Genomic DNA, 57,134 nt, shown 5'->3' with positions numbered 1-57,134 from the left:
CTCCTCAACGGGCTGCGCGACCGGATCGTCGTGCAGGCCGACGGCCAGCTGAAGACGGGCCGCGACGTCGTCATCGCCGCGCTCCTCGGTGCCGAGGAGTTCGGGTTCGCCACGGCGCCCCTCGTCGTCTCGGGCTGCATCATGATGCGGGTCTGCCACCTCGACACGTGCCCGGTCGGCGTCGCCACGCAGAACCCGGTGCTCCGGGAGCGCTACAGCGGCAAGGCCGAGTACGTCGTCAACTTCTTCACCTACATCGCCGAGGAGGTGCGGGAGCTGCTCGCCGAGCTGGGCTTCCGCAGCATCGACGAGGCCGTCGGCCAGGTCGGTGCGCTCGACGTCGAGCGGGCCGTCGACCACTGGAAGGCCGCCGGGCTCGACCTGGCGCCGATCCTCCACGTGCCCGACAACACGATGTTCCCCGACCAGGACCTGCGGTGCACCAAGACGCAGGACCACGGCCTGGAGAAGGCGCTCGACAACGAGCTCATCGCGATCGCCGCGCCCGCGCTGGAGAACGGCGAGCCGGTGCGCGCCCAGCTCGAGGTGCGCAACGTCAACCGCACGGTCGGCACCATGCTCGGCCACGAGGTGACGAAGCGCTACCGCGGCGAGGGCCTGCCCGAGGGCACGATCGACATCACCCTCACCGGCTCCGCCGGGCAGTCGTTCGGCGCGTTCGTGCCGCGGGGCGTCACGCTGCGTCTCGAGGGCGACGGCAACGACTACGTCGGCAAGGGCCTCTCGGGCGGTCGCATCGTGATCCGTCCCGACCGCTCGGCGACGTTCCGCTCCGAGGAGCAGATCATCGCGGGCAACACGATCGCGTACGGCGCGACGTCCGGCGAGATCTTCATCCGCGGCGGCGTGGGCGAGCGGTGCTGCGTGCGCAACTCGGGCGCCCTGGTCGTCACCGAGGGCGTGGGCGACCACGCGCTCGAGTACATGACCGGCGGCCGCGTCGTCGTGCTCGGCAAGACCGGCCGCAACCTGGCGGCCGGCATGTCGGGCGGCATCGCCTGGGTGCTCGACCTCAAGCAGCAGCGGGTCAACGGCGAGCTCGTCGACCTGCGCGCCGTCGAGGGCGACGCCGTCGAGGAGCTGCACGGCTACGTCCGTGCGTTCTTCGAGGAGACCGGGTCGGAGGTCGCCGAGCAGCTGCTCGCCGACTGGCCGGCCGCCGTGGCTCGCTTCACCGAGGTGATGCCGCGTGACTACAAGCGGGTGCTGGACGCCCGCGCAGAGGCTGAGGCCGAGGGACTCGACGAGGACCAGACGGCCGCCCGGATCATGGAGGTGCTGCATGGCTGACCCGAAGGGCTTCCTCAAGGAGGGCCGCAAGGTCGCGACGCGTCGTCCGGTCGAGGAGCGGGTGAACGACTGGAACGAGGTCTACCCCGACGGCATCGGCCGCGCGCTCCTGCCGATCATCACGCCGCAGGCGGGTCGTTGCATGGACTGCGGCATCCCGTTCTGCCACCAGGGCTGCCCGCTGGGCAACATCATCCCGGAGTGGAACGACCTGGTGTGGCGCGACGACTGGAGCGACGCGATCGAGCGTCTCCACGCGACGAACAACTTCCCGGAGTTCACCGGCCGGCTCTGCCCGGCGCCCTGCGAGACCGCCTGCGTGCTGGGCATCAACCAGGACCCGGTGACCATCAAGAACGTCGAGGTCTCGATCATCGACCGCGCGTGGGAGTCCGGCACGGTGGCGCCCCAGCCGCCGGAGTGGCTCTCGGGCAAGACGGTCGCCGTCATCGGCTCGGGCCCGGCGGGCCTCGCCGCCGCCCAGCAGCTCACGCGGGCCGGCCACACGGTGGCCGTCTACGAGCGGGCCGACAAGATCGGCGGCCTGCTCCGCTACGGCATCCCCGAGTTCAAGATGGAGAAGCGGCACATCGACCGCCGCCTCGACCAGATGCGCCGCGAGGGCACCATCTTCCGGGCGGGCGTCGAGGTGGGCGTGGACGTCACGGGGGAGCAGCTGAAGGCGCGGTACGACGCGGTCGTCGTCGCCACCGGCTCGACCGTCGCCCGCGACCTGCAGGTGCCCGGCCGCGAGCTCGCCGGCATCCACCAGGCCATGGAGTTCCTGCCGCAGGCCAACCGCGTGGCGCTGGGGGAGACCGTCGAGGGCCAGATCCGGGCCGACGACAAGCACGTCGTCATCATCGGCGGCGGCGACACCGGCGCCGACTGCCTCGGCACGTCGATCCGTCAGGGCGCCGCGTCGATCACGCAGCTCGAGATCATGCCGCAGCCCGGCGAGAGCCGTCCGTCCGGCCAGCCGTGGCCGACGTACCCGATGCTGTTCCGCGTCTCGTCGGCGCACGAGGAGGGTGGCGACCGCGTCTACGGCGTCTCCACCAAGGAGTTCGTCGGCGACGAGGACGGCAACGTCCGCGCGCTGCGTCTCGTGGACGTCACCTTCGAGGGCGGCAAGCTCACCGAGGTGGAGGGCACCGAGCGGGAGATCCCGGCCGACCTCGTCCTCTTCGCCATGGGCTTCACGGGCCCCGAGACGAACACCGTCGTCCAGCAGCTCGAGCTCGAGCTCGACGAGCGGGGCAACGTGAGCCGCACCCCGACGTACCAGACCTCGGTGCCCGGCGTGTTCGCCGCCGGGGACGCGGGTCGCGGGCAGTCGCTCATCGTCTGGGCGATCGCCGAGGGGCGTGCGGCGGCCGCCGCGGTGGACGAGTACCTGACGGGCTCGACGTCGCTCCCGGCCCCGATCAAGTCGACCGAGCGTCCCCTGGTCGTCTGATCCCGGCTCCGTCACGACGGGCCGGCACCCCTCGGGGTGCCGGCCCGTCGGCGTCCTGGGGAAAGATTGTTGGAACGTTCAAGGTCCAGTGCCACGGGGGCGAGCCGGGAGCAGTAGGGTCGTCCTGTGCGCCGAGCGAAGATCGTCTGTACGTTGGGGCCGGCAACGGCCGGAGCCCGCCGCATCCAGGAGCTGGTCTACGCCGGCATGGATGTCGCGCGACTGAACATGAGCCACGGCACCCACGCCGACCACGAGGAGAACTACCGGCTGGTCCGGCAGGCCTCCGACTCCAGTGGTCGTGGCGTGGGGATCCTGGCCGACCTCCAGGGGCCCAAGATCCGGCTGGAGACCTTCTCGGAGGGCCCGGTCGTGCTGCGGCGCGGCCAGAGCTGGTGCATCACCACACGCGACGTCGACGGCGACGCGTCGATCTGCGGCACGACCTACAAGGGCCTGCCCGGCGACGTGAAGCCCGGCGACCCCCTCCTCATCGACGACGGCAAGATCAAGCTGCGCGTGGTGTCGAAGACGGACACCGACGTCGAGGTCGAGGTGCTCATCGGCGGCAAGGTCTCCGACCACAAGGGGATCAACCTGCCCGGCGTCGCGGTGTCCGTGCCCGCGCTGTCCGAGAAGGACGTCGAGGACCTCCGCTGGGCGCTGCGGATCGGCGTCGACTTCGTCGCGCTCAGCTTCGTGCGCAACGCGTCCGACGCCGACGACGTGCGGGCGATCATGGCGGAGGAGGGCCGCACGGTCCCCATCATCGCGAAGATCGAGAAGCCGCAGGCGCTCGAGAACCTCGAGGACATCGTCCAGGCGTTCGACGCGTTCATGGTGGCGCGCGGCGACCTCGGCGTGGAGTGCCCCCTCGAGGACGTGCCGTTCCACCAGAAGCGCATCGTCGACCTGGCCCGCACCAACGCGAAGCCCGTCATCGTCGCCACCCAGATGCTCGAGTCGATGATCACGGCCCCCGCGCCCACGCGCGCGGAGACCTCCGACGTCGCCAACGCCGTGCTCGACGGCGCCGACGCCGTGATGCTCTCGGGCGAGACCAGCGTGGGCGACTACCCCGTGACGGCCGTCGAGACGATGGCGCGCATCATCGAGAGCGCCGACCGCCACGCGGCCCGCGACATCCGCGCCCTCGACTGGGACCCGCACACCAAGGGCGGCATCATCGCCCTCGCCGCGGCGCAGGTCGCGGAGCGCGTCGGTGCGAAGTACCTCGTCGCCTTCACCCAGAGCGGCGACTCCGCCCGGCGGGTCGCGCGCTACCGCGGCCCCATCCCCATCCTCGCCTTCACGCCGCTCGCGTCCACCCGTTCGCAGCTGGCGGCGGTGTGGGGCGTCGAGACCTTCAAGACCGCGCCGGTGGAGCACACCGACGAGATGGTGCGCCAGGTCGACGAGGCGCTGCTCCGCATCCAGCGCGTCAAGGAGGGCGACCTCGTCGTCATCATCGCGGGCGCCCCTCCGGGCATCCCGGGCTCCACCAACGCCCTGCGCGTGCACAAGATGGGCGACGCGATCAACGAGGTCGCGCCGGCCTACCGCCGGGTCTGACCCCCGCCTCACCGCTTCACACCGATCAGCGTGTCGAGACGAGCCACCGCGGCCCGTCTCGACACGCTGACGTGCGTCCGGGACGACCTCCGCCACGGGACCCCCGCCAGGTCGAGCGCCCAGCCGCAGAGCTCCAGGAGGTCCTCCGAGCGGTTGCTGAACTGCCACCGCGCGTAGTCGTGGCGACGTACCTCCCCGGTGCCCGGCACACGGCGGCTGGCCCAGTTCCGCACGCGCGAGCCGTCCGAGTGGAACAGCCCGCGGAGGAACGCGGCGGGCTCCTCCTCCACGACCGCCCGCTGCCAGGGCTCCAGCACGATCCCGCGGTCGTGCTTGCGCCCCGGGCCGTGCTGGGGGAAGAGGCAGGTCCAGTGCTTCCAGCCCATTGCGGTCACGATGGCGCCAGGTCGCTCTCGGACGTGAGGTCGGCCCCCGGGCTTCACCGCGCGCATCAGGACGACGAGGCGGGCGTTGGCCTCGACGTACTTCTGGTCGTTGACGATGGTGAGCACCAGAACCTCGCGTCGGGCCTCCACGAGGTGCCCGTCGCCGAGGTACCAGCCGAGCAGCTCGGCGTAGGCAGCCACGTCGAGGACACCGTTCTCGCAACGCGGGCACCGTGCGCTCGTGTGGGACTGGCCGCGAGGGAGCGAGCGGCGTTGATAGTCACGACGCCATCGACGGATGGTCTTCAGCGCTACCCCGTGCAGCTTCGCGTTCTCGGCGTCGGGGATCCCGTCGTCGGAGGCGCGCAGCGCTGACTCGACGGTGCTCCATGGACGGACGTGCATGGGCAGATGGTCGCGGGCGCCGCTGACAGTTCCGACGGCGTGCGGGTGCCGGGTGTGGGATTCGAACCCACAAGTCCTCTCGGACAGTGGTGTTTGAGACCACCGCGTATGCCGTTCCGCCAACCCGGCGAGGGTGCGGCCGCCACCGTAGCCGATCCCGTGACCAACGCGACGCACGGCCCGGCCGGCGTCGTCGCACGCCGGGGCCGCACGGACGGCGCGCGCGGGCTAGCCTTCGGTCTGTGAACGAGCGCGCGCAGGCCCCCCGTCGTGTCGTCATCGCCGAGGACGAGGCGCTGATCCGCATGGACCTGGCCGAGATGCTGGCCGACGAGGGCTACGAGGTGGTGGGCGAGGCCGGCGACGGCCAGCGCGCCATCGAGCTCGCCGAGGAGCTGCGGCCCGACCTCGTCGTGCTCGACGTCAAGATGCCCGTGCTCGACGGGATCGCCGCGGCGGAGCGGATCGCCGCCCAGCGCATCGCCCCCGTCGTCATCCTCACGGCGTTCTCGCAGCGCGAGCTGGTCGAGCGGGCCCGCGACGCCGGGGCGATGGCCTACCTGGTGAAGCCGTTCTCGGCGAGCGACCTGGTGCCGGCCATCGAGATGGCGGTCAGCCGGTTCGCCGAGCTGAGCCAGCTCGAGGCCGAGGTCGGCGACCTCACGGAGCGGCTCGAGACGCGCAAGCTGGTCGACCGCGCCAAGGGGGTGCTGCAGAAGGACCTCGGGCTCACGGAGCCGGATGCCTTCCGCTGGATCCAGAAGACCGCGATGGACCTGCGCCTGTCGATGAAGCAGGTCGCCGAGGGCGTCATCACGCACGGCCCGGGCGCCAGCGGCGCCTGACGGCCCGGTCCGGCCCGCTCCCGCGTGTCGGCACCGTCACACCGATCACGGGAGCAGCGGGCCAGGTCACAAGTTGGCAACGGCCTCCCGAGCCGCTCTCGCCGGGCTCCGTCGAGGACTACGTTGACGCACACGTCGGCGAGGTGCCGACGTGGGAATCCGATTGACGGAGGCTTGATGAAGCGTTCCAGCACCCTGGTCCGACTGGGGGTCGCGATGCTCGCGACGTCCCTCGTCGCCGCTGGTTGTGGCGGCGGAGACGGTGACGGCGACAACGACAGCGACGGCGGCAACAACAACGACAACGCGTCGTCGGCCCCGTCGTGGTACTTCGTCGACGGCAACACCGCCGACTACAGCAGCGACTTCCCCGAGGGCACCCTCGAGGGCGTCCGCGCGACCTACCCCGGTTCCGAGCTCGGCGACGAGTTCCGTGAGCGCCTCCTCGGCGTCAACCCCGACCTCGCCGACTTCACCTACGGCGCGGAGTCCTACGACGCCGTCGTCGTCGCGGCCCTCGCCGCGATCGCGGCCGGCAACGACTCCGGCACGGCGATCGCCAGCAAGCTGCAGGAGGTGTCCGCCGAGGGCGAGAAGTGCACCGACTTCGCCGCGTGCGCCGAGCTCCTCGCCGCCGGCACCGACATCGACTACGACGGCGTGTCCGGCCCGATCGACTTCAGCTCGACCGGCAGCCCGACGTCCGCGTCGATCGGCATCTTCGAGTACGGCGCGGACAACACGTACACGCCGCAGGAGTTCATCACCGGCGAGATCCCCGACTCCGACCCGGTCGAGGGCCAGGAGCTCCCGGCGATCGAGGACGGCGACGGCGTCTTCACCGTGGGTGGCCTGCTGCCGACCTCCGGTGACCTCGCGTTCCTCGGCCCCCCGGAGATCGCGGGCGTCGCGCTCGCCGTGCAGGAGATCAACGAGGCCGGTGGCGTGAACGGTGCCGACGCCGTCGCCCTGCCGACCGCCGACTCCGGCGACGGCACGCCCGACATCGCCGGCGCGTCCGTCGACCAGCTCCTCTCCGGCAACGTCGACGTCATCGTCGGTGCGGCCTCCTCGTCGGTCTCGCTCAGCGTGATCGACAAGATCACGAGCGCCGGCGTCGCGCAGATCTCCCCGGCCAACACGTCGACCGCGTTCGACACCTACGCCGACCAGGGCCTGTACTTCCGCACCGCTCCCTCGGACGTGCTCCAGGGCCAGGTCATGGCGTCGACGCTCAGCGGCGACGGCAAGCAGAACATCGCCATCCTGGCTCGCCAGGACTCCTACGGCGAGGCGCTCGCGGAGAACGTCCGTGACTTCTTCGAGCAGTCGGGCGGCAGCGTCGTGTCCTACCAGCTCTACTCGCCGGAGGCCGCGACCTACACGGCCGAGGTCGAGGCCATCAAGGCCGAGGACCCCGACGCGATCGTCCTGATCGCCTTCGACGAGACGAAGAAGATCGTCCCCGAGCTCGTCGAGGCGGGTCTCAACGGCAACAACTGATGCCGTGACACCACCGGGCACCCGCCCGGTCGCACGTCCCCCAGGCCCCCGGAGAGCTGCGCTCCGGGGGCCTGGGGCTTTTTCTGTGCCCGGCATGGCCCGGCGGCCCCCCTCGCGCCTGGCCGCCCCCGCCCTCTCGGCCCCTCGCCCCCTCGCCCCCTCGCCCTCCTCGGGTCGTGGTGTGAGCCCTGCGGAAACCAGCGGTCTGGCACCACGACCGGCCGGGGCCCCTCGGGGTCGTGGTGCGAGCCCTGCGGAAAGTGGTGGCCTGGCACCACGACCGGGGGCGGACCTGCGGGTACGGCGCGGCGTGAGCGGGCGGCGTACCCCCGTCCCCGTCGGTGGGAGGGGCACGCGGTCAGGTCGCTCGGTCGTCGCTCGGCCCTCTCTTGGGCCCCAGGGCCTCCCAGGGCCTCCCAGGCCCTCTCGGGTCGTGGTGCCAGGCCCGCGGAAAGCGGTGGCCTCGCACCACGACCCGGGAGGCGCCGGGCGCCGGGCGCCGGGCGCCGGCACGGCACGACGACGAAGGGCCCGCCGGCAGTCAGCCGGCGGGCCCTTCGTCTCGGTGGAGCAGGTGGAGCAGGCGGCTCAGGTGTTCTGCTTGGCCAGGGTGCCCAGGTAGAGCTCGATGACCTTCGGGTCGTTGGCGAGCTCGCGGCCGGTGGCCGTGTAGGCGTTGCGGCCGTGGTCGAGCACGTAGCCGCGGTCGCAGATCTGCAGGCACCGGGCGGCGTTCTGCTCGACCATGACGACGGAGACGCCCGCCTTGTTGATGTTGCGGGTCTGGACGAAGACCTCGTCCTGCATGGCGGGGGAGAGGCCTGCCGAGGGCTCGTCGAGGAGCAGCACCGAGGGCTCCATCATGAGCGCGCGGCCCATGGCGACCATCTGCCGCTCACCGCCTGAGAGGGAGCCGGCACGCTGGTTGCGGCGGGCACCGAGCGCCGGGAAGATCCCCGTGACGAAGTCGAAGCGCTCGGCGAACTTCTTGGGCGCCTGGTAGCAGCCCATCTGGAGGTTCTCCGCGATGGACAGGCTGGGGAAGACGTTGTTGGTCTGGGGCACGAACCCGATGCCCTTGGTGACCAGGCTGTCCGCCCGCTGGTTGGTGACCTCCTCGCCGCGCAGCGTGACCGAACCGGTGTGGATCTTGACCAGTCCGAAGAGCGCCTTGAGGAGCGTCGACTTGCCCGCGCCGTTGGGGCCGATGATGCCGACGAGCTCGCCCGGCTGGCAGTAGAGGTCGGCCCCGTTGAGGATGTTGACGCCGGGCAGGTAGCCCGCGATCAGGTTGTCCGCCCGCAGGACGGCACCGTCGGCAGCGGCGAGGTGCGCCCGGCGGGCGGCCTCGGCTCGCTCGTCGGCGCCCCCGGCGGCCTTGCTCAGGTCGGCGTTCACGCGTTGCCCTCCTTCTCGGCCTCGATCTCGGCCTCCGCCTCGGCGAGGATCTCCTCGGGGTCGAGGTCGCTGATGTCGGTGTCGTGGTGGGCGCCCAGGTAGGCGTCGATGACGCGCTGGTCGCTCATGATGCTGTGCGGGGGGCCCTCGGCGATGACGGCGCCCGCGGCCATGACGACCACCCAGTCCGAGATGTCGCGGACCATGTCCATGTCGTGCTCGACGAAGAGGACGGTCATGCCCTCGTCGCGCAGCGACTTCACGTGCCCCAGCAGCGACTGCTTGAGCGCCGGGTTCACGCCGGCCATCGGCTCGTCGAGCATGACGAGCTCCGGCTCCACCATGAGCGCGCGAGCCATCTCGAGCAGCTTCCGCTGACCGCCCGAGAGCGAGCCGGCGAAGTCGTTCTCCTTGGCGTCGAGCTTGAACCGGCGGAGCAGCTCGCGGGCGCGCTCCGTGTTGGCCTTCTCCTGGCCGCTCCACAGGAACGCCAGCGGACCCGCCCAGAACCGCTCACCGAGCTGGCTGGTCGCGCCGAGGCGCATGTTCTCCAGCACGGTGAGCTTGGACAGCACCTTGGTCAGCTGGAAGGTGCGGACCATGCCGAGCTTCGCGACCTTGTACGCCGCGACGCGCTTCAGCGACTTGCCGTTGAGGTAGCGCTCGCCCGTGTCAGGGGTGTCGAACCCGGTGAGCAGGTTGAAGAAGGTCGTCTTGCCGGCACCGTTGGGGCCGATCAGCGCGGTGATGACACCGCGCTGGATCTCCAGGTGGCCCACGTCGACGGCCTTGAGGCCACCGAACTGCCGCGTGATGTTGTCGACGACGACGATGGGGTCGGGCTTGGCCGCACCCGGCTCGTGGGCGACGTCGGCCAGGGCGGCCGCGGCTGCGCCGCGGGACTTCTCGAGGTCAGCGGGCATCGATCGCGAGCTCCTTCTTGTCGCCGAAGATCCCTTGCGGGCGGAAGATCATGAGCAGCATCAGCACGAGGCCCACGATCATGAACCGCACGTTGCCGGTCTGGTCCGGGTTGAGCAGCCACCCGGGCACGAAGCCGCCGTCGCCGGTGATGCGCTTGAGCAGGACGTCCATGAAGGTCAGCAGGAACCAGAAGAGCACGGCACCCACGACCGGGGACATCACGCGCGCCGCACCACCGAGGATGAGCATGGTGAAGGCGATGAAGGTGAAGTCGGTGTTGAAGCTGTCCGGCTGCACCGAGCCCTTGCCGAGCGCGCCGACGAAGCCACCGAGGGCACCGATGACGCCACCGAGGATGAGTGCCTGCAGCTTGTAGCTGTAGACGTTCTTGCCGAGCGAGCGGACGGCGTCCTCGTCCTCGCGGATGCTCTTCAGCACGCGGCCCCAGGGGCTGCGCATGAGCAGGAAGACGAAGGCGAGCACGAGCGCGACGAGCAGCCAGCCCACGGTGATGACCCAGAGGTCGTTGCGGCTGAAGCCGATGGCGCCCTCGCCGTACGGGTTGAGGTCGCGGAAGTCGGCGGTGAAGCCCTGCACGCCGTCACGTGCGTTGAAGTACTGCTTGAACGACGTCGAGAAGATCAGCCGGGCGATCTCCGCGACGGCGATCGTGACGATCGCGAGGTAGTCCGCGCGCAGGCGCAGAGTCGGCAGACCCATGACCAGGGCCAGCAGGACGGCACCGACCAGGGCCAGCAGCAGCGCCGGCACGAGCGGGACGTCGAACGACACGATGAGCACGGCCATGCCGTAGGCACCGACCGCGGCGAACGCGGCCTGGCCGAAGTTCAGCAGGCCCGTGTAGCCGTAGTGGATGTTGAGGCCGATGGCGGCCAGCACGTACGAGATCGCGATGGGTGCGAACGCGTCGTGGAGCGCGTTGGTGAGCAGGTCCATGAGATCCCTTTCAGCCGATCCGCTCGCGGCGGCCGAGGAGGCCCTGCGGTCGGACGAGAAGGATGATGACGAGGAGCAGCAGCGCGCCGGCGTTCTTGAGGTCCGGCGGGATCACCAGCGCCGAGAGCTCGATGAGCACACCGATGATGAGGCTGCCGACGAGCGCGCCCCACACCGACCCGAGGCCGCCGACGCAGCAGGCTGCGAAGAGCAGCAGCAGCATGAGCTGGCCGATCTGGTAGGTCACGCCGAGCTGGAACGCGAGGAACGTGCCCGCGAGCGCGGCGAGGGCCGTGCCCACCATCCACACCGTGGAGACGACCCGGTCGACGTTGATGCCGGTGGCCGCCGCCAGCGCCGGGTTGTCGGAGACCGCGCGGGTCGCGCGGCCGAGGCGGGTGTAGGACAGGCCCGCGATGACCGCGGCGAGCACGACGATGCAGACGCCGGCGATGATGATGTCACGGGTCGTGTAGGTGAACAGCCCGGCGAAGTCCGACCCGGCGCCGGTGGCATACTCGTCGTACACCTCGGTGCGGGAGCCCGTGATGTAGGCGAAGAAGTTGCGCAGGAAGAACTGCAGGCCGATGGAGACGATCATCATCGCGATCAGTCCGATGCCGCGGTGACGGAGCGGGGCCCACAGGAACCTGTCCTGCAGCCAGCCCACGCCCACGGCGGCCACCACCGTGATGGGGACCGCCAGGAGGAACGGCACCCCCAGTGACGTGTTGAGCAGCATGGTGCACACCGCGCCGAAGGTGACGAGCTCGCCGTGCGAGAAGTTGGTGAGGCCCGTGGTGCCGAACACCATCGAGAGCCCCAGCGCCGCCATCGCCATGATCAGGCCGAACAGCAGGCCGTTGTAGATGCTGGCGGGGACGCGGTCCCACTTCGTCATGACGTTGCGGTTGTCCTCGCCGATGAGGAAGGTGACGCCGACCGTGGAGATGTTGAGCGTCACGGTCTGCTCGGCGGGCGCGCCCTCGCGCATGGCGGCGCCGTCGGGGAGCGAGTCCTCGTCGAGCTCGACGAGGACGGTGGCGCCCTGGAACTCCGCGGGGATCTCGAGCACCGCGCGTCCGTCGGCGTCGGTCGTGGCCTCGACGGCCTCACCGCCCTCGGGGGTCGCGGTGATGTCGACGCCCTCGACGGGGGCGTTGTCGTTGCTGGTGTCGCGCAGGTTCACGGTGACGCGGTAGCCGTCCTCGGCCGCGGATGCGGCCTGGGCGGACGGCGCGACGCCGAGGATGACCAGCGCGAGCAGCAGGGGGGCGAGGAACCGGAGCACCGAGCGGTGGCTCGGGATGCCTCCGCGTCCCCGGGTCTGTGGCCGCGGCGGGGTGTCCGCGGCTCGGGTGCCGATCTGCATGGGGCTCCTGTTCGAGCTCGGCGCGTCAGGGCATGACGCATGTGGGGTGGAACGCTATGACGCCGGGAGCGGTCACGTCGTCGCTTGAGGTAACGAAGCGGGAACAATCGGTGTTCGGTGTCACAGCGGGCAGCGGATCACCGCAGTCGCACGACCGCCTCGACCAGCAGGGGCGCCACCACGAGCGCGGGGAGGAGCGAGGCCACCGCCACCTGGGCGACGTCGAGGAGCCGCAGGGCGACGCCGACGAGCAGCACGCCGCCGACCGCGCTCAGCGCGGCGACGTGGGCCGCGGGAAGCACGTCGCCCACGACGAGGCCGACGAGGGTGAGCCCGCCCTGCACGACCACGACGGTGAGCGCGGAGGCGGCGACGCCCCAGCCGAACGTCGCGGCGAAGGCGATGGCCGCGAACCCGTCGAGGGTGGCCTTGAGGTAGAGCTGCTCGGCGCCGTTGCCGAGCCCGTCGTTGAGCGACCCGAGCACGGTGAGCGGTCCCGTGCAGAAGACGAGGGACGCGGCCACGAAGCCGGCTGTGAAGCGATCGGTGCGCGCGGGGTCCGACCCGGCGTCCGACTCGGCGTCCGACCCGGCGTCCGACCCCCGGTCCGCGGCCACGGTCCGCCGCGCCAGGCGCCGCTCCGTCCAGCGTCCCAGGGCGACGAGCCGCCCGTCGAGGTCGAGCGCGGCGCCCACGATCCCGCCGATCAGCACCGCGCCCAGCACGATGAGCATCGGCGCGCCCGTGCCGGTGGCCGCGGCCAGGTCGGCGTCGAGCACGTCGGCGGCCGCGACCGCCGCCACGAGCAGCGTCACGAGCCCGAGACCGTCGGTGACCACGCGCCGTACCCGCTCGGGGAGACGCCCTCCCAGCGCCACCCCCAGGCCGGAGCCCACCAGCACGGTGACGACGTTGAGGAGGGTGCCCGAACCGACGAACATCAGCGCTCCCTCAACTTTTGCCCGGCTCCCGTGCCAGCGCGGCTGCGGCGAGCGTAGGGTGACGACCGGCGCACCGTGGGGGCGGGTGCCGCAACGGTGATCGAAGTGCGTGGGCCCCCTGGTCCGCGCGTGGCCCGAGGCGGAGGACACATGGCGACGGCAGTGACCCGGGCGGTGTCCTCCTGATGGGAGCCCCTCTCACCCTGCGCGCCGCGGCGCTCCCCGACATCCCCGCCCTGGCCGCCCTGTGGGCCGAGTCGCTCCGCTCCGTCGAGGAGGGAGCGTCGGACGTCGCCCGCCTCGTCGAGGCCTCGCTCACGGGGGAGGCCCACCGGATCGTGGTGGCCGAGTACGGCGGTGCGTTCGCCGGCGCCGTGCTGCTGCGGATGATCACCGTCTCGCCGCTGGACCCGACGCCCATGGTGCACCTGGCCTCGCCGACCGTGCTGCCGGAGTTCCGCCGTCGCGGGGTGGGCCGGGCGCTGGTCGAGGCCGGCGTGGCCTACGCCGAGGAGCACGACGTGTCCCAGGTGTCGACGGCCTCGGCGAGCACCTCGCGCGACGCCAACCGCTTCATGGCCCGGCTGGGTCTCGCGACGCGGGCGTCCTTCCGGGTCGCCCCGACGGCGACGGTGCGGGCCCGCATCACGGCGATGCGCCCCACGATGGCGCGGCCGCCGCGCCAGCAGCTCACCAGCGTGCTCGCCGCCCGCCGCTCGATGCGGCGGACGACGACGCAGCGCGCGGGCTGAGCCTGCGCCCGGCCGGGAGCTGCCCCGGCGCTCCGGTCCGCGTCAGCCGGCGGACGGGACCCGGTCGACGGGGATCAGCGAGCAGGTGATCCGGGCGGTGCAGACCCGCTTGCCGGCCTCGTTCGTGATGACCACCTCGAAGCACGTCGAGCTGCGCCCCAGGTGGACCGGCGTGGCGACGCCCGTGACGACGCCGGACGTCGCCGACCGGTGGTGCGTGGCGTTGATGTCGACGCCGACAGCGGCGCGGTCGGGGTGGGCGTGGAGCGCCGAGCCGACGGAGCCGAGCGTCTCGGCGAGCACGACGGAGGCGCCGCCGTGGAGGAGCCCGTAGGGCTGGGTGTTGCCCTCGACGGGCATCGTGGCCACGATCCTCTCGCGCGAGACCTCGACCATCTCGATGCCCATCTTCTCGTTGAGCGCGCCCATGCGCTCCGACATCTGCGCGACGAGCTCGTCGAGACCGGGCACGGGGGTGGTGGCGTCCTTGTCCATGCCGGTCATTCTGCTCCCGGCCGCGCCCGGCGTCGTCGGTGGTCACGGTTAGGGTCGGCACGTGCCTCAGTCGACGACCTCCGCCACCGTCACGCCCGCCGCCGAGGGGCGGCCGCGCCTGCTGCTGCTCGACGGCCACTCGTTGGCCTACCGGGCGTTCTTCGCGCTCCCCGTCGAGAACTTCTCCACGACGACGGGGCAGCACACCAACGCGGTCTACGGCTTCACGTCGATGCTCGTCAACGTGCTCCGCGACGAGCAGCCCACGCACGTGGCCGTCGCGTTCGACGTGTCCCGCCAGACGTTCCGCCTGGAGCAGTACGCGGAGTACAAGGCGAAGCGCAACAAGACGCCGGGGGAGTTCGGCAGCCAGCTGCCGATCATCGAGCAGCTCCTCGACGCCTTCGGCATCACCTTCCTCAAGAAGGAGGGGTACGAGGCCGACGACATCATCGCGACGCTGACGACGCAGGCCCTCGCGGACGGCATGGAGGTCCTCATCCTCACGGGCGACCGCGACTCGCTGCAGCTGGTGACCGACCGCTCCACGGTGCTCTACCCCATGCGGGGCGTCTCCGACCTGGCGCGGATGACGCCGGCGGCGGTGGAGGAAAAGTACAAGGTGCCGCCCCACCGCTACCCGGAGCTGGCGGCGATCGTGGGCGAGACCTCGGACAACCTGCCCGGGGTGCCCGGCGTGGGGCAGGGGTTCGCGGCGAAGTGGATCAACCAGTACGACGGGCTCGACAACGTCATCACCCACGCCGACAAGATCACCGGCAAGAAGGGCGAGGCGCTGCGCGAGCACCTCGGCGACGTGATCCGCAACCGCCAGCTCAACGCCCTGGTGCGCGACCTCGACCTCGACAAGACCCCCGCGCAGCTCGGGCTGGCGCCCTGGGACCGGGCGACGGCGCTGACCCTGTTCGACGAGCTGGAGTTCCGCGGAGAGCTGCGGCAGCGCACCATCGACACCCTGAGCGTGGAGGAGGAGCCGCCGGTCGAGGAGGGCGGCTTCGAGCTCGCCGGTCGTCAGCTGGAGCCCGGGGAGGTCGCCGCGTTCCTCGACGGGCTCGGCAGCCAGCACGTGGGCGTCCACGTGCGGGGCAGCTGGGGCTCCGGCACGGGGACGGTCGACGGCGTCGCCGTCGCCGGCGCGACCGGGCTGGCGGCGTACGTCGACGTCGCGAGCCTCACGCCGGAGGACGAGGCCGCGCTGGCCGGGTGGCTGGCCGACCCCGCGCGACCGAAGGTGCTCCACGACGCGAAGGGGCCGCAGCACGCGCTGAGCGCGCACGGGTGGACGCTGGCCGGGCTGGTCAGCGACACCGCGCTGGCGGCGTACCTGGTGCAGCCCGACCAGCGCTCCTACGCGTTGGCCGACCTCACGTTGCGCTACCTGCGGCGCGAGCTGCGCACGGAGACCACCGGCGAGCAGGAGGCGCTGTTCGACCACGGCGACGAGGTCGCCGACACGGCGATGCTCCACGCCCGGGCCGTCATCGACCTGGCGGAGACCCTCGACGGCGAGGTGGAGGCCGTCGGCGGTGCCCGTCTCCTCGCGGAGGTGGAGCTGCCGCTCATCCAGCTGCTCGGCCGGCTCGAGCGCACCGGCGTCGCGGTGGACACGGCGCGGCTCGAGGAGCTCGAGGCCCACTTCGCCGAGGAGGTCCGTCGTGCCGCCGAGGAGGCGTTCGCGGTGATCGGCAAGGAGATCAACCTGGGCTCGCCCAAGCAGCTGCAGGTGGTGCTCTTCGACGAGCTCGGCATGCCGAAGACCAAGCGCACGAAGACGGGCTACACGACCGACGCCGACGCGCTGCAGTCGCTCTACGTGAAGACCGAGCACCCGTTCCTGCTGCACCTGCTGCGCCACCGCGACGTCGCCCGCCTGCGGCAGACGATCGAGGGCCTGCTCAAGACGGTCCAGCCCGACGGGCGGATCCACACGACGTTCAACCAGATGATCGCGGCGACGGGCCGCCTGTCGAGCACCGACCCGAACCTCCAGAACATCCCGGTCCGCACCGAGGAGGGCCGCCGCATCCGTGAGGCGTTCGTCGTCGGCCCGTCCTACGAGTCGTTGATGACGGCCGACTACAGCCAGATCGAGATGCGGATCATGGCCCACCTCTCCGAGGACGACCTCCTCATCGAGGCGTTCCGCTCGGGCCGCGACTTCCACTCGATCACCGCCGCGCGCGTCTTCGACGTCGCGCCGGACGCGGTGACGAGCGAGATGCGGGCCAAGATCAAGGCGATGAACTACGGGCTGGCCTACGGCCTGTCCGCCTTCGGCCTGGGGCAGCAGCTGGGCATCGAGCCGTCCGAGGCCCGGGGGCTCATGGACGAGTACTTCGAGACCTTCGGCGGCATCCGCGACTACCTCGCCGGCGTCGTCGTGGAGGCCCGCAAGTCGGGGTTCACGGAGACGATCATGGGGCGCCGCCGCCAGCTGCCCGACCTCACCAGCGACAACCGGATGCGCCGGGAGGCGGCCGAGCGGATGGCCCTCAACGCCCCCATCCAGGGCTCGGCCGCGGACCTCATCAAGGTCGCGATGCTCAACGTCCAGAGCGCCATCGAGGAGCAGGGCCTGACGTCGCGGCTGCTCCTGCAGGTGCACGACGAGCTCGTGCTCGAGGTGGCGCCGGGGGAGCGGGACCGGCTGGAGGCCCTGGTGCGGGAGCAGATGGCCTCCGCGGCCGACCTACGGGTGCCGCTCGACGTCTCCGTCGGCACGGGCGTCAGCTGGCACGCCGCCGCGCACTGAGGTCGGCGCGGGCCCGGCCTCGGGGCCGGGCGCCATCCCGCCGGGCTCGCCGGGCTCACCCGGGGTGCCGACCCCGGGCACGGCGGGCGGCCGGTGGCCGCGGCCCTGGAGCACCGCGACGAGCAGCAGGGCGACGAGCACGACGGCGTTGATGGTGATGACGACGGAGATGAGCCCGGTCGCGGTGGCGGCCACGGGCACGACGACCCCGAGCACGGCGAGGCCCGCCCACACGGCGTACACGGCGCCCCGGTGCTGGCGGGCGACGACCTCGTAGACCATGACCTGGGTCATCGCGAACAGCGTGCCGAGCAGGGCGAAGAGCCACAGCTGGTGCTCGATCTCGGCGTACTCGGCGCCGCCGACGAACTCGACGACGAGCGAGCGGCGGGCGTCGCCGGAACCGACGACGACGAGCTCGCCCACGGCCCAGGCGCCCGCGGTCGCGACGACGCCGATGCCGCCGACGAGCGCGACGCCCTTGAGGTACATCCGCTGCGCGCCCTCCGAGGCCATCGCCGGGAAGGCGATGACGACGACGAACTGGGGCAGGAAGAGCACAGCCTTCGCGAGGATGAGCCCACCGGCGTAGAGCCCGGCGTCGTGGGCGTCGAGCGTGATGCGTGCGAGCACCACGTCCGCGTTGGTGAGGGCGAAGAACGCCAGCAGGGCGTGGGAGTTGTGGGCGACCTCGCGCAGCACGGTGCGCATCGGGGCGGGACCGGGGCCCTCGCCGCCGCGGCGGCGGCGCAGCGCCCAGCCGCCGATGAGCACGGGCACGACGGCGCCGAGGAGCACACCGGCCATCGCACCGGTCGCGTCGGGGCGCACGGCGACGCCGAGCGCGCCGAAGCCCAGTCGACCCAGGCCCATGCCCAGGTAGATGGCGGCGAGCGGCGTCCACTTCTTCTCGCCCTGGAAGATGCCGGCCTGGCCGCCCATGACGGTCAGCGGCACCGCGATCGCCGCGACGAGGAGGGCGGGCACGAAGGAGCCCAGGTCGAGCGCGATGGTCACCAGGGGGCTGAGCACGAGGCAGAGCAGGCCGAGCGCCCACGCGGAGCGCCGGGCGGTGACGAGGATGCGGTTCTCGATGCGCTCGCGGTGGCTCGGGTCGGCGGCGACCTGGCGGGCGCCGGTGGCCTGGAGGCCGACCGACAGCACGTTGACGACGAGCAGGAGGCCCATGAGCGCGGCGACCGCGCCGTACTCCTTCGGCCCGAGCATGCGCGCCGCCACGAGCGTGAACCCGTAGGTGCCGACGTTCATCACCGCCATGGCGATCGCCACGCCTGCTCCTCCACGGAGCATCTCCCGTAGCGTGCCCTTCGATCCACTCACCCGCGGGAGCCTAGAGGACGCCTCGGCAGGAACCGCATCGAGCGCCCTGACACAATCCCGGCATGTCCGTGCTCACCCAGCTGCGTCTCTTCGCCGAGCGGCGGCTCTCCTTCCCGGTCGACGACGACGCCCTGGTGCTCGACGTCGGCAGCGGCGACAAGCCGTCGTGGCGCGCGGACGTCCTGCTCGACCGGTACGTCGACGCTCGCTTCGGCGGGCAGCGCTCAGGTCGGGAGGAGGCCCGGGTGACCCGGCCGCTCTTCGAGGCGGACGCCGCGGACATGCCGTTCGCGGACGGGGCGTTCGACTACACGATCTGCTCCAACCTCCTCGAGCACGTGCCGGACCCGGGCGCGGTGATCGACGAGCTGGTGCGGGTGTCGCGGGCGGGGTACGTCGAGGTGCCCGACGCTCCGAGCGCGAAGATCGTGGACTTCCCGAGCCACGTCTGGTGGTGCCGCCTCGAGCCGGCAGCGGACGGCGCCCCCGGCACTTCCGGCACTCCCGGCACGCTGGTGCTCACCGCGAAGACGACGCCGCACGCCGACCCGGAGGTGGCGGCGTACCTGGACCGCACGGGACTGCGGCGCGGTGTCGAGAAGGTGCTGGACTCGCAGTTCGAGTCGCGGGTGCTGATGCTGCACTGGCGCGACCGGCTGGACTACCGGGTCGAGGGCGAGGTCGACCCCGCGCTCATGGCGTGGGCCCTCGAGCAGCCCGGCCACCCGCGCACGGCCGTGGCCGGTGCCATCGCTGCGGCGACCGACGTCGTCACGTGGCGGCGGCAGCGTCGCATGGCGCGACGCCCGATCCGCTTCGACGACGTGGTGAAGCCCGAGCTGCGCCGTGGTGACGGCACTCTGCTCGAGCGGCGGGTCTACCGCCTGGGCGAGCCCGCGGCTCAGTAGGGGTCGTACGGCGAGTCGTGGCCGACGAGGCGGGCGACGGGGCGCAGCCGCAGGCGCAGGAGCACCTTGATGCCGACGTTGCGGATCCACCACGGCATCTCGGCGAGCACCCGGCCGCGGTCGGCCAGGCTGGGTCGGCCGACCCGGAAGAGCGCGAGCGACCCGGCGCGGCGCTCGTAGCGCAGCGTGCGGGAGAACAGCACGTGGCGGAGGATCGCGAGGGTCACGCCGATGGAGGAGTAGCAGTCGTGCACGAGCACGGCGCCGCCCTCGGGGAGGTGCACGGCCCACATCAGGTCGTCGCCGGCCGTCCAGTAGTCGTGCTTGCCGTCGACGTAGAGCAGGCTGAGCGGGGTGCTCCACGAGGCCCGCTCCTTCGTCGAGTAGGCCACCCGCAGGTCGATGACGTCCCGCACGCCGGCGGTCGCCATGTTCTTCTCGAAGATCGTGCGCGTCGCCGCGCCACCGAAGAGCCGGCCGTCGACGAACGGGTCGAGCGCGACGAGCCGACCCCCGCGCGCCCGGCGGGCGTGGGCGAGCACGGCCGTCGAGCGACCCTGGTGGGAGCCGATCTCGAGGGCGTCCGTGGTGCCGGGCGCCGCGAGGGCCTCGGCGTGGAGGAGGCGCGCCTGCGCCTCGGTGAGCCAGCCGGTGAAGTGCTGGGCGGTCGCCCAGACGTCGTCGAACGACGCGTCGCGGTGCGCCTCCGCGTCGGCGGGCTGGTCGGGTCGCGATGACGACAAGCGGGGGCACCTCTCACGGTCGGTCGGGGACTCGTGGCACATTACTTCACGTGAGGTGCGGCACGCGGCGGACGGGAGGTGTTCCTTGGGCGCTCGCGCGTTGACCGTGCGAGCCGCGACGTGGGCCTTCTTCGGGGTGCTCTCCTTCGTGCAGCTCCCCGGGCGCACCACCTTCGACACGAAGCTCGACCTCACCGACGACCCCCTCGCCTTCCTCGGGCGGGCCCTCCACCTGTGGAACCCGGACGGCTCCTTCGGCGAGCTGCAGAACCAGGCCTACGGCTACCTGTTCCCGCAGGGCGCGTGGTTCGCGGGCGCCGACGTGCTCGGCGTGCCCGACTGGGTCGCGCAACGCCTGTGGACCGCCCTCCTGCTCGTGCTCGCGTACGAGGGTGCCCGCGGCCTCGCGCGCGCCCTGTCCCTCTCGTCGACGGCGGCCGTGCTCGCGGGGCTGTCCTACGCGCTGGCCCCCCGCCTGTTCGGTGCCGTGGGCGTGCTGACGGGCGAGCTCCTGCCGGCCACCTTCCTGCCGTGGATGTGCTGGCCGCTCGTGGCGTGCCTGCGGGGTCGGGTCCCTCCGGTCACGGCGGGCCTGCTGTCGGGCGTCGCCGTGCTCTGCATGAGCGGTGTCAACGCGACCGGCACGATCGCGGTGCTCCCGGCGGCCCTGGTGCTGCTCGCGTCGGGGCTGCGGCACCGCACGGGTCGCCTGCTCGCTGCGTGGTGGGCCGTCGGCTGCCTCGCCGCGAGCCTGTGGTGGCTGGGTCCGCTCCTGCTGCTCGGCCGCTACAGCCCCCCGTTCCTCGACTACATCGAGACGGCGGCGGCGACGACCTCCACGACCGCGTGGGCCAACAGCGTGCGCGGGGCCGACCACTGGGTCGCCTACTACGCCGTCGACGGCCAGCCGTGGTGGCCCGCGGCCCACACCCTCGTGACGACGGGCCCGCTCGTCGTGTTCGCCGGTGTGGTCGCCGCGCTGGGCTGCTACGGGCTCACGCGCCGCGACATGCCGGCCGGTCGTCTCATGGGTGCGATCGCCCTCGTCGGGCTGCTCTGCCTCGTCGCCGGCAGCGCGGCGCAGACGGGCTCCCTCGTCGACCCGTTCGTGCGGGACCTGCTCGACGGTCCCCTCGCCCCCCTGCGCAACGTGCACAAGGTCGACCCGCTCGTCCGTCTGCCCCTGGCCCTCGGGGTGGGGCACGGGGCGGTGGCCCTGGCGGCCGCGTTCCGGAGCCGCTTCCGCGACCGCCCCGACGTGGCCGGGCCCGGCGCGCGGGGCATCCTCGTGCTGGCCGCCACGTTCGTGCTCGTCGGGGCCTCGCCCGCGGTGGGTGCGGGCATGCGCACGCCGGGCTGGGAGGCGAAGCCCGCGGCGTGGACGGAGACCGCGACGTACCTGCAGGAGCAGCCCGGTTCCCGTGCGCTCGTGGTGCCCGGCGCGGGCTTCGGCCTGCAGACCTGGGGCTGGACGATCGACGAGCCGCTGCAGGGGGAGGGAGCGTCCTGGGTCTCGCGCAGCCAGGTGCCGCTCACGCCCGGTCCGACCGCCCGGGTCCTCGACGGCCTGGAGCAGCGCTTCGCCTCGGGCGTCGGTCTGGCCGGCCTCCGCGACTACCTGGCGCGCATCGGCGTCACCCACGTGGTGCTGCGCCGCGACCTCGACCCGGCCCTCTCCGGGGGCGCCGACCCCGACCGCACGGAGCACACCCTCGCCACGAGCGCGGGCATCGAGCGGGTGGCGCGGTTCGGTGACAGCGGGGTGCCGGGGCGTGCCCTCATCGACGTCTGGGAGGTCGAGGGCGCGGCGGGAGCGGCAGCCGCGGCGCGCGTCACGGAGGGCGGTGCGACCGAGCTGAGCGGAGCGCCGGAGGACGTGCTCGGTCTCGTCGACGCCGGGCTCGTCGCCACGGACGACCCGGTGGCGCTCACCGGCGAGCCGGGGGAGGGGGGCGTCGTCACCGACGGCTACGTGCGCCGCGAGCGGCAGTTCGGCCGCGTGCACCGTGCCGTCGGGCAGACGATGGCGGCCGACGACGCCGAGCGCGACGGTCGCCGCGAGACGGACTACGCCGGGGCGCCCGGGGTCCCGCTCGCGGCGACGGAGTACGTCGCGGGTGCCTCCGTCACCGCGTCGAGCTCCCGGGGGTACGTCGACGTGCTGGGGCCGGTCGACCCCCGGCGTGGTCCGGCCGCCGCGGTCGACGCCGACGAGTCGACCTGGTGGGAGTCGGACCCCCTGCGTCCGGCGGAGGACCAGTGGCTCGACGTCGACCTCGACGCGCCGTCCCGCGGCGGGGTCGTCGAGGTCGCCTTCCTGACCGGACCGGGCGACGGGCTGCGCGAGGTGGAGCGGGCCCGTCTGGTCGTCGACGGGAGCGCCGAGGTCTACGGCGTGCCCGCCGACGGCCGGTTGCGGGTGGTCCTCCCCGCGTTCCGGACGTTGCGGGTCGAGGTCGTGCAGGCGAGCTCCAGCAGCGCGGAGACGGGCAGCGTCGGCGTGCGGGAGGTCGGCCTGCCGGGCATCGCGCCGGGGCGCACCCGGGTGCTGGCGACGCCGGTCGGTGCGAGCACCACCGTGCTGCTGCAGCAGCCGCCCGTCACGCGGGCCTGCGTGCAGCTCGACTGGGGACTGACCTGCGACGAGGACGCGGTGCTGCTCCCCGAGTCGGAGACGATGGACCGCACCTTCACGACCACCGAACCGGGCAGCTGGCGGCTGCGGGGCACCGTCTCGCCCCGCCCGGGGCCGGCGGCCGCGCGGCTGCTCGACCCGGTGGGCGGCGCCGCCACCGTCGTCGCCGACTCGGTGTACGCCGAGGACCCGCTCGCGGCGGGTGTCTTCGCCCACGACGGTGACCCCGACACGGCGTGGCGGAGCGAACCCGGCGCGGAGGAGGCGACCTTGACGTTCACGTGGCCGGGGCGGCGCACCCTGACGAGCGTCACGGCCCTCGGGGCCGCGACCGGTGGGCTGCCGGACGTGGTCACGGTCCGCACCGCCGACGGGGAGTCGCGGCGCGTGCCCCTCGGGCTCGGCACCGCCGAGATCGAGCCGCTCGTCGCCGACGGCGGTGTCGTGGTCGAGCTGGAGCGGAGCGACGGTCTCGGTCCGATGACGCTGGCCGAGCTGGGTCTCGGCGGGGTGGGCGACCTCCGCCACGCGCCGGATCCGGCGGCCGCGACCGGAGCGACCTGCGGGCTCGGCCCCGACGTGCTCGTCGACGGCGTGCGGGTGCCCACGCGGGTGGACGGCACGGTCGGTGACGTCCTCGCCGGGACCCCGCTGACGTGGGAGGCGTGCGGTGACGCCGTCGACCTCCGCCCTGGCACCCACCGCGTGGTCGCGGCGCCCACGGCCCAGTTCCTGGCCACCACCCTCGCCTGGACGCCGGCCGGGGGCGCGGCGTCGTCGGGCGCGGCGAGCGCGGCGAGCGCGACGACCACGGCGCGTCCGGCCACCGTCGACGCCCGGGACCGCACGTCCTGGGAGATCGCGGTCGGCGCCGGTGACGAGTCCGTGCTCGCCCTGCCCATGAACGCCAACCCCGGCTGGAGCGCCACCCTCGACGGACGCGACCTCGACCGGGTGGCGGTCGACGGGTGGCGGCAGGGCTTCGTCGTGCCGGCCGGCGTCGACGGTCGCGTGCTCGTGGAGTTCGCGCCGGACCGGGCCTACCGGCTCTTCCTCGTCGGTGGCGGTCTGGCCGCGGGCGTGCTCCTGCTGGCGGCCGCGACCGCGGTCGGGCGGCGGTGGCCCGGCTCGGGCCGCGACCTCCTCCTCGTGGTCGACGGCCCCGTCCCGCTGCCCGAGCACCGGCCCGTCCGCGCGCCTGCTCATCTCCGCGCCCGCCGGACGCCGCCCCCGCTCGCCGCCGTGGTCGTGCTGGCGGTGACCGTGGCGGGCGGCCTCGTCGCCGCTGCAGGCCTCGTCCTCGGGTACCGCTGGCCGGGCGAGCGCGCACGCTGGGCGGCGGTCGCCCTCGTCGGCGCGTCGGGCGTCGCGTCCGCGCTGGCCGAGCGGGCGGCGTACCCGGGTCTCGCGGCGGACGGCCTGGCCGCGCTCGGCGTCGGCTGGCTGGTCGGCATCGTGCTGGTGCGTGGTCGTGGAGGTGGGGGATGAGCGCGACGGTGGATCGTGCCCGGTCAGCGGTCGCGGCGCTCGGTGGCCGCCTGCCGCAGGTGAGCGTGTGGCACGTCGGGCTCGGGCTGGTGGCGCTGCAGACCCTGCTCCGCGCCCTCACGGTCCCGGGGTCCTACTTCTGGCAGGACGACTTCCGGCACCTCGAGCTCGCCCGCACGCTGGGCCTGAGCCGCGAGTTCCTGGTGCGCGACTACAACGGCCACCTCGAACCGGGGCAGTACGCCGTCTACTGGGTCGTCAGCCACCTCGCCGACACGTCCTTCCTGCCCGCCGCGATCTCGCTGGTGGCGCTGCAGCTGGTCGCCTCGCTCCTGCTCCTGGCGGTGCTGCGGGCCCTCTTCCCGCCCAGTCCGTGGCTGCTGGTGCCGTTCGCGGCGTACCTGTTCACGCCCCTGGCGCTGGCGACGTCCCTCTGGTGGGCGGCCGGGCTCCAAGCCCTCCCGCTGCAGGTGGCCCTGCTCGCGGCCCTGCTCGGCCTCGTGCTCCACGCGCGCACGGGCCGACGCCGCTGGGCGGTGCTCTCGGTGCTCGCCCAGGTGCTGGGCCTGGTGTTCTGGGAGAAGGCGGCCCTCGTGCTGCCGCTGCTGCTCGCGGTGCACGTGCTGGTGCTGGGGGCGGGCCTCGGCTGGCGCGCGCGGGTGGTCGAGGTGCTGCGGTTGCGGTGGCTGTGGCTCGCGCACGCGCTCGTCTGGGGCGCGTACGTCGCGGCCTACCTCACCCTCACCGACGGTGATGCCCTCGGCACCGCCTCGGACGACCAGAACCGGTGGCTGGCGGCAGGTCGAGTGCTCTTCCAGGTGCTCCTGCCCGGTGTCGTCGGCGCGCCGTGGAGCAGTGACGGCGCGATCAACACGGTGTACGCCGTGGTGCCGGTCCCGCTCGCCGCGCTCGTCAGCGCGGGCTTCGTCGCGCTCGTCGTGGTCAGCCTCCGCCGCCGTCGGGGCGCCTGGCAGGCGTGGCTGGTCGCGGTGGGGTACGTCGCCGCCGACGTGCTGCTGCTCGTCGTCGGGCGTGCGGACGCGCTCGGCCTGGTCGCCCGGGACCCCCGCTACATCACGGACGCCCTGCCGGTGCTGGTCGTCGCTGTCTGCGCGGCGTTCGCGCCGGTGCGGCCGCGGTCGCCCGAGCGGTCGCCCGAGCCGTCGTCCGAGCCGTCGTCCGAGCCGGGGGAGGAGCCGGGGGAGGAGGTGGCGGACCCGGCGCCCCCCGCACCCTTCGCGTGGTCGAGCCCCGCCGTGCTCGTGACGACGGTGGTGGCGGCGAGCTGCGTGCTCACCACCCTGCTCCTCGTGCCGGTGGTGCAGCGGGAGTACTCCCGCAACTACGTCGACGGTGCCCTGCGTGCGCTGGACGAGGACCCCGCCGCGCCGCTGCTGTCGCTGTCGCCGCCGCAGGACATCGCGGTCAGCACCGACCTGGCGGGGATCCTCACCGCCGTCGGCCGCGAGCAGGCGCTCGACCGCCCGGGGACGCAGCTGCTCGCGCTCGACGGTCTCGCGCGCCTGCGCCCGGTCGGGCTGACGGCCGTGACCGACCAGGCGACGGGCCCCGACCCCGGCTGCGGGTGGGCGGTCTCGGGGCCCCGTGTCCACGTCCTCGAGCGTGGCCCGGACGACGGCATCATCCTGCGCCTGGGGGTCGTAGCGGGGACGGAGTCCTCTCTCGTGGTGCGGGTCGGGGACGCGCTGGGCCAGGTCGTGACCGTGCCGGAGGGCGTCGGGTACGTGTGGTTCGTCGTCCGTGACGAGGGCTCGGTGCTCGTGCAGCCGGCGCCCGGCGCCCCGCCCGTGTGCGTGACCGACGCCGCCCTCGGCTCGCCGGACCTCACCGGCGCACCGGTCTCGTGACCGTCGATCCCGGCCCCGCGTCCTCGCCGGGCGCCGTCGCGACGCCGGCGGTCCCGCGGCGTACCGCCCTCCTGCTCGACGCCCTCGCCGTCCTGGTCGCGGTGGTCCTGCTCGGTCCGGCGCTCCTGCCGGGTCTCGTCCTGTCCTACGACATGGTCTGGCTGCCGGACCTGCCCGTGACGCAGGCGGGCTGGGGCCTCGTCGACGGCGCGCCGCGCGCGGTGCCGTCCGACCAGGTCGTCGCACTGCTCGACGAGCTCGTCGGTGGGGTGGTGCTCCAGAAGGCGGTGCTCCTCGGCTCCCTCGTCGCGGTCGGGAGCGGCGCCCACCGGGTCGTGCGCACCGCGCCGGCGGGGGTGCGGGCCGCGGCGGTCGTGCTCGCGACCTGGAACCCGTACGTCGTCGAGCGGCTCCTGCTCGGGCACTGGACCATGCTGCTGGCCTACGCCGTGCTGCCGTGGCTCCACGTCGCCGGGCGGCGCGCGGCGCGCGGACGTCCCCTCCCGGCGGGTTGGCTCCTCCTGCTCCCGATCGGCTCGCTCAGCGGGTCCGCCGGCGTCGCGACCGCGCTCGCCGCGGTGCTGCTGGTGGGGGTCGTGGGTCGCGCCGGGCCGCGCCGCTGGGCGCTCCTCGTGGCGGCGCTGGCGGCGGCGAACGCCCCGTGGGTCGTCGCCGGGCTCGCGGCGCCGGGGAGCGAGCCGCCCACGGCCGCTGCGGCGCGCACGGCCGCGGAGGTCTTCGCCGCGCGGGGCCCCGACGGGGTGCCCGCACCGGTCGCCGTGCTGGGGCTCGGCGGCATCTGGAACACCGACGTCGTCCCCGCCTCCCTCGCGGGGCCGTGGGCCTGGGCGTGGGCCGCGGCGGTCGTCGGCCTGCTCGTCGTGGCGTCCCGGGCCGTCGCGGGAGGCCCGCCGGTCCGCGAGCGGGTCGCCGTGCTCGGGCTCGCCGCGGCGGGGCTCGGTCTCGGACTGCTCACGTGGTGCTGGCCGGCCGCGTCCGCGGCAGTCGCCCTCGCCGTGCCGGGAGGTGGACTGCTCCGGGACGGTTCGCGCCTCGCGGGTCTGGCGCTTCCGGCGCTGCTCGTCGGGGCCGCGACCGCGGCGGCCCGGGCGACCGGGGCGACCCGGGCGACCCGGGCGGCCCGGGCGCGCGGCGCCCGCGGCGACCGCCGCGGCGTCGTGCTCGCCCCGGCCCTGGTGTGGGTGCTGCCGCTCCTCCCGGTGGCGGCGCTTCCGGACGCCGCGCTCGGGGTGCAGCAACGGCTCGAGGCGGTCGCCGTCCCGGACGACCTGGCGCGCGCCGCCGACGCGCTCGCCGACGACGACGTGCCCGGCGCGGTCGTGGTGCTGCCGTTCGCGACCTACCGTGCGCCGGCCTGGAACGGCGGTCGCCCCGTCCTCGACCCGACTCCGCGGGCCCTGGGGGCCTCCGGTCGTGAGGTCGTCGCGGCCGACGACCTCTACGTCGACGGTCGCCGCCTGCCGGGGGAGGACGTCCGCGCTCGCGCGGTGCTCGCGGCGCTGGCCCTGCCCGACGCCGACGCCCGCACCGACGCCCTGCTGCGCCTCGGCGTCAGCCACGTCGTCGTCGACCGCGGACCCGACGTCGCCGACGCCCCCACCGAGCTGGTCCCCGGCCTGCGCGCGAAGCCGCTGCTGACGACCGACGGCTGGGACGTACGGCGCCTCGAGGGCCGCGCCGCGCCGCCGCTGGCGTCGACCGGCCGGGTCGTGGTGCTCGCCGGTGCGTGGGGGGCGTTCGCCGTGCTGGTGGCCGCGGGAGGCCTCGGGGCCCTTCGCGGGGCAGTGGTGTCGGCCCTCCGGCGGAACCGGCGCGCGCACCGCTGACGTGTCGTGGAGATCCACGTCACGAAAGGCAGTTCCCGCTGCTACAGTCACCCCCGGAAAGGGGTGGTCATGGGCACCGGTCTCATCGGAACACTGGTCTCGCTGGTCGTGGGCGGCACTGTCGCTGCCGTGTCGGTGGTGGGGGTGGTGAGCTCGCAGACGAGCGCGCCGTCGACCTCGCCCGGCGACTCCCAGGCGCCAGCGGCGTCGGTCATCGACTACGGGTCGAACTGAGCCGCGGCGGGCCCCTGCCCGCCGCGCGCCGGCTCCCCCGCACGCCCCGTCGGACCATCGGTCCGACGGGGCGTGCGCACGTCGGGGGTCAGGTGCCCTCGACCGTCGCGCGGAGCACGTCGGCGAACGCCTTCTCCGTCGCGATCCAGTCGAGCTCGGCACTGACGGCCCGGGCGCCGTCGGAGAGCCGGCGACGCTCGACCGGGTCCGTGAGCACGCGGCGCAGCGCCTCCACGAAGGCTGCGCGGTCGTCGGCCAGGATCCCGGACTCCCCGTCATGCACCGACTCGGTGGTACCGCCCGCATCGGCGTAGGCGACGGTGGGCACGCCGTGGGCCCCGGCCTCGCTGACGACGATGCCCCAGCCCTCCTTGAGCGACGGCAGGGCCATCACCCAGCTGGCGGCGTACACCTCGTGCTTGGTGCGCTCGTCGACGTACCCGAGGAAGTCGACCGCGTCCGTGATCCCCCGTTGCTCGGCGAGGTCGACGAGCTCGTCGCTCCACCACCCGTCGCCGACCACGACGAGCCGCAGGTCGGGGAGGTCGGGACGGAGGGCGGCGACGGCCTCGATCGCGTGCTCGACCTGCTTGTGCGGCACGAGGCGGCCGACGACGCAGACCAGCGGCGTCGGTGACCGCCCGGTGGTGACGGCGAGCGGAGGCTCGCAGCCGTTGCGGACGATGTCGATGCGGGAGTCGTCGACGCCCATGCGGACGAGCTCGTCCCGGGTCGCCCGGGAGACGGTGACGTACCGGTCCCGCCGGTAGACCCACGGCGAGAGCCGGCTCTCGATCCACCAGCCGAGGCGCCACGCGAGGCCCGGGAAGATGACCGGCCACTGCTCGCGGTGCACGTGGTGCACGAGCACCACCACGGGACGTCGCGTGACGAGCCGCGCGAGGAAGGGGATGCCGTTCTGCACGTCGACGACCACGTCGGGTCGGCCGAGACGGCCGCGGAGGAGGGCCCACAGGCCGTGGAGGTACACGGTCGTCCGGCTGCCCGCGCGCACGAGACGGACCCCGTCGACGGTCTCCGCCGTGGGGCGGCCGTGGGTGGCGGCGCTGAAGACGGTCACGTGCGCACCGCGCTCGGCGAGACCGGCCGCGACCTGCGTGAGGTAGCGCTCGGCGCCCCCCGCCTCGGGATGCGTCGCGTCGCGCCAGCTCAGGAAGACGACGCTCGTGCCGTGCACCCGGACCCTCCCGCCCACCTGCGGCGACACCCCTCCCGGTGCCGCTGCGGCGCGAGGTTACCGCAGAGTTCGGTTTCGACTAGCCTGCGCTGGTGCACCGACCGACCGCGCCTTCCGGCTACCGTCCCGGGCTCCGCCGATCCGTGCGCCTGGTGAGGGCGTTCCGCAAGGAGCAGACCGAGCCCGACGTCTTCTACGGCGCGCTCGCCGCGGACTCCGCGGAGCAGCTGCGCACCATGACCGACCTCGACGGGGCCCTGCTCCTCGACGTCGGCGGCGGTCCGGGGTACTTCCGCGAGGCGTTCGAGGCGCGCGGGGCGACCTACGTCGCCCTCGACGCCGATGTGGGCGAGCTCGCCGGGCGCGGCGACCCCGACGCGCGGACCATCATCGGGAGCGGCACGGCGCTGCCGGTCGCCGACGGTGTGCTGGACGTCTGCTACTCCTCCAACGTGCTCGAGCACGTCGACCGTCCGTGGGTGATGGCGGAGGAGATGCTGCGCGCGACGCGACCCGGCGGGACGGTGTTCCTGTCCTGGACGGTGTGGTGGGGGCCGTGGGGAGGCCACGAGACGGCGCCCTGGCACTACCTGGGTGGCACCTACGCGCGGCGTCGCTACGCCCGGCGTCACGGGCGGGAGCCCAAGAACCGGTTCGGCGAGTCGCTCTACGCGGTCACGGTGGCGGACGGGCTCCGCTGGCTGGAGCGCCAGCAGGGCGGGGAGGTCGTCGCGGTGTTCCCGCGCTACCTGCCGCGCTGGGCCTGGTGGGTCCTGCGGATCCCGGTGCTGCGCGAGGTGGTCACCTGGAACCTCGTGATCGTGCTGCGGCGACGCGCCGAGAAGGTGTGAATTGGCGCACAGCAACGGGCTGTGTGCTGCTACGTTGAGCCGCCGCGACGGGGATCGTCGTGTCGGAGGGAACGAGGGAGTTGGTCGTGCGCAGGGTGGCAACGTGGGCGTTGTTGTTCGTCGGGTCGTTCCTGGTGGTGGCGGCGTTGGTCGCCCGCCTGTGGGGACTGCCCAACGCGGAGAAGACACCGCTCGACACCGACTCGGACACGCGTCTCTCGGGTGAGGCGAGCGGTCTGGTGGTGCTCGGTGGCTCCGACACCCCGGAGCCGGTGAAGGTCCAGAACATCACCAAGGCCGACTCGGAGCGCTCCGACGACGACGTGATCGTGTTCGTGGCCTACACCTGCGTCGCGGTCGACGAGGACCTCCCGGCGGACGACTACTGCCTCGAGGGCGACGACGAGCGGATCGTGACGATCTCCGAGCCCGACGTGTTCGCGACCGACCGCCACACCGCGGAGGCCGTGGAGAACGGCGACTACGTGCCGGCCGGCACCGACCAGAAGGTCGGCCTCGTCAACAAGTGGCCCTTCAACGTGGAGCAGAAGGACTACGAGGTCTGGGACAGCGTGCTGGGCGCCACCGTCACGGCCACGTTCGAGGGTCGCGAGAAGATCGAGGGCCTCGACACCTACAAGTTCGAGTACACGGTGACCGACCAGCCCGCCGAGATCGCCTCCGGCGTGCAGGGCAGCTACTCGACGGCGAAGGTCTACTGGATCGACCCGACGACGGGCGCGATCATCAAGCAGACGCAGGACGAGCAGCGCACCACCGAGGACGGCACGGTCGCGCTCGACCTCAACGTGGGCTACACCGACGAGACCGTCCAGGCGAACGTCGACGCGGCGGAGTCCAACGGCCGCACGCTGGCGCTGCTCGGCACCTGGGTGCCCCTCGTCGGCGGCATCCTCGGCGTCGTGGCGCTCCTCGTCGGCGCGCTGCTCCTCATCGGTGGCGGCGGCCGCCGACGGGCCGACTCGGCCTGACGCCCCGGCGTCCTGACGCTCCGGCGTCCCTGCTGACCCGTCGCACCCGTGGGTGCGGCGGGTCGGCTGCTCTCCGGGGTCAGCGGCGTCGGCGGGCGATGCGCATCGCCGGTGCCTCGACGAGCCGGTGCGCCACCTCGGCGGCGACCAGCGAGATGCCCAGCACGACGGGGAGGAGCACGTGCAGCGGCGCCTCGCCGTGCTCCCAGCCCACGTTCTGCAGCACGAGGTGCAGCACGACGAGGTGGAGGCAGAACACGCCGTACGAGAGCGTGCCGAGCCGCCGCAGGACCGGGTGGGCGAGCACCCGGGTGTAGAGGCCCGGTCGGGTGAACACGCCGGTGAGCACGACCAGCGAGGCGACCACGAGGTAGACGACCGTCTTCAGGGCGTGCTCGTCGGGCGTCACCCGGGAGAGGGTCGGCAGGCCGAGCACCGGGGAGGCGCTCCACCACATCAGCGCTGCCGCCAGCGCCAGGCAGACGGCGGGCCGCACGGCGAGCGCCTGCGTCCAGGCGAGGGCGCGGCTCCGGCGGCCCGCGCGGACCAGCTCGTACGCCGCGGCGAGCGCCACCCCGCCCGCGAACCACGCGAGGTAGCCGGGGAGCCACAGCTCGGGCTCGCCGTGGGCGAGGACCGCGTCGGTGATCGTGTCGCCGACGGGGATCGTCCCGCCGCCGGGGGAGTCGTGGCTCGGCAGCAGGAAGAACCACGTCACGCTGATCGCCACCATCGCCGCGGTCAGGGCGGCGATGCGAGCCGGGCGCAGGCCCGCGCGCCCGCCACGACCCACGGCGAGCACCATGACGGCGGGCAGCACCGCGTAGAACGCGACCTCCGTCGTCAGGCTCCACAGGTGGGTGAGGCCTCCGGGGAAGCCGGTCTCCACGACGTACGTGCTGGTCAGGGTGAGCGCCGCGACCCGCTCGCGGAGGGTGAGGTCGTGGTTGCCCTCCAGCAGCACGAAGGCCAGCAGCACCGTCACCACCGCGAGCGGGGCGATGCGCCAGATCCGGTGGCGCACGTAGGTGCCGAGCACGGGCGGGGTCGCGCCCGTCCGCGCGGCTGCCAGGTGGGGGCGGGCGAGGAGGAAGCCCGAGAGCACGAAGAACAGGGCGACGCCGACGTCGAGGCGGGCCAGCAGCCAGCCCGTGCGCGTGGGTTCGTAGGCCCCGGCCCAGTAGGCGCAGTGGGTGGTGACGACGGCGACGGCTCCGACGCCGCGCAGGGTGTCGAGCACGGGGAACCACGGGGGGCGCGTCGACCGCGCGGACGACGGCGCGGGTGCCGTCGTGCGTGCTGCGGCGGGCGCGGGCGTCGCTGTCGCGACGCCGGGCAGGGACTCCTCGTTCACTCGACCGACCTCCGTCCGGGGACCACGGTGCCGACCCCCCGGTCGAGGCCGGCAACGACCCGGCCATCGAATGTACGGAGGGGGTGGTGACGGGCGGGGAGGGTCGCGCTCAGCCCAGGTCGGCCACGAAGACCGCCGTGCCCGGCAGGATGCGCCCGCGGGTGGGGGACCACCCCGCCCACACGTGCTCGGCGCCGGCGGGCCAGGTGGGCTCCACCAGGTCCGTGAGCCGGAAGCCGTGGGCGTGGAGCAGGCGCACCCAGTCCCCGAGCGTCCGGTGGTGCTCGACGTAGCGCACCGCCGCGTCGGCGGTCGGGTCGTCCGCGTCGGGGTCGACCTCGACGTACGGCCGGGTGTCCCAGTAGCTCGAGGAGGCGACGAGGCCCTCCGGTCCGGGGTCGTCGGGGAAGCACCAGCGCACCGGGTGCGTCACGGAGAACACGAGCCGACCGGGACGGCGCAGCACCCGGGCGCTCTCGGTGAGCACGGCGGCGGCGTCCGCGACGAACTGGAAGGCGCCGTAGGAGGCGAAGACCGCATCGAAGGTCCCGTCGGCGAAGGGCAACGCGGTGGCGGTGGCCTGGACGGCGGGGACGGTGGTGCCGGAGTCGTCGTCGATGCGGCGGGCGTGCTGGAGCTGGCGGCCCGAGAGCTCGAGGGCCACCGCCCAGGCGCCCTGCCGCACGAGCCAGCGGGAGCACTGCGCGGCACCCGCGCCGAGCTCGAGGAACCGTCGGCCGGGGAGGGAGCCTGCGGTGCCGAGCAAGCGGGCGTCCTCCTCGCGGAGCCCCTCCGGCCCCCAGACGAAACCGGCGTCGCCGAGGAACGAGCCGTGCTCGGCCTGGTAGTCGTCGGCGTGCTCGTCCCAGTCGGCGCGGTTGGCCGCCCGCACCACGGCGTCGTCGACGTGCCGCCGTGCGGGCTCGCTGCTCTCGACCTCCATGCCGCGGACCCTAGTGGCCCCGGTGTTGGACGCTCGCGGGGCGGCGGCGTAGGGTACTCGGAGCGCCAGAGGTCTGCCTGCGTCCCGGACGGAGTGGACCCGTGCTCGCTATCCGCCCTCCTGCGGCTCGTTCGCGGTGAGGGGCTCCACCCTCGGTAGTGAACCAGGACCCTGGCGTGCCCGCACGACTTCTGCCCACCGCAAAGGTTCTTCCTTCCACATGACGAGCAGCATCTCCACCATCTTCGACGCGCCTCAGGTCGCCATCAACGACATCGGCTCCGAGGAGGACTTCCTCGCCGCTATCGACGCGACCATCAAGTACTTCAACGACGGCGACATCGTCGAGGGCACGATCGTCAAGGTCGACCGCGACGAGGTCCTCCTCGACATCGGCTACAAGACCGAGGGTGTCATCCCCTCGCGCGAGCTGTCGATCAAGCACGACATCGACCCCTCCGAGGTCGTCGAGGTCGGCGACAAGGTCGAGGCCCTGGTCCTCCAGAAGGAGGACAAGGAAGGCCGCCTGATCCTGTCCAAGAAGCGCGCGCAGTACGAGCGCGCCTGGGGCACGATCGAGAAGGTCAAGGACGAGGACGGCGTCGTCGAGGGCACCGTCATCGAGGTCGTCAAGGGCGGCCTCATCCTCGACATCGGCCTCCGCGGCTTCCTCCCCGCCTCGCTGGTGGAGATGCGTCGTGTGCGCGACCTGCAGCCCTACGTGGGCCAGACGCTCGAGGCGAAGATCATCGAGCTCGACAAGAACCGCAACAACGTGGTCCTGTCGCGTCGCGCCTGGCTCGAGCAGACGCAGTCGGAGGTCCGCCAGGGCTTCCTCACGCAGCTGCAGAAGGGCCAGATCCGCAAGGGTGTCGTGTCCTCGATCGTCAACTTCGGTGCGTTCGTGGACCTCGGCGGCGTCGACGGTCTCGTCCACGTCTCGGAGCTGTCGTGGAAGCACATCGACCACCCGTCCGAGGTCGTCACCGTCGGTGACGAGGTCACCGTCGAGGTCCTCGACGTGGACATGGACCGCGAGCGTGTCTCCCTGTCGCTGAAGGCGACGCAGGAGGACCCGTGGCAGCACTTCGCCCGCACCCACCAGATCGGCCAGATCGTGCCGGGCAAGGTCACCAAGCTGGTGCCCTTCGGCTCGTTCGTCCGCGTCGAGGAGGGCATCGAGGGCCTGGTGCACATCTCGGAGCTCGCCGAGCGCCACGTCGAGATCCCGGAGCAGGTCGTCCAGGTCAACGACGACGTCATGGTCAAGATCATCGACATCGACCTCGAGCGTCGCCGCATCTCGCTCTCGCTGAAGCAGGCGAACGAGACGGCTGCCGCGGCCGACGCCGACGACTTCGACCCGACCCTGTACGGCATGACCGCGTCGTACGACGCCGAGGGCAACTACATCTACCCCGAGGGCTTCGACCCCGAGACGGGCGAGTGGCTCGAGGGCTTCGACGAGCAGCGCGCGACCTGGGAGGAGCAGTACGCCAAGGCGCACGCTCGCTGGGAGGCGCACGTCAAGCAGCAGGCCGAGGCCAAGCAGGCCGACGCCGAGGCCGGCGAGGCCACGTCGTACTCCAGCGGTGGCGACGAGGTCGCCGGCGAGGAGGAGGGCGGCTCGCTCGCCTCCGACGAGGCGCTGCAGGCGCTCCGCGAGAAGCTGACCGGCGGCGCGTGAGTCGCTGAGGTCGGCCGCTCCGGCTGAACCGACGAAGGGCGCCCATCCCCGCGAGGGGGTGGGCGCCCTTCGCCGTCCCCGGCCCGACACGGGTCGGGATCAGGTCGGGTCGGCGGTGGTGCCGAAGTGTGCGGCCGCGACGGGCTCCGCACGGTCGGGGCTGGACCAGGCGCACAGTCCCGGTGCACCGCGCGCCCGGCGTGCCGGACGTCAGGCGCCGCGGTGGCCGGGGGCGCCGGACCGCAGGACGTCCCGGTACGGCGCGGGGTCGGCCGCGGCGTACCCGATCCCGCCGATCCCGCGCCGCCCGCCCCCGCCCCAGCCCGCCCCCGCCCCGAACAAAGAAAACGCGGACCGGGGGGCTCGAGGGGTCCGCGTTTTCCTCGCCCAGCCCGGGATCGGTCCGCGTTTTCTTCCTAGGGAGGCGGGCGCCCCCGCGGAAGGGGGCGACCTCAGCGCAGCTCGCGACGGGGGGCGAAGGTGTCGTCGGGGTGGGACCGGGGCGGGGTGCCGCGGTCGTCGAGGAGGGCGCGGAAGGTCGCGGCGAACCACACGACGCCGACGAGGGCCAGGAACAGGATCACGAAGGTCATGGCAGTGATCGTGCTACCACTCGATTGCTGCCACGAGTGGCTCGGATGCCGGGGTGCATCGATTTCCTGCCACGCCTGTGCGACGCTGTGAGGGTGCTGACCAACGTGGTGTGCCTCGCCGTCGACGGCCTGGCGCCGTTCGAGCTCGGTGTCGTCTGCGAGTCCTTCGGTCTCGACCGCACCGACGACGGCGTGCCGCTCCTCGACTTCGCCGTGGTCACGCCGCGCCCCGGTCCGATGCGCACCTCCATCCCCGGGTTCAGCATCGCCGTGGAGGACGGCCTCGACCGGATGGAGTCGGCCGACCTGGTGGTCGTGCCCGCCGTGCCCCGCGGCGCCACGACGGAGCCGGTCGTCCTCGAGGCGTTGCGTGCGGCGTACCAGCGGGGTGCGCGCATGCTGTCCGTGTGCTCGGGCGCCTTCGCGCTCGGCGAGGCCGGTCTCCTCGACGGTCGGGAGTGCACGACGCACTGGAGGTACACCGACGAGCTCGCCGCACGGTTCCCGGACGCGCAGGTCGTGCCGGAGGTGCTGTTCGTCGACACCGGGCAGGTCGTGACCAGCGCCGGGACCGCCGCCGGCATCGACGCCTGCCTCCACATCTGGCGTCAGGAGCACGGCGCCGCCATCGCCGGGCTCATCGCCCGGCGGATGGTCGTGCCGCCGCAGCGCGAGGGGGGCCAGGCCCAGTTCATCTCCCGCGCCGTGCCCGAGTGCACGGGGGAGACCCTCGGCCCCCTGCTCACCTGGGTGCTCGAGAACCTCGCAGTCGACCACTCCGTCGAGCAGCTGGCACGGCGAGCCGTGATGTCGCCGCGCACGTTCGCGCGGCGGTTCCGCGACGAGACGGGCACGACGCCGCACGCCTGGGTGACCGCCCACCGCGTGCGCGCCGCCGAGGAGCTGCTGGAGCGCACCGACCTGTCCGTCGACCGCATCGCCGCCGAGGTGGGCTTCGTCAACGCCGCCACGCTGCGGCTGCACTTCGGCCGCGCCCGCGGGGTGAGCCCGCAGCAGTACCGTCGCGCCTTCACCCTCGCCCCCGATCCCCAGCAGGTCGCGGGCTGATCCCACCCGCGGCGGTAGGGTCGGCGCGTGTCCGAGGTCGAGATCACCGTTGCCGGCCAGGCTCGCGTGACCGTGGCGCCCGACCAGGGAAGCATCCGTGGCCAGGTGGTGATCGACGGCGACGACGCCCACGACGTGCTGCAGCGGGTGACGACCTCGGTCCGCGCCCTCGTCGAGGACCTCCGTGCCCTCGCCGACGCGCCCGGCACCGCCCTGTCCTCGTGGAGCGTCGACGACGCCGTCTCCGGCGTCCGCCAGGACTGGACCGCGGAGGGCACGCCTCGCACGGTGCGGTACGCCGCGGCCTCCGTGCGCGCCGCCTTCACCGACGCTCGCGCGCTCGGCGCCTGGGTCACCGCCGCGTCCGGGGTCCCCGGTCTCGCGGTGCACGACGTCCGCTGGTCGCTGCTGCCCGAGCACGAGGCGGAGGTGCGGGCGGGGTTGTGCCGCGACGCTGTCGTCGACGCGGCGCGCCGCGCCGGGGAGTACGCCGCGGCCGCCGGGCTCGCTCCACCGCGCTGGGTGGCGCTCGCCGACGAGGGCATGCTGCACGGCCGGTCGGACACCGTGTTCGCGGCGATGTCCGGAGCGCCCCGCCACGAGGTGCACCACCTGGGTGGGGGAGAAGCGCTGCCGTTCCAGCCCGAGCCGCTCCTGCTGACGGCGACGGTCCACGGCCGGTTCGCTGCCTCCCCCCGTCCTCACGCGGCCCCCGAGCCGTCCCCCCACCCGTCCCCCCACCCGGAGGAGTCCTGACATGCGCGTCGGCCTGACCGGAGGCATCGCCTCGGGCAAGAGCACCGTGGCGGCCCTCCTGCGCGAGCTCGGAGCGGTCGTCATCGACGCCGACCAGCTCGCGCGGGAGGTCGTCGAGCCGGGCACCCCCGGCCTGGCCGGCGTCGTCGAGGAGTTCGGCCCGGACGTGCTCGGCGACGACGGTGGGCTCGACCGTCCCGCGCTCGGGGCCATCGTGTTCGCCGACCCGGAGCGGCGCGCTGCGCTGGAGCGGATCTTGCACCCGCTGATCCGCGCGCGGAGCGCGGAGCTCGAGGCAGCGGCGGGCCCGGACGCGCTGGTCGTGCACGACATCCCGCTGCTGGTCGAGACGGGCCAGCAGGACCGCTTCGACGCGGTCGTGGTCGTCGACGTCCCCGAGGACGTGCAGGTGCACCGCATGGTCACCGACCGCGGCTGGACCGAGGAGGACGCTCGGGCCCGCATCGCCGCCCAGGCCTCCCGCGACGAGCGGCGCGCGGCCGCGACGTACGTCGTCGACAACACCGGGACGCGCGACGACCTCCGTCACCGGGTGACGGAGGTCGTCGCGGAGCTGCGGGAGGGCGCTCGCTGAGGGTCAGGCAGCGAGGTCCGGGTCGGCGAAGCCGCGGAGCTTCTGGAGCGCCTCGCGCTCCAGCTGCCGGACGCGCTCGGCGGAGATGCCGTGCTTGGTGCCGATGTCGGCCAGCTTGTGCTGGCGGCCGTCGGACAGGCCGTAGCGCGAGCGGATGATGTCGGCGGACCGGGTGTCGAGCAGACCGACCAGGCTGTTGAGGCGGTCGCGCGACTCGGAGTCCAGGACGGTCAGGTCGGGCCCCGGGGCCGTCTCCTGCGCCATGAGGTCGCCCAGGGACGTGTCGCCGTCCTCGTCGACCGGGGAGTCGAGGCTGACGTGCTCGCGGCCCCACGACATGAGGTCGGCGACGCGCTCGACGGTCATGCCGAGCTCCACCGCGATCTCCTCGGGCTCCGGGTCCCGGCCGAGCTGGCGCTCGAGCGTGCGACGCGCTCCGCTGACCTGGTTGAGCTCCTCGACCACGTGGACGGGGAGGCGCACGACCCGCGCCTGCTGCGCGATGCCGCGGGTGATGGCCTGGCGCACCCACCAGGTGGCGTACGTCGAGAACTTGAACCCCTTCGCGTAGTCGAACTTCTCGACCGCGCGGATCAGGCCGGTGTTGCCCTCCTGGATCAGGTCGAGCATCGGCATCTGCGACCGGCCGTACTTGCGGGCGATCGAGACGACGAGGCGCAGGTTGGCCTGGATGAAGGTGTCGACGGCACGCTCACCCTCCTCCACCAGCCACTCGAGCTCCTCGCGGGTCGCCGACTTGGGAGCGCCGCCCTTGCGACGGCCCACGCGGCCCGTCTCGAGCAGGTGCTGCGCGTAGAGACCCGCCTCGATCGTCTTCGCGAGCTCGACCTCGGTCACGGCGTCGAGCAACGGCGTCCGGGCGATCTCGTCCAGGTAGAGACCGACGCTGTCGCGACCCTCGATGTCGCGGTCGCCGGTGGCTCGTGCGGTCATGGTGCGTGTGGACATGTGACCCGCCCTCCTCGTCGGTGCAGCGCCGGGGTGGCGCGCCGCACGTGTGGTGTAACTGCTTCGGCACCGCGGGTGTTCCCGATGGGTCCCGGTCACGACCAGTTCCCCGTAGTGCCTCTCGTCAGACCCAGACGTGCAAGAACTCCGCAGAGTTGCCGTAGGAGGCGAATCTCAGGGACTTCTCAGTCCCTGGGGACACGTCTCAGGAGCGGGGCTCCCCAGGGGTGAGGTCGACGTCCGTACGTCGCGGCTCGACGTCTGCCAGACCCATGCGGTCGAGGATCCAGGCGAGGCTGAACGCGCGGTCCCTCCAGGCCTGGTAGCGGCCCGAGACGCCGCCGTGGCCGGCCGCCATCTCGGTGCGCAGGAGCACGTCGCGTCGCCCCACGGCGCGGGCGCGCAGCCGGGCCACCCACTTGGCCGGCTCGACGTAGAGCACCCGCGTGTCGTTGAGCGAGGTCTCCGCGAGCACGGGCGGGTAGTCGATCGCTGCCACGTTGTCGTACGGCGCGTACGCCGCCATCCGCTCGTACGCCGCGGCGTCGTCCTCGGGGTTGCCCCACTCCTCGTACTCGCCGACGGTGAGGGGGAGGGACGAGTCCAGCATCGAGGTGAGCGCGTCGACGAACGGCACGTTCGCCACGACGCCGCCCCAGAGCTCCGGGGCCTGGTTGAGCACCGCCCCGACGAGCAGGCCGCCCGCGCTGCCGCCCTCGGCGACCATCCGCTCGGGCGTGGTCCACCCGGTGGCGACGAGGTGCCGGCCGCAGGCGATGAAGTCGGAGAAGGTGTTCTGCTTGTGCTCCATCTTCCCCTGGTCGTACCACCGGCGTCCCATCTCGCCGCCGCCGCGCACGTGGGCGATCGCGAAGACGCCACCGCGGTCGAGCACGGAGAGCCGGGCGATGGAGAAGTACGGGTCCATCGACGCCTCGTAGGAGCCGTAGCCGTAGAGGTGCAGCGGGGCCGGGGTGCCGGCGGCGACGGCCTCGGCGACCTCGCGGCGAGCGACCAGCGAGATCGGCACCCGCTCGCCGTCCTCGGCCTCGGCCCAGAGGCGCTGCTCGACGTAGTCGGACGGCTCGTAGCCCCCGAGCACGGGCGTGCGGCGCAGGAGGTGCAGCGAGCGGTCGCGCACGTCGTAGTCGTAGACCGACGAGGGGACCGCGAGCGTCGTGTAGCCGACGCGGACGGTCGGCTGGTCGAACGCCGGGTTGCCCCCGGACTCGATCGTGTAGAGCTCGTCGTCGAACGAGACCAGGTAGTCGTCGCCCAACCCGGTCGCCGACTCCGCCTCCGCGGGCAGCTCGATGATCCGCAGCTGGGTCAGGCCCTCGCTGCGCTGGTGGACGACGAGGTGGCCGGCGAAGGCGTCGACGGCCTCGAGCCGCACGGCGGGGTCGTGCGGGACCAGCGGCGCCCAGCCGTCGCGGGCCGTCGGCTCGACCGGCGCCACGCCGATCTCGAAGTCGGGTCCGGTCGCGTTGTGCAGGACGAGGAACACGTCGCGCCCGCCGAGCCGGGCGTGCTCGATGCCGTACTCCACCCCGTCCACGCGCTCCGCGAACACCTGGAAGCCGGCGTCCGGAGCGTCGAAGTCGAGGAAGCGGCACTCGGTGGTGGTCTTCGACCCGCTCACCACCAGGAGGAAGCGGTCGCTGCGCGAGCGGCCGATGCCGGTCCAGTACCGCGCGTCGGTCTCGTGGAACACCAGCTCGTCGTCGGCCTGGGCGGTGCCGAGCACGTGGCGCCACACCTTGTCGGGTCGCCAGGTGTCGTCGACCGTCGTGTAGTAGCAGCTCGTCGAGTCCCGGCTCCACGTGACGCCGCCGAGCACGCCCGTCAGCTCGTCGTCCAGCAGGCCGCCGGACGCGAGGTCCTTGAACCGCACCGTGTAGCGCTCGTCGCCGACCGTGTCCGTCGCGTAGGCCAGCAGCGTGGTGCTGGGGCTGATCGACGAGCCACCCAGGGAGAAGAAGTCGTGGCCGTCCGCCAGCGCGTTGAGGTCGAGGAGCAGCTCCTCGCCGGGCAGTGCCGGCTCGTCGGGCGAGCAGTCCGCCGCGGGCCGGGGCGGCGTCCAGTCGGACTCGTCGGCCACCGGGACGCGGCAGGACGCGCCGTACTCCCGGCCCTCGAAGGAGCGCGAGTAGTACCAGTACCCCCGGTTCCGGGTGGGCACGGAGAGGTCGGTCTCCTGCGTGCGGGCCCGGATCTCGTCGAAGATCGTGGCGCGCAGGTCGGCCAGGTGGGCCGTGCGCGCCTCGGTCCACGCGTTCTCCGCCTCGAGGTAGGCGATCACCTCGGGGTCGTCCTTGTCGCGCAGCCAGTCGTACTCGTCCGTGCGCTCGTGGCCGTGGTGCACCGTCGTCACGGGACGGGCAGCGGCGACGGGGGGCTGAGCGGGAGCGCCTTCGTTCTCGACCATGCCGCGAGGCTAGGCCATGTCGCCCGACGACTCCCCGGGCTCCTCCACAGGCAGCACGGCACCCGGGTCGTCCCGTGGGTCCACCAGCGGGTCGGCCAGCGGGTCCACCAGCGGGGTCGGCCGCAGCCAGGGGCGCAGGGCCGGGTCGTCGGCGCGGAAGGAGCGCACGGGGCCGGGTGGGGACGTCGCGGTCTCGAACCGCACGGTCACGACCCCGCGCCCCGCGCCCCAGACCCAGCCGCGGCCGTGCTCGTCGTGCTCGACGTCCGCACCGGCGGCCCACTCCCGCGGAGGTTCCGGCGCCGCACCCTCGGGCGGTGCCGCGGCGGTCGTCGCCTCCTCCGGCGACGCGTCGTCGGCGGGGTCGGTCTCCACGGCGACGGCGACCTCCGGCTCGAGCACGCTGAAGAGGTCGTCCTGCACCCAGTCGGCGAGGCCGGACACGCCGACACCGAGGAGGCGCACGCCGCTGCGCACGTCGCGCTCGGCGGCGCCGACGAGGTCGCCGAGCAGCGTGCGCGCGACCCGCGCGATCGGAGCGGCGGCGTCGACCGGGGCGGGCAGGGTCGCCGACCGGTTGAGGGTGGTGAAGTCGGAGAAGCGCACCTTGATGGTGACGGTGCGCCCCGACAGGCCGGCCGCGGCCAGCCGGGTCGCGACGCCCGTCGCCTGCCGGGTCAGCACGTCGGCCATGACGGCCGGGTCGGTGATGTCGTGCTCGTAGGTGCTCTCGACGCTCACCGACTTCGCCTCGCGCTCCGCGACCACGGGGCGGAGGTCGTGGGCGCGAGCCAGCTCGTGCAGCGAACGCCCGTGGGCGGTGCCGAGCTGACGCACGAGCTCGTCGACGCTCAGCGACTCCAGGTCGGCGACCGTGCGCACCCCGGCGCGCCGTAGCCGCTCGGCCGTCGCGGGCCCGACGCCGGGGATGACGGAGACCGCCATGGGGCGGAGCAGGTCCTGCTCGGTGCCCGGCGCCACGACGACCAGCCCGTCGGGCTTCTCGAGGTCGCTGGCGATCTTGGCGACGAGCTTCGAGGTGCCGATCCCGACCGACGCGGTCAGCCCGCCCGTGGCCTCGTGCACCCGGGCGCGCAGGGTCTCGGCGAAGGCTCGCACCGACGCCGGCTCGAGGTCGGGGAGGAGCGGGTCGTCGGCGGCGGCGAGGTCCACGAACGCCTCGTCGAGCGACAGCGGCTCGACCAATGGCGACACCGAGCGCAGGATGCCCATCACGACGCCGCTCGCCTCGCGGTAGGCGTCGAAGCGCCCCCGCAGGTACGCCGCGTGGGGACACCGCGCCCGGGCTTCGCGCGTCGACATGGCGGAGCGCACGCCGAAGGCGCGGGCCTCGTACGACGCGGTCGCCACCACGCCCCGTCCGCTGGTGCCGCCCACCACCACCGGCTTGCCGCGCAGCGACGGCTTGTCCCGCTGCTCCACGGCGGCGAAGAAGGCGTCCAGGTCGAGGTGGAGGATCGAGGCGTGCGCCCGCCGTCCCGCCGCACCCGCCCCGGGCGGGACCGGGGACGCTGGCGACGGGGGTGGCACCCGACGAACGGTAGTCGGCCCGCTGGTCGTCCACAGGACGCCCGTACGGCGCGGTCGTCCCCAGCCGCCGGATCGGCGGGGAGGAGGCGGCGCCCGCGGGGGAGAGCCCCCCGCATGACCACCGACGACCGCACCTCCGCCCCGGACCCGTCCGCCCCCTTGACCCTCCGCCTGCGCACCCCCGACGACCTTCTCGCCACGGTCCCCGTGGTGCTCGGGTTCGAGCCCCGCCACTCGCTGGTGCTGCTCAGCTTCGGGGCGGGCGGGGGCGCCCCGTCCGACGCCGCCGAACGAGGCCCGTCGGGACGGGGCCCGTCGGGACGGGGCCCGTCGGGACGGGGCGCGACCGGACCGCACCTGAGGATCGGGCTGCCCGCGCCCGACGACCCGCCGACGGCTCTCGCCGAGATCGTCGAGGCCGCCGTCGCGCCGTGCCGACGCCACGGGGTCGCATCGGTCGCGGCCGTGGTCTACACCCCCGACCCGCAGCTCGGCGCGGCCACCGCCGCCCGGCTCGAGGCGTCGTGCGCCGCCGCGGGCATCAGCGTCCTGGCGCTGCTGCGGGCCGACGGGGAGCACTGGTACGCCGCGGGCGACGCCGCCAGCGCCGAGGGCGGAGCGGCGCCGTACCGGAACGAGAGCCATCCGGTGCGGGCCGCGGCGGTGCTCCACGGGCGCGTCGTGCTCGGGAGCCGCGAGGAGCTCGCGAACCTCCTGGCACCGGCCGGGGACGAGGTGCGGGGCCCGGTCGCCGCCGCCGTCGCGGCCCGAGGTGCTCCGCGCCCCGGGCCGGCCGAGTCCCGGTGGGTGGGGGAGAGCGTCGCCCGGGCGGCGCGCTCGGGCAGACCGCTCGCGGTGGAGGACGCCGCGCGGCTCCTCGTCGCGCTGCGCCTCGGTCGGCACCGCGACGCGGCGTGGGCCGGCGTGGGTCGCGGTGAGGCCGCGGCCCACGTCGAGGTGTGGCTGGACCTGGTGCGCCGCGCGCCGGACGGGTGGCGGTCGGGGCCGGCCGCGCTCGCCGCCCTGACCGCGTGGCTGGACGGGTCGGGCGCCCTGGCCTGGTGCGCCGTCGACGTGTGCCTCGACGAGGAGCCGGGTCACCCCCTCGGCCGTCTGGTGCGCGACTTCCTCGAGGCGGCGGCGCCACCGTCGTGGTGGGAGGAGGTGACCGGGGCGCTCGGTGACCCGGCGTGAGACGTCGCCGTGTGCGGGCCCGGCGTGCGGACCGGGCCACTACGCTGCGGACATGGGCGAGGAGGTCGATCACCAGGAGTTCTCGCGGGCCGATCGCACGCGGCACCGGGAGAAGGTCCGTCGTTCGCTCGACGTGCTCGCGAGCATGCTGCGCGAACCGGCGTTCGCCGCCGAGGACCCGATGACGGGCCTCGAGGTCGAGCTCAACCTCGTCGACGCGCAGGAGGAGCCGTCCCTGTCGAGCGCCGAGGTGCTCGACGCGGTCGCCGACCCCGACTTCCAGACCGAGCTCGGGCAGTTCAACGTCGAGATCAACGTCGCGCCCGCCCGGCTCCGGCCCGCGGCCCCCGGTGGCCCGGGCGGCCTCACCGTGTTCGAGGAGTCGCTGCGGCGCAGCCTCAACGACGCGGAGGCGGCCAGCGCGCCGCTGGGCGCGCACCTCGTCATGATCGGCGTCCTCCCCACCCTGGGGCACGGTCACATGACGCCGGCCTCGCTGAGCCCCAACCCGCGGTACGCGCTGCTGAGCGAGCAGATCCTCGCGGCGCGGGGCGAGGACATCGTCATCGACGTCAAGGGCGTCGAGAGGCTCGAGACCGCCACCGACTCGATCGTCCCCGAGGCGGCGTGCACGAGCACGCAGCTCCACGTGCAGACCTCGCCGGAGGACTTCGCGCCCTACTGGAACGCCTCCCAGGCCATCTCGGGCATCCAGCTCGCGCTCGGGGCGAACTCGCCGTTCCTGCTCGGTCGTGAGCTGTGGCGGGAGACCCGCATCCCGCTCTTCGAGCAGGCCACCGACACGCGCAGCGAGGAGCTGAAGGCGCAGGGCGTGCGGCCGCGGGTGTGGTTCGGCGAGCGCTGGGTGACCTCGGTCTTCGACCTGTTCGAGGAGAACGTGCGCTACTTCCCGGCGCTGCTGCCCATCGTCGACGACGAGGATCCGGCGGCCGTGCTGGCGGAGGGCGGGGTGCCGTCGCTGGCGGAGCTGCGGCTCCACAACGGCACGATCTACCGCTGGAACCGGCCGGTCTACGACATCGCCGACGGCGTGCCGCACCTGCGCGTCGAGAACCGGGTGCTGCCCGCCGGCCCCACGGTGGTCGACACCATGGCCAACGCCGCCTTCTACTTCGGGCTCGTGCGCGCCCTCGTCGAGGAGGACCGGCCCGTCTGGTCGCGCATGTCGTTCAGCGCCGCCGAGGAGAACTTCCACCTCGGGGCACGCCACGGCATCGAGGCCGAGGTCTACTGGCCCGGCGTGGGTCAGGCCGCCGCGACCGAGCTCGTGCTGCGCCGGCTCCTGCCGCTGGCCCACGACGGTCTGCTGGCCTGGGGCGCCGAGACCGCCGAGGCCGACCGGCTGCTCGGCGTCATCGAGCAGCGCTGCCTGCAGGGCACCAACGGTGCGGAGTGGTTCGTGCGCCGGGTGCACGCCGAGACCTCCCTCGAGCGGCCCGAGGCGCTGCGCCGGGCCCTGCGCGACTACCGCGAGCACATGCACTCCAACGAGCCGGTGCACACGTGGGAGGTGCCGGCCGCGCGCTGAGCGGCGGCGCGCCGGTCCGCCTCACCGCGGTCGGCGGTCGCGGAGCCGCCGCCAGGTGCGCCCGTGACCCCGTGCCGGGTCGGCCCACCCGTGCCGGGTGACGACGACGAACGGGACGGGACGCCCGATCTCGGCGCCCGCCGCCCGCACCGCTCGCGACCATGCCTGGTCCTCGTCCTCCACCCCCGGCTCGCCCGGGCGGGTCAGCCACACGAGGGGCGCCGGGCCCGCCGCCGCGAGGAGTGCCGCCAGCACGTCGGTGCGCAGGGCGTGGTCGTCGAGGTCGGCGGCCGCGAGCGAACGCTGCCGGCCCGGCCGCCCGACGTGCACCACGGGCGGGAAGGTGCGGTGGCGGCCCTGGGCGATGAGGTCGAGGACCAGACCGCGCAGCTCGTCCGGGGACGTGCCCTGCGGCACCTCCCCGGTCCCTGCCCCGGTCGTCGTTCCCACCCCGACAGCCTGCCGCCGCGCCGCGTCCGGCGCGAGCCGTTCTCCACAGCGGTGCGATCGGCTAGCGTGCGAGCAGGTGCGCGGGGTCCCGCGCTCGCCGCCGTCGAACCGAGGAGGTCGCCGTGACGACGATCGTGGTGGGGTACGTCGCCAAGCCGGAGGGGGAGGCCGCGCTCGGCCGCGCGCTGGAGGAGGCCGCCCTGCGCGACGCCCGCATCGTGCTCGTGAGCTCGACCCGGGGCGACCACGTCGAGACCGGCGTCGACGCCGCCCGCGCGCGCCTGGAGGCCGCGGGGGTCCCCCACGAGGTGCGGGTCAGCACGAGCGCGTTCGACCCGGCGGAGGACCTGCTCGCCGTGGCCGAGGAGGTCGGCGCCGACCTCATCGTCATCGGGCTGCGCCGCCGTACGCCGGTGGGCAAGCTCCTGCTTGGCAGCAACGCCCAGCGGATCCTGCTCGACGCCCACGCCCCCGTGCTCGCGGTGAAGGTCGGCGCCTGACCGTCGCCACGTCCGGTGGCCCCGTCGAGCGCGTGGCGGACCCGTCCGGGCACCCGACCGCGGCGCTGGGCGCAGCGACACGCCACGGTCTGGGGCAGGATGGTCGGCATGGCCATCCAGATCACCGGTGACGCCGAGGCCGACCAGGTCCTCGACACCGACCCGTTCGCCCTGCTCGTCGGGATGATGCTCGACCAGCAGTACCCGATGGAGCACGCGTTCCGTGGACCCGCCAAGGTGCTCGACCGCTTCGGCACCCTCGAGCCGGCACGGATCGCCGCCGCCGACCCCGAGGAGTTCGCCGCGCTGTGCGCCACGACGCCCGCGATCCACCGGTTCCCGGGCTCGATGGCGGCCCGCCTCCAGGAGCTCGCGCGCATCGTCGAGGACGAGCACGGCGGTGACGCCTCGCGCATCTGGACCGAGGCGACGTCGGGCAAGGACCTGCTCAAGCGGGTGATGGCGCTGCCCGGCTTCGGCAAGCAGAAGGCCCAGATCTTCGTCGCCCTGCTGGCGAAGCAGCGCGACGTGCGTCCGGACGGCTGGGAGGCGGCGGTGGGGGACTACGCGCTCGACGGGCACCGCTCTGTGGCCGACGTCGTGGACGCCGACTCGCTGCAGAAGGTGCGCGACTACAAGAAGTCGAAGAAGGCGGCGGCGGCCACGGGCTGACACCCCGCCACGTCCCGGCACGACGACGCCGGCCCCTCCGCCGGAGCGGGGGTGGCCGGCGTCGTCGCGTCGGGACGGCGAGCGGGCTCAGGCGGCGAGCGGGCTCAGGCGGCCGAGCCCACGGCCTCCCGCAGCTGCTTGAGGATCCCGGAGAGCAGGCGCGACACCTGGGTCTGCGTCACGCCCAGCTCGTCGGCGATCTCCTGCTGGGTGCGGTCCTGGAAGAAGCGCATCACCAGGATGTGGCGCTCCCGTGCGTCGAGCTGCCGGAGGGCGGGCTGCAGCGTCGTACGCATCTCCACGACCTCCTGCTCGCGCTCGGGGTCGATCGCCTGCTCCGCGGGCCCGGCCTGGCCGAGCGGCAGGGGAGCGTCGAGCGAGACGGGCCGGAAGCAGCCCTCGGCCCGCAGCGCCTGCCGGACGACCGTGACCGGGATGTCGAGCTCCCGGGCGATCGCCTCGTCGGGCACCCGGTCACCGTGGTCGCCGGCGAGCCGGTCGCGGGCCCGGATGACGGCGGACTGGTTCTCCTGCACGTCCCGCGGGGGACGCACCATCCAGCCGAGGTCGCGGAAGTGCCGCCGCAGCTCGCCACGGATGCAGGGCACGGCGTACGTCAGGAAGTCCTTGCCCTGACCGGGGTCGAAGTGGCTCGCGGCCCGCACGAGGGCGAGGTAGGCCACCTGCTCCAGGTCCTCGAGGGGGATGCCGCGGTTGCGCTGTCGCGCGGCCAGTGCGCGGGCGACGCCCATGTTGGCCACGACCACCTCGCGCAGGGCCGCGTCGCGGGCGGCCTCGTCGGGCGCGGTCTCCGCAGCGTGGAGGTGCGTGGTGGTGGCAGCGCGTCGTACCTCGCGCTCGTCGCGCCGTGGGGTGGCGGGACGGGGTGCGGTCGGGGCCGGGGTGCTGCCCGTGCCGATGGTCGGAAGGAACGAAACGGTCGTGCTGTCCTGCAAGAGCATCCTGAGTCCTGGTCCACTCGGGTGCCGTCCAGCCGCTGGCTTGAGCTGGTGTGGGGGCGCCGTGGCACCGCTTGGTCGAACGTAGCCCTTGCGGCTGGTCCAGACCAGGAATATCAACAAAGAATTTCTGGCGTGTTGAGGATGTCCCGGTCGGGCGACCTCGGCCGGGCAGGTCTGGTCGTCCGATCGAGGGGTACTGGCGGTGCGCACGGGCGGGCCCGTGCGCAGCCGACCGACCAGAGGAGTGCGCATGCAGCTGCCCCGTCCCCGCGGCCCCGTGAGCGCCGCCGTCATCGGCGCGCTGCGTGGCGGACCGTTCGACGCGGCGGCCGTCACCGCCGCGACGCCCGCTGCCGGGCTCCGGGAGGCGGACGTCCAGCTGGCGCTGTGGACGGCCTACGAGGTGGGCTACCGCGGCTTCGACGACGCGGACCCCGACGCGGAGCGCGACCTGCGGGTGCTGGCATGGCGCAAGGCGGCGGAGGACCTGCTCGAGGCCGACCTGCGAGCCCGCACGTCCACCATGGTGGACGAGGCGCGGGCCGGGGGACGCTCCGTCGCGGACCGCATCGCCGCCCTGGTGCGCGACGCCCCCGGCGCGCCCCTGACGCGCCACCTGCAGAAGCACGCGACGCGGGAGCAGTTCCAGACCTACCTCGCCGACCGCAGCATCTACCACCTGAAGGAGACGGATCCCCAGGTGCGCGTGCTCGGCTGGATCGACGGGCCGGCGAAGGTCGCGCACGCCGAGCTGCTCTACGACGAGTACGGCGGCGGGCGGCCCGAGCGGCTGCACTCGCACCTGTTCGCCGAGGCGATGCGCGCGGCCGGGCTCGACGCGACGTACGGCGCGTACATCGACGCCGTCGACGCACCCACCCTGGTGTCCAACAACGTCATGTCGCTCTTCGGGTCGCAGCGGCGACTCCGCGGGGCCGCCCTCGGTCACCTGGCGGCGTTCGAGGCGACGAGCACCGACCCGTGCCGTCGCATCGCCGCGGGAGCCGAGCGCGTGGGCTTCCCCGACGCGGTGGCGGCCTACTTCCACGAGCACGTGGAGGCCGACGCCGTCCACGAGCAGGTCGTGCTGGGGGACATCTGCGGCACGGCGGTGGCCGCGGACCCCGCCATCGAGGACGACGTGCTGCTGGGCGCCGCGACCTGTCTCCTCGTCGACGTCGAGGCGGCGCAGGCGCTCCACGACCTGCTGGTCGCCGACGAGCAGCGCCCGCCGGCACCGCTCCGCGTCCTGCGCGGCGAGCGGGCGGCATCGTGACCGGCCCCCGCCCGGACCGCCCGGACCGCCAGGCGCGTTCGGACCGGCCCGCCGACCCGGTGCGCGTGCGGCTGTGCCCGGGAGGGCCGTTGCTGGTGCGCGGGGCGCAGGAGGTGCTCGACGCGGACGGTGTCGCGCACCCGGTGGAGCGTCCGGTGGTGGCGGTCTGCGCGTGCGGTGCGACCGGACGGGCGCCGTGGTGCGACGGCACCCACGCGCGCATCGGCCCGCGGCGCTGAGGGTCCGCCCGCGCCGTCGAGGGTCCGTCCGCGTCGTCGAGGGTCAGCCCGCAGCGGTGAGGTGCGCGAGCAGCCCGCGCTCGAACTCGCGGGCCTCGGCGAAGACGAGGCGCCCGCCGAGCACGGCGTCGTGCCCGTTCAGGGCCGGCAGGTGGTGCACGCCGCCGACCTGGATGACGACGCTGCCGCCGGGCAGCAGCACCTCCGCGGCCACGTCGAGGCAGGCCAGCGCGAGGTCCATGCCCTCGGGCCCGCCGTCGATGGCGGTGACGGGGTCGGCGGGGAACGTGCCGACGTCCTGGGTCGGCACCCAGGGCGGATCGGCGACCACGACGGGGTAGCGCTCGCCGCGCACCGCCTCGCGCAGGTCGCCGCACCGCACGTCGGTCACGATGCCGGCGGCCTCGGCGTTGGTCCGCGCGTAGTCGCACGCGACCGGGTCGGCGTCCACCTGCACCAGCTCGCGCCGCGACAGCAGGGCCGCCAGGAGACCGATGTGGCCCGCGCCCGAGCACAGCTCCAGCAGGGGCCCGTACGGCGCCTGCTCGGCGATCTTCGCCGCCCACGTCGACTGGGCGGCCGTCCAGGGCCGCGGCTCGAGCACGCGGGGATCCCACCGGATGGAGAGACCCTCGAAGTCGGCGGTGCGCGGGCCGTCGGGATCGTCACGGGGCACCGCGGGCAGCAGGGGAGCCGGGCTCGGACGGCGGGTGGGCAGGCCGGCAGGGCGGCCGAGGTCGTCGGGCACGTGCGCCCGGTACCCCGGCCGCCCGGCGGCAGCCACCGCCGGCGGCTCGGCTCAGAAGACCGGCTTGCCCCCGGTCACGCCGAGCACCGTGCCGGACACGTACGACGCGTCGCGGGGCGAGGCGAGGAACACGAACGCCGGAGCGACCTCGGCCGGCTGGCCGGCGCGCCCGAGGGGCGTGTCGGAGCCGAACTGCTCGAGCTTCTCGGCCGGCTGCGTGGCCGGCTGGAGCGGAGTCCAGATCGGTCCGGGCGCGACGGCGTTGACGCGGATCCCGTCGGGGCCGAGCTCGGCCGCCAGGTTGACCGTCGCGTTGTTGATGGCCGCCTTGGTCGCCGCGTAGTCCACCAGGCTCGTCGAGGGCTCGTAGGCCTGGATCGAGGTGTTGTTGATGACGCAGCCGCGGCTGGCTCGCAGGTGCGGCACGGCCGCCCGCACCGTCCAGAACAGCGCGTAGAGGTTGGTCTTCAGCGTGCGGTCGAGGTGCTCGTCGTCGAGCTCGGCGATGCCGCCGCCCCGGGCCATCTGGTAGCCGGCGTTGTTCACCAGCACGTCGAGCCGGGCGAGCTCCTCGACGGTCCGCTCGACGACCGAGCGGCAGGCCTCCGGATCCCGCAGGTCCACGGCCAGGGGGAGCACCCGCCGCCCGGCCTCGCGGACGAGCCGGGCGGTCTCGTCGGCGTCGGGCTGCTCCTCGGGCAGGTGGGTGAAGGCGATGTCGGCGCCCTCCCGTGCGTAGGCGAGGGCGACGGCGCGCCCGATGCCGGAGTCGCCTCCGGTGATGAGGGCCACGTGGCCCTCCAAGCGGCCGTGGCCCACGTAGGTGTCCTCGCCGTGGTCGGGCACCGGGTCCATCGCCGCGGTGAGCCCGGGCGGGTCCTGGCGCTGCGCCGGGAAGGTCTCGGGTAGGGCGTCGGCCATCGTCGTCTCCTGTCTCGGGGTTGGTGCGGGCGCCGGCCGGTACCCCCGGCGCCCGGTGCGACACCCCGCCCCGCCGTACGCCGCGGATCATGCGGGCCGGAGCGTCGGGGTACCGGCCGCCCATGGCCGACACGACGACCGCCCTCCTGGTCATCGACCTGCAGGAGGGCTACTTCTCCGCTCCCGAGCTCGCTGCGATCCGCGACCGGGTGGTCGCGGGCAGCCTCGCGGCGGTGACCGCTGCCCGCGCGGCCGGGGCGCTGGTGGTCGAGGTCCGCACGGTGCACTCCGAGGACCCCGCCACCTGGGCGCTCAACATGCGCGAGGACGCGTGCCCGTTCATGATCGGCGGCACCGAGGACGTGCGGCCGGTCGGCGAGCTCGCCGCGGTGCGGCCCGACGAGCCCGGCGAGGACTGGGTGGTCGTCGAGAAGACGCGGGACAGCGCGTTCCACGGCACGGAGCTGGTGGAGCTGCTCCGGTCCCGTGGCGTCGAGCGTCTCGCGCTCGTGGGGATCTCGACGGAGTCCTGCGTGGCGGCCACCGCCGCGGACGCCTACGCCCACGACCTGCGGGTCGTGCTCGTCGAGGACGGGGTGCTGGCGCCGGACGCGGAGCGGCACCGCGCCAGCCTGGCGCACCTGGAGGACCTCTACCGCCAGCCCGCGCTGCCCCTGGCGGCGATCACCTTCGCGGCCCCAGCACCCCCAGCGGCCCCCGCGGCCGGACCCGGGCCCGCGTGACTCCGGCCGACGGACCGCTCGAGGTCGCGGCTTTCCTGGCGCGCGTCGTCGCCGAGCTGGCGGCGGCGCCCGACGAGGTCGAGCTGACCCGGACGGCCGCGCAGCGGGCGACCGAGCTCGTGGGTGGCGACGGGGCGGCGGTCGTCGCCCGGCGGCGTCGCGGCCGGCTCGAGACGATCGCCGCGACCGACGGCGTCGCCCGGCGCGACGAGGTCCTGCAGCGCGAGCTGGGAGCGGGACCCACGCTCACCGCCGTGCACGATCCGGGCGGGCTCATCGTCGACGACGCGGCGCAGGACCGTCGGTGGCCCGGCTGGGGAGGTCGGTCCGCGGGCGCCGGTCCGCGGTCGCTGGTCTGCGTGCAGCTCATGCCCACGGGCCTGCACGACCGGCACGAGCCGCTCGGCGCGCTCGCGGTCCACGCCCGGCGTCCTGGCGCCTTCGAGGACCAGGACCTCGAGGCCCTGCTGCTGCTCGCGGTGCACGTCTCGGTGACGTGGGCCGCGCTGCGTCGTACGGTCACGCTCGCCGAGGCCGCGGAGTCGCGGCACCTGATCGGTGTCGCGCAGGGGCTGCTGGTCGCCAGTGGACGGGTGCCGCTCGACGGGTCGTTCCCGCTGCTCCAGCGCTGGGCCCGGGGCGGCAACGTGCGGGTGCGCGACCTGGCCGAGCGGATCGTCGCCGCCGGGGGAGTGCCCGACGACGTGGACCTGCCGAACCGCCCCTGACCTCGGTCGGGGCGGCCCGGCGCGGCTCACGGCTGGAAGACGACCTTGACCATCCCCGGCGCCTTGTCGCGGAACGCCCGGTAGGCCTCGGGGGCCTCCGACAACGGCAGGTGGTGCGTGGCGAACTCGTCGGTGCCCAGCGGGTCGTCGTCCTGCTCGAGCAGCGGCAGGATCTCGTCGGTCCAGGAGCGCACGTTCGCCTGGCCCATCCGCAGCTGCAGCTGCTTGTCGAAGAGCGTGACCATGGGCAGCGGGTCGGCCGCGCCGCCGTACACCCCCGAGATCGAGATGGTGCCTCCGCGGCGTACCAGGTCGATGGCCGAGGTGAGCGCCCCCAGCCGGTCGACGCCCGCCTTCTTCATGAGCGGCTGGGCGAGGGCGTCGGGCAGCAGCCCGGCGGCCTTCTGCGCCAGGCCGGCGGTCGGCGTGTCGTGCGACTCCATGCCGACGGCGTCGAGGACGGCGTCGGGTCCACGCCCGCCGGTCATGTCGCGCACGAGGTCGCCGAGGTCGTCCCGGGGCTCCGAGGAGAGCACCTCGATGCCGCGCGCGGCGACGCGGTCCCGACGGTCCTGCTCGGGGTCGACGACGATGGTGCGCACGCCGCGGTGCTGCGCGATCCGGGCGGCCATGGCGCCGATCGGACCGGCGCCCAGGATGACGAGGGAGTCGCCCTCGCCGACGCCGGCGTACTCCACGCCCTGCCAGGCGGTGGGGAGCACGTCGCTGAGGAACAGGAAGCGGTCGTCGGAGGGGCCGTGCGGCACCTTGACCGGCAGGGTGTCGCCGAACGGCACCCGCAGCAGCTCGGCCTGCCCGCCGGGGACGCTGCCGTAGAGCTGGCTGTAGCCGAAGAGGCTGGCGCCGGTGCCCTGGTCGCGGTTCTGCGTCGTCTCGCACTGGCTGTTGAGGCCCTGGCGGCAGGACCAGCAGTCCTGGCAGCTGACGTTGAACGGCACGACGACGCGGTCCCCGACGGCGAGGGACGACACGGCGGAGCCCACCTCCTCGACGACGCCCATGGGCTCGTGGCCGACGATGTCGCCCGCGGTCATGAACGGGGACAGCGGGCCGTAGAGGTGGAGGTCGGATCCGCACAGGCCGGTCGACGTGATGCGCACGAGCACGTCGGTGGGCTCCTCGATGCGCGCGTCCGGGACCTCCTCGTAGCGCATGTCCTGCGGGCCGTGCCAGGTGACTGCCTTCATCGTGGTCTCCTCGGGGAGGGGGAGCAGGGTCGACGAACCGGTACCCGCGCGGTGCGTCGCGACCCTGCCGACCCTGCCGGGGGCGGAGACGCTTCGGTGCCGTGGCATCATTGCCGGAGCGGCGCTTGACAAGATCCTGGCTCTGCCGCGCCCGGAAGTAGTTGACGAGAGGTGTTCGTGGCTTCGATCACGCGCAAGAAGCTCCCCGCGGAGGTGCTCGCCCACCCCGCCGTGACCGCACTGGTCGAGCAGGGATCCGCCGCGGGGGTGGTCTCCCCCGAGGCCGTCCGACAGGCGAGCGAGGACGCGGCGATCGAGCCGGTGCACCTCAAGGCGCTGCTGGCCCACCTGAGCAGCCACGGCATCACCGTGGAGCTCTCGGCCGCCGGCACCCGTGCCGTCGCGGCGTCCACGGCCCGCAAGACGACGAGCGCCGCGGCGAAGAAGGCGGCGGCCAAGAAGCCGGCCGCCAAGAAGGCCGCGCCTGCGAAGACGGCAGCGCCCTCCGCCGACGAGCCGGCCGACGAGCCCGACGTGGTCGAGGAGGTCGAGCTCGAGGAGGTCGACCTCAGCGACCTCGAGGTGGGCGACGACGCGGCCAAGCCGGTCGAGATCGGGCCCGACGGCAAGAAGGTGCTGCCCGACATCCCGGACGACCAGTTCGAGAAGGACGTCAAGTCCGACCCGACGATCAAGCAGGACGAGAAGGAGGCGTCGTTCGTCGTCTCCGCGGCCGACGACACCGACGAGCCCGAGCAGCAGGTCATGGTCGCGGGCGCGACGGCCGACCCGGTCAAGGACTACCTGAAGCAGATCGGCAAGGTCCCCCTCCTCAACGCGGAGATGGAGGTCGAGCTCGCGAAGCGGATCGAGGCCGGTCTCTTCGCCGAGGAGAAGCTGGCCAAGGGCGGGAAGATCACGCCCAAGGTCCTCGAGGAGCTCGAGTGGATCTCCGACGACGGCCGTCGTGCGAAGAACCACCTGCTCGAGGCCAACCTGCGTCTCGTCGTCTCGCTCGCGAAGCGCTACACGGGTCGCGGCATGCTCTTCCTGGACCTGATCCAGGAGGGCAACCTCGGTCTGATCCGTGCGGTCGAGAAGTTCGACTACACGAAGGGCTACAAGTTCTCGACGTACGCGACGTGGTGGATCCGTCAGGCGATCACCCGCGCGATGGCCGACCAGGCGCGCACCATCCGCATCCCGGTGCACATGGTCGAGGTCATCAACAAGCTCGCCCGCGTCCAGCGCCAGATGCTGCAGGACCTCGGCCGGGAGCCCACGCCGGAGGAGCTCGCCAAGGAGCTCGACATGACGCCCGAGAAGGTCGTCGAGGTGCAGAAGTACGGCCGCGAGCCCATCTCGCTGCACACGCCCCTCGGCGAGGACGGCGACTCCGAGTTCGGTGACCTCATCGAGGACTCCGAGGCCATCGTGCCGGCCGACGCCGTGTCGTTCACGCTCCTGCAGGAGCAGCTCCACGCGGTGCTCGACACCCTGTCGGAGCGCGAGGCGGGTGTCGTCTCGATGCGGTTCGGCCTCACCGACGGCCAGCCGAAGACGCTCGACGAGATCGGCAAGGTCTACGGCGTGACGCGTGAGCGCATCCGCCAGATCGAGTCGAAGACGATGAGCAAGCTGCGGCACCCGTCCCGCTCGCAGGTCCTGCGCGACTACCTGGACTGACGCCGACCTTCGTACGCCGCGGCGCCGTTCCCCGAGGGGGAGCGGCGCCGCGGCGCGTTCCGGGGTCGGCGCGGAACCTTCCGCCTTGACCCCTGCCGTGGGCCGGCGGAGAGTGCGAGGACGGCCGCGCACGGGCCGCGGCCCCACTCTCGGGAGGTCGCCCATGTCGTCACGTCGCGCCCGGAGCCGGTCCGCGCCGCTCCTCGCCCTGTCCCTCGCTGCCGCCGTGCTGGTCGCGGCACCCGCCGCAGCGGAGCCGGGGGAGCCGACCCCCGCCGTACCGGACGAGGCGGCGCTCGGGACGGCCGCGCTCCCGACGGCCGCGGTCGCGCTCGGGGACAGCTTCGTGAGCGGCGAGGGTGCGGGGGACTACCAGCCGGTCGGCGACACCGCCGGCGTCGCGCAGGGCTTCCCGGGATGGGACGCCGCCAACAGCAACCCCTACTTCTGCCACCGCTCCGCCCACGCCTCCATCGAGGTCGCCGACCTCCCCGGCATCGACGAGCGGTTCAACCTCGCCTGCTCCGGAGGTCGTCCCGCCGACATGGCGACCGCGTCCGCCGCGCGGGAGCAGGGTCGCGGCGTCAGCGCCCAGCTGGACCAGCTGCGGTCCGTCGCCACGACGCACGACGTCGATCTCGTGCTGGTCGGCCTCGGCTCCAACAACAGCCACTTCACCTTCGGTGACGTCGCCGCGGAGTGCGCGGGCCGCTTCGTGGGCGACGGCTACACCGGCTGGTGGGAGGTGTGGCTGCACCTCGTCAACTGGGTCACGGGGGCGGAGCTCGACGAGCAGCCCTGCACCGACGCCGACCTCGCCGGCGCCGAGCAGCTCGCGGCTGCGCAGTCCGAGACGACGGACGCCGTGCTCGCGGTCGTCGACACGCTCGCCGAGGTCGACCCCGACGGGGAGCACCGCATCGTGCTGCAGGACTACACGAACCCGTTGCCCGAGGCCTACGCGGAGCAGTACCTGACGGAGGACGGCCGCGACGACGGGCGTGACAAGTTCCGTGCCCTCGTCGACGAGCGGTACGCCGCGGGTTGTCCCGCGCACGTCGCCTCGCTCGCGCCGGCCCACCGGTTCTCGGAGGGGCTCGGGCAGATGGTCGCCGG

General features: G+C 73.6%; 49 protein-coding genes and 1 tRNA gene (2 of these 50 running past the window's edge). 28 read left to right on the top strand and 22 right to left on the bottom strand.

The window, feature by feature from the left end; all coding sequences use genetic code 11:
* The 3 genes from gltB to pyk form a co-directional block, all read left to right on the top strand.
* A protein-coding gene (gene gltB, locus G3T38_RS14095; protein ID WP_163772941.1) for a glutamate synthase large subunit crosses the window boundary here: on the top strand, window positions 1-1,311 show its end. The gene continues 3,237 nt to the left of window position 1, outside the view; the window shows 1,311 of its 4,548 coding nt (coding positions 3,238-4,548); the start codon falls outside the window, past its left edge; it ends in the stop codon at window positions 1,309-1,311.
* Window positions 1,304-2,770 carry a glutamate synthase subunit beta gene (locus tag G3T38_RS14090; RefSeq protein WP_163772940.1) on the top strand — a complete coding sequence of 489 codons (1,467 nt, stop codon included), beginning with the start codon at window positions 1,304-1,306 and terminating at the stop codon, window positions 2,768-2,770. The genes gltB and G3T38_RS14090 overlap by 8 nt, the downstream gene beginning before the upstream one ends.
* Before the next feature lie 126 nt (window positions 2,771-2,896).
* Window positions 2,897-4,342, top strand: a complete 1,446-nt coding sequence (pyk, locus tag G3T38_RS14085; protein ID WP_163772939.1) for a pyruvate kinase — start codon at window positions 2,897-2,899, stop codon at window positions 4,340-4,342.
* An 8-nt stretch (window positions 4,343-4,350) separates the two neighbouring features.
* On the opposite strand, the gene G3T38_RS14080 is transcribed toward pyk, so the two are convergent.
* Both G3T38_RS14080 and G3T38_RS14075 read right to left on the bottom strand, forming a co-directional pair.
* Window positions 4,351-5,133, bottom strand: a complete 783-nt coding sequence (locus G3T38_RS14080; protein WP_174267995.1) for a transcriptional regulator — start codon at window positions 5,131-5,133, stop codon at window positions 4,351-4,353.
* Window positions 5,134-5,179: 46 nt separating this feature from the next.
* Window positions 5,180-5,262 (bottom strand) — tRNA-Leu (locus G3T38_RS14075).
* A gap of 113 nt (window positions 5,263-5,375) precedes the next feature.
* Between G3T38_RS14075 and G3T38_RS14070 the strand changes: the two genes are divergently transcribed.
* Window positions 5,376-5,978, top strand: coding sequence for an ANTAR domain-containing response regulator (locus G3T38_RS14070; protein ID WP_338037658.1), 603 nt, complete (start codon window positions 5,376-5,378; stop codon window positions 5,976-5,978).
* A gap of 177 nt (window positions 5,979-6,155) precedes the next feature.
* Window positions 6,156-7,481, top strand: coding sequence for an ABC transporter substrate-binding protein (locus G3T38_RS21050; RefSeq protein ID WP_241728867.1), 1,326 nt, complete (start codon window positions 6,156-6,158; stop codon window positions 7,479-7,481).
* 588 nt (window positions 7,482-8,069) lie between these two features.
* On the opposite strand, the gene G3T38_RS14060 is transcribed toward G3T38_RS21050, so the two are convergent.
* The 5 genes from G3T38_RS14060 to G3T38_RS14040 all read right to left on the bottom strand — a co-directional run bounded on the left by G3T38_RS14060 (window position 8,070) and on the right by G3T38_RS14040 (window position 13,073).
* Window positions 8,070-8,879, bottom strand: coding sequence for an ABC transporter ATP-binding protein (locus G3T38_RS14060; RefSeq protein WP_338037657.1), 810 nt, complete (start codon window positions 8,877-8,879; stop codon window positions 8,070-8,072).
* Window positions 8,876-9,802, bottom strand: a complete 927-nt coding sequence (locus G3T38_RS14055) for an ABC transporter ATP-binding protein (RefSeq protein WP_163772938.1) — start codon at window positions 9,800-9,802, stop codon at window positions 8,876-8,878. Before G3T38_RS14055 ends, G3T38_RS14060 begins: the two co-directional genes overlap by 4 nt.
* Entirely contained in the window at window positions 9,792-10,760 is a 969-nt protein-coding gene (locus G3T38_RS14050) for a branched-chain amino acid ABC transporter permease (protein ID WP_163772937.1), read from the bottom strand. The genes G3T38_RS14055 and G3T38_RS14050 overlap by 11 nt, the downstream gene beginning before the upstream one ends.
* 10 nt (window positions 10,761-10,770) lie before the next feature.
* The gene (locus G3T38_RS14045) at window positions 10,771-12,132 is read right to left on the bottom strand and encodes a branched-chain amino acid ABC transporter permease (protein WP_163772936.1); all 1,362 of its coding nucleotides are present in this window, start codon (window positions 12,130-12,132) and stop codon (window positions 10,771-10,773) included.
* A 137-nt stretch (window positions 12,133-12,269) separates the two neighbouring features.
* A complete protein-coding gene (locus G3T38_RS14040) occupies window positions 12,270-13,073 on the bottom strand; it encodes a DUF554 domain-containing protein (RefSeq protein WP_163772935.1) in 804 nt (267 codons plus the stop codon).
* A 185-nt stretch (window positions 13,074-13,258) separates the two neighbouring features.
* On the opposite strand from G3T38_RS14040, the gene G3T38_RS14035 reads away from it, so the two are divergent.
* Window positions 13,259-13,825, top strand: a complete 567-nt coding sequence (locus G3T38_RS14035) for a GNAT family N-acetyltransferase (protein WP_163772934.1) — start codon at window positions 13,259-13,261, stop codon at window positions 13,823-13,825.
* Between the two features lie 42 nt (window positions 13,826-13,867).
* Here G3T38_RS14035 and G3T38_RS14030 read toward each other — a convergent pair whose 3' ends face one another.
* Window positions 13,868-14,320 carry a hotdog fold thioesterase gene (locus G3T38_RS14030; RefSeq protein WP_163772933.1) on the bottom strand — a complete coding sequence of 151 codons (453 nt, stop codon included), beginning with the start codon at window positions 14,318-14,320 and terminating at the stop codon, window positions 13,868-13,870.
* Between the two features lie 61 nt (window positions 14,321-14,381).
* Between G3T38_RS14030 and polA the strand changes: the two genes are divergently transcribed.
* Window positions 14,382-17,093, top strand: coding sequence for a DNA polymerase I (polA, locus tag G3T38_RS14025; protein ID WP_163772932.1), 2,712 nt, complete (start codon window positions 14,382-14,384; stop codon window positions 17,091-17,093).
* Here polA and G3T38_RS14020 read toward each other — a convergent pair.
* The gene (locus tag G3T38_RS14020; protein WP_338037656.1) at window positions 17,031-18,383 is read right to left on the bottom strand and encodes a lipopolysaccharide biosynthesis protein; all 1,353 of its coding nucleotides are present in this window, start codon (window positions 18,381-18,383) and stop codon (window positions 17,031-17,033) included. The genes polA and G3T38_RS14020 overlap by 63 nt on opposite strands.
* Window positions 18,384-18,496: 113 nt before the next feature.
* Here G3T38_RS14020 and G3T38_RS14015 point away from each other — a divergent pair, with 113 nt between their 5' ends.
* The gene (locus G3T38_RS14015; RefSeq protein ID WP_163772931.1) at window positions 18,497-19,342 is read left to right on the top strand and encodes a class I SAM-dependent methyltransferase; all 846 of its coding nucleotides are present in this window, start codon (window positions 18,497-18,499) and stop codon (window positions 19,340-19,342) included.
* On the opposite strand, the gene G3T38_RS14010 is transcribed toward G3T38_RS14015, so the two are convergent.
* Window positions 19,336-20,085, bottom strand: a complete 750-nt coding sequence (locus tag G3T38_RS14010) for a class I SAM-dependent methyltransferase (protein WP_206675885.1) — start codon at window positions 20,083-20,085, stop codon at window positions 19,336-19,338. The genes G3T38_RS14015 and G3T38_RS14010 overlap by 7 nt on opposite strands.
* Before the next feature lie 106 nt (window positions 20,086-20,191).
* On the opposite strand from G3T38_RS14010, the gene G3T38_RS14005 reads away from it, so the two are divergent.
* From G3T38_RS14005 to G3T38_RS13990, 4 genes are all read left to right on the top strand, one after another.
* The gene (locus G3T38_RS14005) at window positions 20,192-24,208 is read left to right on the top strand and encodes an alpha-(1->3)-arabinofuranosyltransferase domain-containing protein (RefSeq protein ID WP_338037666.1); all 4,017 of its coding nucleotides are present in this window, start codon (window positions 20,192-20,194) and stop codon (window positions 24,206-24,208) included.
* Window positions 24,205-26,076: a hypothetical protein gene (locus tag G3T38_RS14000; RefSeq protein ID WP_163772928.1), complete on the top strand. Its 1,872-nt coding sequence runs from the start codon at window positions 24,205-24,207 to the stop codon at window positions 26,074-26,076. The genes G3T38_RS14005 and G3T38_RS14000 overlap by 4 nt, the downstream gene beginning before the upstream one ends.
* Window positions 26,073-27,923: an MmpA family trehalose lipid delivery protein gene (locus tag G3T38_RS13995; protein ID WP_163772927.1), complete on the top strand. Its 1,851-nt coding sequence runs from the start codon at window positions 26,073-26,075 to the stop codon at window positions 27,921-27,923. Before G3T38_RS14000 ends, G3T38_RS13995 begins: the two co-directional genes overlap by 4 nt.
* Before the next feature lie 69 nt (window positions 27,924-27,992).
* The gene (locus tag G3T38_RS13990; protein ID WP_163772926.1) at window positions 27,993-28,157 is read left to right on the top strand and encodes a hypothetical protein; all 165 of its coding nucleotides are present in this window, start codon (window positions 27,993-27,995) and stop codon (window positions 28,155-28,157) included.
* Between the two features lie 88 nt (window positions 28,158-28,245).
* On the opposite strand, the gene G3T38_RS13985 is transcribed toward G3T38_RS13990, so the two are convergent.
* Entirely contained in the window at window positions 28,246-29,355 is a 1,110-nt protein-coding gene (locus tag G3T38_RS13985) for a glycosyltransferase family 4 protein (RefSeq protein ID WP_338037655.1), read from the bottom strand.
* A gap of 92 nt (window positions 29,356-29,447) precedes the next feature.
* Here G3T38_RS13985 and G3T38_RS13980 point away from each other — a divergent pair, with 92 nt between their 5' ends.
* Together G3T38_RS13980 and pgfA are read left to right on the top strand one after the other, a co-directional pair.
* On the top strand, window positions 29,448-30,206 hold the full coding sequence (locus tag G3T38_RS13980) for a class I SAM-dependent methyltransferase (RefSeq protein ID WP_338037654.1): 759 nt from the start codon (window positions 29,448-29,450) through the stop codon (window positions 30,204-30,206).
* Window positions 30,207-30,292: 86 nt separating this feature from the next.
* A complete protein-coding gene (pgfA, locus tag G3T38_RS13975; protein ID WP_163772924.1) occupies window positions 30,293-31,198 on the top strand; it encodes a cell envelope lipid trafficking protein PgfA in 906 nt (301 codons plus the stop codon).
* 79 nt (window positions 31,199-31,277) lie between these two features.
* Here the strand turns inward: pgfA and G3T38_RS13970 are convergent, their stop codons facing one another.
* Window positions 31,278-32,552 carry an acyltransferase family protein gene (locus G3T38_RS13970; RefSeq protein ID WP_163772923.1) on the bottom strand — a complete coding sequence of 425 codons (1,275 nt, stop codon included), beginning with the start codon at window positions 32,550-32,552 and terminating at the stop codon, window positions 31,278-31,280.
* Window positions 32,553-32,661: 109 nt separating this feature from the next.
* Window positions 32,662-33,495 (bottom strand): class I SAM-dependent methyltransferase, encoded by an 834-nt coding sequence (locus G3T38_RS13965; RefSeq protein ID WP_163772922.1) that lies wholly within the window; start codon window positions 33,493-33,495, stop codon window positions 32,662-32,664.
* A gap of 220 nt (window positions 33,496-33,715) precedes the next feature.
* Here G3T38_RS13965 and rpsA point away from each other — a divergent pair, with 220 nt between their 5' ends.
* Window positions 33,716-35,182 (top strand): 30S ribosomal protein S1, encoded by a 1,467-nt coding sequence (gene rpsA, locus G3T38_RS13960; RefSeq protein WP_163772921.1) that lies wholly within the window; start codon window positions 33,716-33,718, stop codon window positions 35,180-35,182.
* Window positions 35,183-35,634: 452 nt separating this feature from the next.
* Here the strand turns inward: rpsA and G3T38_RS13955 are convergent, their stop codons facing one another.
* On the bottom strand, window positions 35,635-35,775 hold the full coding sequence (locus tag G3T38_RS13955; RefSeq protein WP_163772920.1) for a hypothetical protein: 141 nt from the start codon (window positions 35,773-35,775) through the stop codon (window positions 35,635-35,637).
* 93 nt (window positions 35,776-35,868) lie between these two features.
* On the opposite strand from G3T38_RS13955, the gene G3T38_RS13950 reads away from it, so the two are divergent.
* From G3T38_RS13950 to coaE, 3 genes are read left to right on the top strand one after another with little or no spacing between them, the layout of a single operon-like run.
* Complete coding sequence (locus G3T38_RS13950) at window positions 35,869-36,843, top strand: helix-turn-helix domain-containing protein (RefSeq protein WP_338037653.1); 975 nt, start codon at window positions 35,869-35,871, stop codon at window positions 36,841-36,843.
* Between the two features lie 27 nt (window positions 36,844-36,870).
* Window positions 36,871-37,599, top strand: coding sequence for an SIMPL domain-containing protein (locus tag G3T38_RS13945; protein ID WP_163772918.1), 729 nt, complete (start codon window positions 36,871-36,873; stop codon window positions 37,597-37,599).
* 1 nt (window position 37,600) lies between these two features.
* Window positions 37,601-38,194 (top strand): dephospho-CoA kinase, encoded by a 594-nt coding sequence (gene coaE / locus G3T38_RS13940; RefSeq protein WP_163772917.1) that lies wholly within the window; start codon window positions 37,601-37,603, stop codon window positions 38,192-38,194.
* A 3-nt stretch (window positions 38,195-38,197) separates the two neighbouring features.
* Here the strand turns inward: coaE and G3T38_RS13935 are convergent, their stop codons facing one another.
* The 3 genes from G3T38_RS13935 to G3T38_RS13925 form a co-directional block, all read right to left on the bottom strand.
* Window positions 38,198-39,163, bottom strand: coding sequence for a sigma-70 family RNA polymerase sigma factor (locus tag G3T38_RS13935; RefSeq protein ID WP_163772916.1), 966 nt, complete (start codon window positions 39,161-39,163; stop codon window positions 38,198-38,200).
* Between the two features lie 205 nt (window positions 39,164-39,368).
* Window positions 39,369-41,591, bottom strand: coding sequence for a S9 family peptidase (locus G3T38_RS13930; RefSeq protein ID WP_163772915.1), 2,223 nt, complete (start codon window positions 41,589-41,591; stop codon window positions 39,369-39,371).
* A 9-nt stretch (window positions 41,592-41,600) separates the two neighbouring features.
* Complete coding sequence (locus G3T38_RS13925) at window positions 41,601-43,142, bottom strand: DNA polymerase IV (protein ID WP_163772914.1); 1,542 nt, start codon at window positions 43,140-43,142, stop codon at window positions 41,601-41,603.
* A gap of 114 nt (window positions 43,143-43,256) precedes the next feature.
* On the opposite strand from G3T38_RS13925, the gene G3T38_RS13920 reads away from it, so the two are divergent.
* Window positions 43,257-44,336 (top strand): DUF4192 domain-containing protein, encoded by a 1,080-nt coding sequence (locus G3T38_RS13920; RefSeq protein WP_163772913.1) that lies wholly within the window; start codon window positions 43,257-43,259, stop codon window positions 44,334-44,336.
* Window positions 44,337-44,388: 52 nt separating this feature from the next.
* Entirely contained in the window at window positions 44,389-45,885 is a 1,497-nt protein-coding gene (locus G3T38_RS13915) for a glutamate-cysteine ligase family protein (protein WP_163772912.1), read from the top strand.
* Between the two features lie 21 nt (window positions 45,886-45,906).
* Here the strand turns inward: G3T38_RS13915 and G3T38_RS13910 are convergent, their stop codons facing one another.
* Window positions 45,907-46,335 (bottom strand): hypothetical protein, encoded by a 429-nt coding sequence (locus G3T38_RS13910; RefSeq protein WP_163772911.1) that lies wholly within the window; start codon window positions 46,333-46,335, stop codon window positions 45,907-45,909.
* A 122-nt stretch (window positions 46,336-46,457) separates the two neighbouring features.
* Here G3T38_RS13910 and G3T38_RS13905 point away from each other — a divergent pair, with 122 nt between their 5' ends.
* On the top strand, window positions 46,458-46,835 hold the full coding sequence (locus G3T38_RS13905) for a universal stress protein (protein ID WP_163772910.1): 378 nt from the start codon (window positions 46,458-46,460) through the stop codon (window positions 46,833-46,835).
* 108 nt (window positions 46,836-46,943) lie between these two features.
* The gene (locus G3T38_RS13900; protein WP_163772909.1) at window positions 46,944-47,507 is read left to right on the top strand and encodes an HhH-GPD-type base excision DNA repair protein; all 564 of its coding nucleotides are present in this window, start codon (window positions 46,944-46,946) and stop codon (window positions 47,505-47,507) included.
* Window positions 47,508-47,611: 104 nt separating this feature from the next.
* Here G3T38_RS13900 and G3T38_RS13895 read toward each other — a convergent pair whose 3' ends face one another.
* Window positions 47,612-48,469: a sigma-70 family RNA polymerase sigma factor gene (locus G3T38_RS13895; protein WP_163772908.1), complete on the bottom strand. Its 858-nt coding sequence runs from the start codon at window positions 48,467-48,469 to the stop codon at window positions 47,612-47,614.
* 250 nt (window positions 48,470-48,719) lie between these two features.
* Between G3T38_RS13895 and G3T38_RS13890 the strand changes: the two genes are divergently transcribed.
* Both G3T38_RS13890 and G3T38_RS13885 read left to right on the top strand, forming a co-directional pair.
* A complete protein-coding gene (locus G3T38_RS13890) occupies window positions 48,720-49,745 on the top strand; it encodes an iron-containing redox enzyme family protein (RefSeq protein WP_163772907.1) in 1,026 nt (341 codons plus the stop codon).
* Window positions 49,742-49,984, top strand: coding sequence for a CDGSH iron-sulfur domain-containing protein (locus G3T38_RS13885; RefSeq protein WP_163772906.1), 243 nt, complete (start codon window positions 49,742-49,744; stop codon window positions 49,982-49,984). Before G3T38_RS13890 ends, G3T38_RS13885 begins: the two co-directional genes overlap by 4 nt.
* Before the next feature lie 43 nt (window positions 49,985-50,027).
* On the opposite strand, the gene G3T38_RS21750 is transcribed toward G3T38_RS13885, so the two are convergent.
* Together G3T38_RS21750 and G3T38_RS13875 are read right to left on the bottom strand one after the other, a co-directional pair.
* Window positions 50,028-50,732, bottom strand: a complete 705-nt coding sequence (locus G3T38_RS21750) for a methyltransferase (protein ID WP_206675884.1) — start codon at window positions 50,730-50,732, stop codon at window positions 50,028-50,030.
* Between the two features lie 51 nt (window positions 50,733-50,783).
* Complete coding sequence (locus G3T38_RS13875) at window positions 50,784-51,653, bottom strand: SDR family oxidoreductase (protein ID WP_163772905.1); 870 nt, start codon at window positions 51,651-51,653, stop codon at window positions 50,784-50,786.
* A gap of 122 nt (window positions 51,654-51,775) precedes the next feature.
* On the opposite strand from G3T38_RS13875, the gene G3T38_RS13870 reads away from it, so the two are divergent.
* Together G3T38_RS13870 and G3T38_RS13865 are read left to right on the top strand one after the other, a co-directional pair.
* A complete protein-coding gene (locus G3T38_RS13870) occupies window positions 51,776-52,396 on the top strand; it encodes a cysteine hydrolase family protein (protein ID WP_163772904.1) in 621 nt (206 codons plus the stop codon).
* A complete protein-coding gene (locus G3T38_RS13865; protein WP_163772903.1) occupies window positions 52,393-53,124 on the top strand; it encodes a GAF domain-containing protein in 732 nt (243 codons plus the stop codon). The genes G3T38_RS13870 and G3T38_RS13865 overlap by 4 nt, the downstream gene beginning before the upstream one ends.
* A 26-nt stretch (window positions 53,125-53,150) precedes the next feature.
* Here G3T38_RS13865 and G3T38_RS13860 read toward each other — a convergent pair whose 3' ends face one another.
* Complete coding sequence (locus G3T38_RS13860) at window positions 53,151-54,332, bottom strand: alcohol dehydrogenase catalytic domain-containing protein (RefSeq protein ID WP_163772902.1); 1,182 nt, start codon at window positions 54,330-54,332, stop codon at window positions 53,151-53,153.
* Window positions 54,333-54,503: 171 nt separating this feature from the next.
* Between G3T38_RS13860 and G3T38_RS13855 the strand changes: the two genes are divergently transcribed.
* Both G3T38_RS13855 and G3T38_RS13850 read left to right on the top strand, forming a co-directional pair.
* The gene (locus tag G3T38_RS13855) at window positions 54,504-56,018 is read left to right on the top strand and encodes an RNA polymerase sigma factor (RefSeq protein ID WP_163772901.1); all 1,515 of its coding nucleotides are present in this window, start codon (window positions 54,504-54,506) and stop codon (window positions 56,016-56,018) included.
* A gap of 163 nt (window positions 56,019-56,181) precedes the next feature.
* A protein-coding gene (locus G3T38_RS13850) for an SGNH/GDSL hydrolase family protein (RefSeq protein ID WP_163772900.1) crosses the window boundary here: on the top strand, window positions 56,182-57,134 show its 5' portion. Its footprint extends 361 nt past the window's final position; only the first 953 of its 1,314 coding nucleotides appear in the window; the start codon lies at window positions 56,182-56,184; its stop codon lies beyond the right edge, outside the window.

Source organism: Nocardioides zeae (assembly GCF_010686755.1).
GTDB lineage: Bacteria > Actinomycetota > Actinomycetes > Propionibacteriales > Nocardioidaceae > Nocardioides > Nocardioides zeae.
This window is presented reverse-complemented; position numbering and strand designations above follow the sequence as displayed.

Bases quoted from the DNA above. Each gene is read 5' to 3' on its own strand.
- G3T38_RS14090 (WP_163772940.1), top strand. From the start codon at position 1,304: ATGGCTGACCCGAAGGGCTTCCTCAAGGAGGGCCGCAAGGTCGCGACG.
- G3T38_RS14080 (WP_174267995.1), bottom strand. From the start codon at position 5,133: ATGCACGTCCGTCCATGGAGCACCGTCGAGTCAGCGCTGCGCGCCTCC.
- G3T38_RS21050 (WP_241728867.1), top strand. From the start codon at position 6,156: ATGAAGCGTTCCAGCACCCTGGTCCGACTGGGGGTCGCGATGCTCGCG.
- G3T38_RS14055 (WP_163772938.1), bottom strand. From the start codon at position 9,802: ATGCCCGCTGACCTCGAGAAGTCCCGCGGCGCAGCCGCGGCCGCCCTG.
- G3T38_RS14050 (WP_163772937.1), bottom strand. From the start codon at position 10,760: ATGGACCTGCTCACCAACGCGCTCCACGACGCGTTCGCACCCATCGCG.
- G3T38_RS14045 (WP_163772936.1), bottom strand. From the start codon at position 12,132: ATGCAGATCGGCACCCGAGCCGCGGACACCCCGCCGCGGCCACAGACC.
- G3T38_RS14040 (WP_163772935.1), bottom strand. From the start codon at position 13,073: ATGTTCGTCGGTTCGGGCACCCTCCTCAACGTCGTCACCGTGCTGGTG.
- G3T38_RS14035 (WP_163772934.1), top strand. From the start codon at position 13,259: ATGGGAGCCCCTCTCACCCTGCGCGCCGCGGCGCTCCCCGACATCCCC.
- G3T38_RS14030 (WP_163772933.1), bottom strand. From the start codon at position 14,320: ATGGACAAGGACGCCACCACCCCCGTGCCCGGTCTCGACGAGCTCGTC.
- G3T38_RS14015 (WP_163772931.1), top strand. From the start codon at position 18,497: ATGTCCGTGCTCACCCAGCTGCGTCTCTTCGCCGAGCGGCGGCTCTCC.
- G3T38_RS14000 (WP_163772928.1), top strand. From the start codon at position 24,205: ATGAGCGCGACGGTGGATCGTGCCCGGTCAGCGGTCGCGGCGCTCGGT.
- G3T38_RS13990 (WP_163772926.1), top strand. From the start codon at position 27,993: ATGGGCACCGGTCTCATCGGAACACTGGTCTCGCTGGTCGTGGGCGGC.
- G3T38_RS13965 (WP_163772922.1), bottom strand. From the start codon at position 33,495: ATGGAGGTCGAGAGCAGCGAGCCCGCACGGCGGCACGTCGACGACGCC.
- rpsA (WP_163772921.1), top strand. From the start codon at position 33,716: ATGACGAGCAGCATCTCCACCATCTTCGACGCGCCTCAGGTCGCCATC.
- G3T38_RS13955 (WP_163772920.1), bottom strand. From the start codon at position 35,775: ATGACCTTCGTGATCCTGTTCCTGGCCCTCGTCGGCGTCGTGTGGTTC.
- coaE (WP_163772917.1), top strand. From the start codon at position 37,601: ATGCGCGTCGGCCTGACCGGAGGCATCGCCTCGGGCAAGAGCACCGTG.
- G3T38_RS13935 (WP_163772916.1), bottom strand. From the start codon at position 39,163: ATGTCCACACGCACCATGACCGCACGAGCCACCGGCGACCGCGACATC.
- G3T38_RS13930 (WP_163772915.1), bottom strand. From the start codon at position 41,591: ATGGTCGAGAACGAAGGCGCTCCCGCTCAGCCCCCCGTCGCCGCTGCC.
- G3T38_RS13920 (WP_163772913.1), top strand. From the start codon at position 43,257: ATGACCACCGACGACCGCACCTCCGCCCCGGACCCGTCCGCCCCCTTG.
- G3T38_RS13915 (WP_163772912.1), top strand. From the start codon at position 44,389: ATGGGCGAGGAGGTCGATCACCAGGAGTTCTCGCGGGCCGATCGCACG.
- G3T38_RS13900 (WP_163772909.1), top strand. From the start codon at position 46,944: ATGGCCATCCAGATCACCGGTGACGCCGAGGCCGACCAGGTCCTCGAC.
- G3T38_RS13895 (WP_163772908.1), bottom strand. From the start codon at position 48,469: ATGCTCTTGCAGGACAGCACGACCGTTTCGTTCCTTCCGACCATCGGC.
- G3T38_RS13890 (WP_163772907.1), top strand. From the start codon at position 48,720: ATGCAGCTGCCCCGTCCCCGCGGCCCCGTGAGCGCCGCCGTCATCGGC.
- G3T38_RS13875 (WP_163772905.1), bottom strand. From the start codon at position 51,653: ATGGCCGACGCCCTACCCGAGACCTTCCCGGCGCAGCGCCAGGACCCG.
- G3T38_RS13870 (WP_163772904.1), top strand. From the start codon at position 51,776: ATGGCCGACACGACGACCGCCCTCCTGGTCATCGACCTGCAGGAGGGC.
- G3T38_RS13860 (WP_163772902.1), bottom strand. From the start codon at position 54,332: ATGAAGGCAGTCACCTGGCACGGCCCGCAGGACATGCGCTACGAGGAG.